The sequence below is a fragment of the Lentzea sp. NEAU-D7 genome (genome assembly GCF_026242055.1).
In the GTDB taxonomy this organism is placed as follows: domain Bacteria; phylum Actinomycetota; class Actinomycetes; order Mycobacteriales; family Pseudonocardiaceae; genus Lentzea.
The window spans coordinates 1-57,671 of the sequence record NZ_JAPJDL010000022.1; the positions used below are offsets into that span (position 1 = coordinate 1).

The window sequence follows — 57,671 nt, forward strand, 5'->3', positions numbered from 1 at the left end:
TGTCAACTCGACACGCTTTTCGTCGAGTTGACACCCCTGCCTACCTGTGGCCCGCTCTTGGTGCGGCTCGTGATGGGACCCCACCGCCAACGCGCCCAGCTACTCAACAGGCAGCCGCCCAACTCAACAGGCGTGCCATCACCCACGAGCGGCGCGGGCCCCCTGATCAGATTGCCGGGGGTCTGGGGGCAGCGCCCCCAGGGGAAGCACGCAACGCGACCACGCCGCCCGCAAGGCGACCACCCACAAGATCGCGTCCCGCCCCAACCGCCCAGAGCAAAGTCAGGCGAGCGCCTGCCACCACCCGTCAACCTCACCCGGCGAATCAACATCAACCCGCTCCCCGGGCCGAGGCACCGCAAGCGCCACCCCACCAGCCTTGGCCTCCCGCCAAATCCGGTCAATGGGCTCCCCCCAGGGATGGAACCCGAGGTTGAACGTCGCCCAATGCACCGGGATCAACAACCCACCACCAAGGTCGTCGAACGCCCGAACCCCTTCCTCAGGCGTCATGTGGATGTCCGGCCAGGCGTTGTCATACGCACCGACCTGCATCAACACAGCGTCAAAGGGCCCGTGCGCCGACCCGATCGCCTTGTACCCCTCGAAATACCCGGTGTCCCCGCTGTAGAACACCGACCGCTCACCGCGCTTGATCACCCAGGACGCCCACAAGGTGACGTTGCGCTGCACCGAACGCCCGGAGAAGTGCTGCGCGGCGGTGCAGGTGAGGGTGAAGCCGTCCACGGAGTGCGACTCGTCCCAGTCCAGCTCGACGATCCGAGCAGCGGGGACGTCCCACCGGGCCAGGTGCGCGCCGAGTCCCAGCGGCACGACGAACACAGCGGACGTGCTCGACGTCAACGCCTGCACGGTCTGCATGTCGAGGTGGTCGTAGTGGTCGTGCGAGATCACCACGGCGCTCACGGCGGGCAAATCAGACAACTGGTGCGGAACCGGGTGCAGTCGCTTGGGACCGACGCGCACGGAGGGTGAGACCCGGTCGCTCCACACAGGATCGATGAGGACCGCGGCGCCGTCGATCTCGATCAGCGCGGAGGCGTGGCCGTACCAGGTGATGTGCAGGCCCTCGGACACCGGCGCGGCGGGCGGCACTAGCGGGACCGCGACGGACGGCTTGCGGTCCTCGTTGCCGAAGATCAGGTCGCGGACGGAGAAGGAGTCGCGGTCGGGGACCGTGCGCACTTCCTTGTCGTTGTGGAACTTGCCGTCGCGATAGCGCGGCGAACGTGCCATCCGGGCCGGGTCTGGCTTGCCGCCCAACTGCTTCGGCACGTCCTTCAGCGCCCACGCCACCCCTGCCAGGCCGAGCAGGCCGGCCAACGCTTTCTTCATGATGCGTTTCCCTCTTCCCTGTCCCCGTGACCGGTGCAACGCAGGGAATCGTCGTGGAGTTCCGCACTCCCCGCACCACGAAGGGCCCGGCCTCGACGACGAGACCGGGCCCTTCGAGATCAGTGCGGACTACTCCAGGACGATCAGGAGATCGCCGCCTTCGACCTGCTGGGCGCCGCGCAACGCCAGGCGTCCGACGACACCGGCCTTCGGGGCGGTGATCGCGGCCTCCATCTTCATGGCCTCGATCGTCGCGACGGTCTGACCGGCGTCGACCTGGTCACCCTCGGCCACCGTGGCCGTCACCACGCCGGCGAACGGTGCCGCCACGTGGTTCGGGTTCGTGCGGTCGGCCTTCTCGGCGGCCGGGATGTCGGCGGCCACCGAGCGGTCGCGGACCTGGATCGGGCGCAGCTGGCCGTTCAGGGTCGCCATGACCGTGCGGATGCCTCGCGCGTCGGCCTCGGAGATCGCCTCCAGGCCGATCAGCAGCCGGACGCCCGGCTCCAGGTCGACGGAGTACTCCTCGCCCGGACGCAAGCCGTAGAAGAAGTCCTTGGAGCGCAACACCGACGTGTCACCGTAGGCGTCGCGGTGCGTGCGGAACTCCTTGGTGGGCCCGGGGAACAGCAGCCTGTTCAAGGTCGCCCGGCGGTCGTCGACGAGACCCGCCTCGTCCTCCGCGGAGAGCTCCTCGACCGGCTTCGGCGCGGGACGACCGGCCAGCGCCTTGCTGCGGAACGGCTCCGGCCAGCCACCGGGCGGGTCGCCCAGCTCGCCGTGCAGGAAGCCGATCACCGACGCCGGGATGTCGAACTTGCCGGGGTCCGCCTCGAAGTCCTTCGGGGAGACGCCCGCGCCCACGAGGTGCAGCGCGAGGTCGCCGACGACCTTGGACGACGGCGTCACCTTCACGAGGTGGCCGAGCATGCGGTCGGCGGCCGCGTACATCGACTCGATCTCCTCGAACTTCTCACCGAGGCCGAGCGCGACGGCCTGGGTGCGCAGGTTCGAGAGCTGACCACCGGGGATCTCGTGGTGGTAGACGCGGCCGGTCGGGCCGGGGATGCCGGACTCGAACGGCGCGTAGATCTTGCGCACCGACTCCCAGTACGGCTCCAGGTCGCAGACGTTCTGCAGGTCGAGGCCGGTGGAGCGCTCGGTGTGGTCGGTCAGCGCCACGATCGACGACAGCGGCGGCTGCGACGTCGTGCCCGCCATCGACGCGATCGCGCCGTCGATCGCGTCCACGCCCGCCTGGATCGCCGCGAGGTACGTCGCCAGCTGGCCGCCCGCCGTGTCGTGCGTGTGGAGGTGGACCGGGAGGTCGAACTCCTTGCGCAGCGCGGTGATCAGGCGCGACGCGGCCGGGGCCCGCAGGAGCCCGGCCATGTCCTTGACGCACAGCACGTGCGCGCCCGCGCCGACGATCTGCTCCGCCAGCTTGAGGTAGTAGTCCAGTGTGTACAGACGCTCGTCCGGGTCGGACAGGTCGCTCGTGTAGCACAGGGCGACCTCGGCGACCGCCGTCCCGGTCTCGCGCACGGCCTCGATCGCCGGGCGCATCTGCTCGACGTCGTTCAGCGCGTCGAAGATCCGGAAGATGTCGATGCCGGTGTTCGTCGCCTCCTGCACGAACGCCTTGGTGACCGCCTCGGGGTACGGCGTGTAGCCGACCGTGTTGCGGCCGCGCAGCAGCATCTGCAGGTTGATGTTCGGCACGGCCTCGCGCAGTGCGGCGAGCCGCTCCCACGGGTCCTCGGCGAGGAACCGCAGCGCCACGTCGTAGGTCGCGCCGCCCCAGCACTCCAGCGACAGCAGCTCGGGCGTCATGCGCGCGACGTGCGGCGCGACGGCGAGCAGGTCCTTGGTGCGCACTCGGGTCGCGAGCAGCGACTGGTGGGCGTCGCGGAACGTCGTGTCCGTGACGCCGACGGCCTTGCTCTCCCGCATCCACCGCGCGAAGCCCTCGGGTCCGAGCTCGACCAGCTTCTGCTTGGACCCGGCGAGCGGTTCCGCGTTGAGGTCGATGACCGGCAGCTTCTCGCGCGGGTCGACCGCGGTCGGGCGGGTGCCGTTCGGGTGGTTGACCGTGACGTCGGCGAGGTAGGTCAGCAGGCGCGTGCCGCGGTCCGCCGAGTGGCGGGCCGTCAGCAGGTGCGGGCGCTTCTCGATGAACGAGGTGGTGACGCGGCCCTCGTAGAAGTCCGGGTCGTCCAGCACGGCCTGGATGAACGGGATGTTCGTGGACACACCGCGGATGCGGAACTCCGCGATCGCGCGGCGCGCACGGGCGACGGCGAGGGAGAAGGTGCGGCCGCGGCAGGTGAGCTTCACGAGCATCGAGTCGAAGTGCGGGCTGATCGCCATGCCCGCGCCGGCCGTGCCGCCGTCGAGGCGGATGCCGGAACCACCCGGCGAGCGGTAGGCGCTGATCGTGCCGGTGTCCGGGCGGAAGCCGTTGGCCGGGTCCTCCGTGGTGATGCGGCACTGCAGCGCCGCGCCGCGCAGCTGGACGGTCTCCTGGGACAGGCCGAGGTCCTCCAGCGTCTCGCCGGACGCGATGCGCATCTGCGACTGCACCAGGTCGACGTCGGTCACCTCTTCCGTGACCGTGTGCTCGACCTGGATGCGCGGGTTCATCTCGATGAAGACGTAGTGGCCCTGCGGGTCGAGCAGGAACTCCACGGTGCCGGCGTTGCGGTAGCCGATGTGCCGCGCGAACTTCACCGCGTCGGCGCAGATGCGGTCGCGCAGCTCGGGCGCGAGGTTCGGCGCGGGCGCGATCTCGATGACCTTCTGGTGGCGCCGCTGCACGGAGCAGTCGCGCTCGAAGAGGTGGATCACGTTGCCCTGGCCGTCGGCGAGGATCTGCACCTCGATGTGGCGCGGTTCGACCACGGCCTGCTCGAGGAACACGGTCGGGTCGCCGAACGCCGACTCCGCCTCGCGCGACGCCGCCTCCAGCGCCTCGCGCAGCGCGGCCGGGTCGTCCACCTTGCGCATGCCGCGGCCACCACCACCGGCGACGGCCTTCACGAAGACGGGGAAGCGCATGGTCTTCGACGCTTCGAGCAGCTCGTCGATGTCCGAGGACGGGGCGCTCGACTCCAGCACCGGCAGCCCGGCCTCGCGGGCGGCGGCGATGGCGCGCGCCTTGTTGCCCGTCAGCTCGAGCACCTCGGCGACGGGGCCGATGAAGGTGAGACCTGCCTCACGGCACGCCATGGCGAGCTCGGGGTTCTCGGACAGGAAGCCGTACCCGGGGTAGATCGCGTCGGCGCCGGCCTTGCGGGCCGCCTTGATGATCTCCTCGACGGAGAGGTAGGCGCGGACGGGATGTCCGGGATCGCCGATCTCGTAGGACTCGTCCGCCTTCAAGCGGTGCAGCGAGTTTCGGTCCTCGTGAGGGAAGACGGCGACCGTTCCCGCGCCTAGTTCGTAGGCGGCGCGGAACGCGCGAATCGCGATCTCGCCGCGGTTGGCGACAAGAACCTTGCGGAACATCCGTGCCCTCCCGGTGTTACTCGGCAGTCATCAGTCGTGGCACGTTACCGTGCGACTCTTGCCTGTTGGGAGGACCGTCCCACGTGATGGGTGTCATCCTGATCGGTCTTGTTCACACGGATTCTCGCGTGGTGAGAGCAAAGTGGATACCCACCACCCGGTCAGACTGCGGCCGGTAGTGGGTTTAACCAGATCGAGTGACGATCTTCGCGACTATCTCGGTAGGGTGAGCCATATGGCCGGGGCTGATGGAGCCGGGCAGCCTACTGCCCGCACACCGCATTTCGACGTTGTCCTTCGTGGTTACAACCAGCGACAGGTGAACGAACGAGTCACCCGCTTGGAGTTCGACCTCAAGAACTCGAACCGCGCCCGCGACGCGGCCGCCGCGCAGGTGGGAGAGCTCACCAAGCTCCTGAACTCGATGCGCGCGGACCTCGACAAGACCAAGATCCAGCTCCAGAACCTCGCCAGCAGCCCCGTGAGCGCGTCGAACGTGACCGAGCGCGTGCGCGTGATGATGAGCCTGGCCGAGGAAGAGATCGCGGACATCCGCAAGGACGCCCTCGACAAGGCCGCCGCGACGCGGGGTGAGGCCGAGAAGTGGGCGGCCGGCCAGCGCGAGGCCCACCAGCGCCTGCTCGCCGAGACCGAGGCGCGCCGCAAGCAGCTCGAGATGAACTACCAGCAGCGCCACGCCGAGCTCGACCAGCAGACCGCCGGCCGCAGGTCCGAGCTGGAGGCGGAGCACGCGTCGTTGCAGGCGAAGCTCGCCGCCGAGCACGAGGCCCTGGTCGCCGAGGTGCGCGCGAACGGTGAGCACCTGGCCGCCGAGTTCGAGAAGAAGTCGGCCGACCTGGACACCCACCGCGCCGAACTGGACGCGAAGTACAAGGCGTACCACGACGAGCTGGACAAGGAGTACGACGGCCTCAAGGCGACGCTGACCGCGGAGCACCAGAAGCTGATGGCGGACGCGCGGGCCGAGGCCGAGCAGATCATCGCCGACGCCGAGGCCAAGCGGACCGCGGCGCTGCAGAAGCTCGAGACCGAGCTCCAGGCCAAGCAGGAGGAGGCCGCCAAGGTCCTCTCCGACCTCGAAGCCGAGACCGTCGCCCGCGCCGAGAAGACCACCGCCGACGCGTCCGCGAAGGCAGTCGCCCTGGTCAGTGCCGCGGAGGAGAAGGCGGCGGCGACCCTGCGCGAGTCCGAGGACAAGGCGGAGACCACGGTGCGCGAGGCCAACGAGAAGGCCGTCACGCTCGTCCGCGACGCCGAGGCCAAGACGTCCGCGCTGGTGCGTGAAGCCGAAGAGAAGACGGCAGCGGCCGTCGCCGAGGCGGACCAGCGCGCGGCCGCCGCGGCCGAGAAGGAGTCGTCGCTGCGTTCGGCGCACGACAACCTCGCGGCGCAGTTCCACGCCGCGCAGGCGGCGGTGGAGGCGGCGATGTCGGTGCTCAAGCCGCTGGAGGACGGCAACGGCGACGAGGAACCCGCGCCGCCGTCCGCGCCTTCCGGTGAGCAGAAGACCGAGCAGCTGCCGAAACCGCGGCAGAAGGACTGAGCCCTATCCGGGGAACGGCGGCAGGCTGCTCGTGGCCCAGCTCGTGTGGCAGCCGCCGTTCGCCGCGAAGTCGCTCGCGAACCCGATGAGCTCGTCGCCGTCGAGCGACGCGACCCCGCTGGGGTGGTAGTTCGGGCAGTTGTCCTCCCGCGCACCCGGCACCGGAACCGGCGCGGGAACCGCGTACCAGCCGTCCGAGCCGCCGTTCTCGGAGATGAAGACCGTCCTGCCGTTGCCGGGGTCGACCTTGCCGTCGGCGGACATCAGCATCTGTCCCATGAGGATCACACGGCCCCGTGACGTGCCGTTGGGCGCGAGAGTGATCGACGGCGTGTGCGCGAAGTACTTGCCGTCCGCCGTCGTCGGCCTGGTGCCGTACCATCTGGGGTCTCCCCAGTTCACGCCGTCGGGTGAGCCGCGGTGGTACGCCTCGCAGAAGTGCTGGTCCTCCTGCGAGCAGATCTCGTACATCATGTAGAAATCGCCGGTCGGCAGCCGCTTGACGTGCGGCATTCCCGGCCGCAGCCAGCCGGCCGACGGGGCCACGACCTTCTCCTTGCCCGACCAGATGACGCCGTCGGCCGACACCGACCGCCCGATGTACCGGCTGTGCTCCTCGTGCGTCTCGTCGGCGAAGTAGCAGTTCAGCCGCCCGCGGGCGTCCACGGACAGGTCCGGCTCCCAGAGCCCGCCGCCCGGCATCGCCCGCGCGCACTCGGACAGGTGCTGCCACGTCTCGCCGGCGTCGTCGCTGCGCCAGATCCGCGCCTTCAAGCCCTCGTGCCGCAACCCCACCGACCCCGCCCACAGCACCGTCCCGGCAGGCATCTCGCCGACCTGGTGCGGCAGCTCGTAGAGGTGACCGCAGCACGACGCGTGGGCGCTCACCTCGTCGGTGAAGGTGCCGACCTGCCGGAACCTCTTGGCGGCTCTGGTGGCGCGCAGGACGTTGACGACGTGGAACCCGTGCACCGCGACGAGGACCGACCCGCGGTGCTTCCCGTGCTCCAGCCGGATGGCGTGCGGGTAGCGGGACTCCACGCCGGTGAGCACGATCGGCCCGGCCAGGGCCGGGCTGGGACTGGTGAGAACGGCGAGGGCGGCTACCAGCGCGGTGATGATCAGGCGACGCACGCGTGGGAACGTACCCAGACGTTTGGGCAGATACGGTGGTGGGCACGCCCACACCTTCGGGTGACGTCGGTGGCGGGATGGGCGCGGACGTGGTCAGGCGTCCGCCGCGGCGCCGGTGGGCTGGCGGGGCGGCTGTGTCAGGTGGGCGGAGAGTGGCTGGCCGGGGGCATCGGCTACGCGGCAGCGGCCCGGCAGCGGCAGCGGCCCGGCAGCGGCCCGGCAGCGGCCCGGCAGCGGCAGCGGCCGTCTGGGAGCGAACCGTCAGCTGGCAACGCGGCAACTGAGCGGAGTGTGGTTGGCCGGTCGTCAGCCACACGAGCAGCGGCACAGCTAGGCGAGCACCAGCACGGCTGCGCGAGCAGTGCACGGCTGCGCGAGCAGCAGCACAGCTGCGCCAACAGCAGCGCCCTCCTGAGAAGCGAACCGCCAACTGGCAACGCAGCAGCTGAGCGGAGTGTGGCTGGCCGGTCGTCAGCCACACGAGCAGCGGCACAGCTAGGCGAGCACCAGCACAGCTGCGCGAACAGCGCACGGCTGGGCACACCGGCACGGCTGCGCCAACAGCGCACGGCTGCGCGAGCAGCGCCCTCCTGAGGAGCCAACCGTCAGCCGACGACGCGGCGGCCAAGCAGGCAACCGCAGACCACGCGCGTCAGCTCACCCCGCCCCACGCGCGTCCCTCAGCCCACCCGCTCCCATCGCGAAGCCCGCCGAGCAGGCCCGGCTACGTCTTCTCCAGGAACTCGGCGCGCTCCTCCGTCAGCAACGTCGCCACCATCCCCGCGAGGCCGGGGTGCTCCTCCAGGTCCGGGTCGGCGTCCACGACCTGCTGGGCGGCCGTGCGGGCGTCCGCGATGATGTCCTCGTCGCGCAGCAGGGACAGCATCTTCAGGCCCGAGCGGCGGCCCGACTGGGCGGCGCCGAGGATGTCGCCCTCGCGGCGCAGCTCGAGGTCGAGCTGGGCCAGTTCGAAGCCGTCCAGAGTGGACTCGACGGCGCGGAGGCGCTCCATCGTCGCGGTCATCTCCGGCATCTCGGTGACCAGCAGGCAGAGGCCCGGCGCGCTGCCGCGGCCCACCCGGCCGCGGAGCTGGTGGAGCTGGGAGACGCCGAAGCGGTCCGCGTCCATGATGGCCATGACGGTGGCGTTCGGGACGTTGACGCCCACCTCGATGACCGTGGTGGCCACCAGGACGTGGACCTCGTTGGCCGAGAAGGCCCGCATCACGGCGTCCTTCTCGTCCGGGGGCATGCGGCCGTGCAGGATCTCGATCCGCAGGCCGCGCAACGGGCCCGCCGCGAGCATGGTCGCCACGTCGATCACGGACAGGGCCGGGCGCTTGTCCTCGTCCTCGGACTTGGCCGGTTCCTCGTCGCCGATGCGCGGGCAGACGAAGTACGCCTGGTGGCCCTTCGCCACCTCCTCGCGCACGCGGGCGAACGCCCGGTCGAGCCAGGCGGGCTTCTCGCGGACGGGCACCACCGAGGTCTTGATCGGCGAACGGCCTCCCGGCAGCTCGCGCAGGGCCGAGACCTCCAGGTCGCCGTAGACCGTCATGGCCACCGTGCGCGGGATCGGGGTCGCGGTCATGACGAGCACGTGGGGGTTCTCGCGCTCGCCGCGCGCCGAGAGAGCCGCTCGTTGCTCGACGCCGAAGCGGTGCTGCTCGTCGACCACGACGAGACCCAGGGAGTGGAACTCCACCTTCTCCTGGATGATCGCGTGCGTGCCGACGACGATGCCCGCCTCGCCGGTCACGATGTCGAGCAACGCCTGACGGCGCTGGGCCGTGTTCATCGACCCCGTCAGCAGCGTCACGCGGGTCGCGTCCTCCGCACCGCCCAGCTGGCCCGCCTGGGCGAGGTCGCCGAGCATCTCGGTCAACGAGCGAGCGTGTTGTGCCGCAAGGACTTCCGTGGGCGCGAGCATCGCCGCCTGACGGCCCGCGTCGACGGCCTGGAGCATGGCCCGCAACGCGACCATCGTCTTACCGCTACCGACCTCGCCCTGCAGCAACCGGTTCATCGGCACGGTCGACTCCAGGTCGGACGCGACCTGCTCGCCGACCTCCACCTGGCCCGCCGTCAGCGTGAACGGCAGCCGGGCGTCGAACGCGTCGAGGATCCCGCCTGACCGGCGCGCACAGGCGGGCGCCGGGCGGGCGGTGGAGGCCTTGCGGCGCTGGGCGAGGGCCAGCTGCACGGCCAGCGCCTCGTCCCACTTCAGGCGTTGCTGCGCCACCGCGATCTGCGCCCAGCTCTCCGGCCGGTGGATCGCCCGCAGCGCGTCCTCCAGGCCGATCAGGCCCTGCTCCTCGCGGAAGTCTGCGGGCAACGGGTCCTCCGGCACGCCGTCCCAGATCTCCAGGAGCTGCTTCACGCAGTTCGCGATGTTCCACGTGTTGATGTGCTGCGACGCCGGGTAGACGGGCAGGAACGCCTGCAGGAACGACGACCCGTCCTGCTCCGCGGTGAGGACCTCGAACGCCGGGTGCACCAGCTGCAGGTTCTGCCGGTAGCGGCCGACCTTGCCGGCGAACAGGGCGCGCGTGCCCGGCAGCAGCTCCTGCTCGGCGGCGAACGCCGGCTTGCCGAAGAACACGAGGTGCAGCTCGGAGGTGCCGTCGGTGATCACGGCCTCCGTCATCTGGCCGCGACGCGCCTTCATCTGGCGCTTCTGGCACTTGCGGACCTCGGCCTGCACGGTGACGTGCTCGTCGATTTCCAGCGACCTGATGTCGGTCAGCTTCCCGCGCTCGTCGTACCGGCGCGGGTAGTGGCGCAGCAGGTCACCGACCGTCGTGAGGCCGAGGCCGGTCTCCAGTGCGTCGGCGGACTTCTTGCCGAGCAACGGCTGCAGCTTGTCGTCGAAGGAGATCATCGCGCCCCATTGAACTACTCGACACCGACAAAAATCACCGCGTCCGGCTGTCCGCCCGGATACGCCGTCACCTCGACCTCCGGATGGGTGACCCGCACGTGGTCCTCCAGCACGTCGGCCAGGCCTTCGGGCGCGTCCGCGCCCAGGATCACCGTCACGAGCTCGCCGCCGCCCGCCAGCATGCGGTCGACCAGCCGGCAGGCCAGGTCCATCAACGACTCCGGCGCCGCGGGGCCCGGTTCGATCAGCACGACCTCGCCGTCCAGCATGCCCAGCAGGTCGCCCGGCTGGCAGCGGCCCACCCACGTGAGGGCCTCGTCGGCGGCGATCGAGAGTTCGCCTCGACGCGTGGCGGCGGCGGCCTCGGCCATCGCGACAACGTCGTCACCCGCGCGCCTGGAAGAGTCGTGCACCGCCAACGCCGCGAGAGCCTGCACGGGCGAGAACGTCGGCACCACCACCACGTCCTGCCCTGCGGCCTGTGCGTACGCCACGGCCTCGTCCAACGCCTCGCGGAGGTCTGGATCACCCGGCAGCACTGCGACGTGACGCGCGCGCGTGGACACGATGGCCGACAACAGGTCTGTGGGCGTCGCAGAAGAAGAAGCGAGGTCGAACACCGTGGCGCCCTCCGCGCGGAACAGGTCCACGGCGCCGCTCACCACCACCACGATGGCCCGGTCGCGCACGAACCGCGAAGCCTGCGCGGCGATCTGGTCGGCGAACCGCGCCACGGTGATGCGGTGCGGACGCCCGGCGCGCACACCGGCCTCGACGGCCGCGCCGATGTCGTTGCAGTGCACGTGCACGGTCCACAGCGAGACGCCGTCGCCCACCACCGACACGCAGTCGCCCAGCCCGTTCAACGTGGTGCGCAGCTCGGCGACCGACTCCTCCGAGGTGCCGTCGAGCAGGTACATGACCTCGTACTCGAACTCCGACGACCCGCTTTCGCGCTCGGTCGTCAGCGATTCCGGGGTGCGCGGCAGCAAGGGAGCGTCTACCGGTGTTTCCACGGTCTGGCCGGTGATCACCGCGGCCAGTGTGTCCAACAACACAACGAGCCCTCGCCCGCCCGCGTCGACCACACCCGCTTTGGCCAGTACAGCGAGCTGACGGGGTGTGTCGGCCAGTGCGACGGCACCCGCGCGCGACGCCGCCATCACCACGTCGTCCAGGTCGTCCGACTCGCAGTCACGGGCCGCCTCGGACGCCGCGTGCAGCACCGACAGAACAGTGCCGGCCACGGGCTTGGACACGGCGGCGGTGGCCAGCTCATCGGCCCGATGCAGGCCCTTGCGCAGGGCGGTGCCGGTGACCAGCGACACCTCCTGCACGGTCTCCGCCAGGCCCCTGAGCACCTGGGACAGGATCACGCCGGAGTTCCCGCGCGCCCCGGCCAGCGCGCCGCGGGCGAGCGCCGACAGCGCCTCCCCCACCGTCGACATGGGCGAGCGCAGCAGCGCGTCGAGCGCCGACTGCATCGTGTGCAGCAGGTTCGTGCCTGTGTCACCATCCGGGACGGGGAAGACGTTGATCTGGTCGATCGACTCCCGATTGGCGTCCAACGACCGCACGCAGGCGTCTGCCCATCTGCGCACCGCGACCGCATCCATGACCTGCATGGCGGCGAGAGTATCCACCCGGTTTGGTCGCGGGTGAGCCCACCGGCTACCCTCATTGAGTTGCCGTGCCCGGTTGAGGCTTGTGCACGCTTGCGCGCCCACCGGGACGCGAGACTTACCGCTTGAGGAACCTGAAGGAGTGGCTGACGTGGCTGCCGTGTGCGACGTCTGTGGCAAGGGGCCGGGCTTCGGCCATTCGGTTTCGCACTCCCAGCGGAAGACGAACCGCCGCTGGAACCCGAACATCCAGTCTGTGCGCGCGAAGGTCTCGGCCTCGCAGCGCCAGCGGATCAACGTGTGCACGTCTTGCCTGAAGGCCGGCAAGGTCGTGCGCGGCTGATCACCGCCACAGATCGTTTTCAGTTCGAGGGGAGCCCGGCGCAAGCCGGGCTCTTTTCGCTTTTCAGGGCACGGCGCACGAACACCAGGCAGGCGACACCGCTGAGCAACGCGCCGGTGCCGCCGAGCGCGAAGACCGCTCGCGGCCCGATGACCAGCAACAACCCGCCCGCGGCAGCCGTCCCGACCAGGTTCGCGCCGATCACCATCGACCCGACGGCGGCGAACGCCCTCCCGCGCATCTCCTCGGGCGTGCGCAACCGCACGACGGCGTTCAAGGCGACGTTGTGCACGCCGTTCGACACACCACCGATGAGCCAGCCGATCCCCGCCGCCACGAGGAACGGGAACGTGGCCGGGATCAGCACCCCGACGCCCGTGGTGACGGCGCCGACCGCGATCGCGTGCACCACTCCGGACACGGTCTCGAGTCGCGCGGCGATCCTGTTGCCGACCAGGATCCCGGTCATCCAGCAGGCCTGCATCGCGCCCAGCACGAACTCGTCGCCCTGAAGCACGTACCGCACGAACGCGGGGTCGGCGACGTTGACCACCACCACCGCGCCGACGCAGAACGACAAGCCGATGACCGCCGTGAACAGCACGGGGTCCCGCCGCACGTGCCGGATGCCCGCGAGCGCACGGGGACGAGCCTCGTGCGCGCCCGAGGGCCGGCGTTCCGATCGCACGAACGCGAGCAGCGCCGCGTAGGCGAGGAACGTGCAGCCGTCGATGAGCAACGCGGCCGGGTGGCCGAAGATCCCGGCGAGCAACGCGCCCCCGGTGACACCCGCCATGCTGCCGAGACTGCGCCCCGTGCTGAGCCACGCGTAACCACGAGTCGCGTGCTCCTCGCCGGCGATGTGCGGGACCAGGGCGGAGATGCAGGGCTGGGCGACCGCGCGGCCACAGCCTGAGAGCAGCACCAGCGCCACCACGAACACGGGCTGCCCCATCAGCGGCGCGATGGCCGAGATGGCGACGCCCTGGAACACCAGCGCGGTGATCAGCAGGCGGCGGTTGGGAAAGCGGTCGACGAGCACACCGGCGAGCGGGGCGCCGAGCACGAACGGGAGCAGCTCGGCGAAGAGGATGGCGGCGACCAGCAACGGGCTGATCGGCGTCGCCCAGAAGACGAGCACGAGCAACGACAACGCGTTGCCGAACTCGCTGACGGCCGCACCCGCGGCCGTCAGCGTCAGGTCACGTCTTGCACGGACAGCTACGGGAGCTTCCAGTCGATCGGGTCGGCGCCCTGCTTCTCGAGCAGTTCGTTGGCGCGGCTGAACGGCTTCGACCCGAAGAACCCGGCGTGTGCGGAGAGCGGCGACGGGTGCGCGGACTCGATGGCGGGCAACGGTTCCAGCAACGGGCGCAGGTTACGCGCGTTGCGGCCCCACAGGATGGAGACCAGGGGTGCGTCACGTGCGGCGAGCGCCTTGATCGCCTGCTCCGTCACCTTCTCCCAGCCCTTGCCCTGGTGGGAGTTGGCCTTGCCGGGCTGCACGGTCAGCGCCCTGTTGAGCAGCAGGACACCGCGCTCGGACCACGGGGTCAGGTCGCCGTTGGACGGCAACGGGTAGCCGAGGTCCTCGGCGTACTCCTTGTAGATGTTGATGAGCGACTTGGGGATGGGCCGCACGTCGGGAGCCACCGAGAACGACAGGCCGACCGCGTGGCCGGGCGTCGGGTACGGGTCCTGGCCGACGATCAGCACCTTCACCTGGTGGAACGGCTGCTGGAAAGCACGCAGCACGTTCTCGCCCGCGGGGAGGTAGGTCCGGCCGGCGGCGACCTCCTCGCGCAGGAACTCACCCATGGCGGCGATCTGGTCAGCGACGGGGGCGAGAGCTTCAGCCCAACCGGCTTCGACAACTTCGTTGAGGGGACGAGCCACGGCTGTGAACCCTATCTCACTCAATCGAGCCGACGGAGCTTCTCCCGGTACAACGCGATGTTCTGCACGTACTTCTCGACGATGAACGCCCAGGCCTGTTCCGGCACAACGTGTCCGGCGCGTTCGCGGGCGGGAACTCCCAGCACCATCGTGCGTTCGCGGACGTGGCCGTCGAACGAGACCACCGCGCCGGCGCCGACGATCGCGCCCTTCTCGACGATGGAACCGTTGAGCACCACCGAACCCGAGGCGATCAGGCAGTCGTCGGCGACGGTCGCGCCCTCGATGTGCACGTTGTGGCCGATGACGCACGATGATCCGATGTGCACCGGGTGGACCTCGGTGCAGTGGATGACCGTGCCGTCCTGGATCGACGTGCGCTCGTCCACGACGATGCGCCCGTAGTCGCCGCGCAGCACGGCCTGTGGCCACACCGAGGAGTGCGCGCCGATGCGCACGTCGCCGATCACCGTCGCATCCGGGTGCACGTACGCCTCCGGGTGGATCTGCGGCGTGTAGTCCCCCAGCGCATAGATGGCCATGCGCCCGAACCTACAACGGCTTCCCGAAGCAGCGGCTCTCCGGGTGGTCGCGGTACACGCCGAAGTTGTCGATCCGCTCGTACCCGCTGGACGTGTACAGGGCGATCGCCTCGGGCTGGCGCAGCCCGGTCTCCAGCACCATGCGCCGCAGGCCCGCCTCGCGCGCGGTGGCTTCCAGGTTGGCGAGCACGAGCCGGGAGAGGCCTTTGCCCCGTGCGGAGTCGACGACGTACATCCGCTTGATCTCGGCGGCGCCCTCCAGCTCGTCGTTCACGCGCCAGCCGCCGCAGGCGACGGGCACGTCGTCCAGGTACCCGATGACGAAGTAGCCGAGCGGCGCGGCGAACTGCGCCGGGTCGACCGGCGTGACGTCGACGTCGCCGTAGCGCTCGACGTAGACCTGCTGGAGGTCGGCGATCATCTTGACCGAGTCCGGATGGTCATACGCGCGCGTGCATAGTTCCACGGATTGAATTCTACGCGCGCCAGTGCTCCCAGCCAGGAGGTTTTTCGTAGTTCCTGCCGTCGACCGTCACACCTCCGCCTGCCCGGACCGTGCCGATGGTCGTCCAGCCGGGCGGCACCGCCTTCGGACCGGGGAACGTCGCCGCGAGGGCGTGGTCCTCACCTCCGGTCAGCGCCCAGTGCCGCGCGTCCCCGCCGAGCGCCGACGCGACGTCGAGCAGGCGCGGGTGCAACGGCAGCAACTCTGTGCGGATGTCGATCGCCACGCCTGAGGAGTCCGCGATGTGACTCAGGTCCTGCAGCAGTCCGTCCGAGACGTCGATCATCGCCGTGGCGCCGGCCTCGGCGGCCCTGGGCCCCTCCTCGTACGGCGGCTCCGGGGTGCGCTGGGCGTTCACGATGCCGACCGGGGAACGGAACCCGCGGCCGAGCACGGCGAGCCCCGCGGCGGCCCAGCCGAGCCGTCCGGTGACCGCCACGACGTCGCCCACGAGCGCTCCGGACCTCGTGATCGGCTCGAGTCCGTTCATGTCGCCCATGGCGGTGATCGAGATCACGAGCGTGGCGGAGCTGACCATGTCGCCTCCGACGATGCCCGCCCCGGCCTTCGCCGCCTCCTCCCACAGCCCCGCCATGATCCCCTCGACGACCGACGCGGGCGTGTCCGCGGGACAGGCGAAACCGACGAGCAGGGCGGACGGCAGCGCTCCCATCGCGACGACGTCGGCGAGGTTCACGGCGGCCGCTTTTCGGCCCACCTGCTCGGGACTGGACCAGTCGAGTCTGAAGTGGACACCCTCTACGAGGACGTCCATCGAGGCCACGACCCGTCCGTCCGGGACGGCGACGACGGCAGCGTCGTCACCCGGACCGAGGATGGTCGTCTCCGGCTGCGCCCGACCGGTCGTCACCCGGTGGATGAGGTTGAACTCACCCACATCGGCGACCGTCTCCGCGTCGCGCGGCGGCTCCGGACGCAAAGTTGCCTCCCAATCTGAGCATTCGGAACCCCAACTGGGGTACGTTGCGTGACACGTTCCTACCTCGACCCAACCTGTCGCGACGAAGGGGCACGCCGTGGTGCATGCATACATCCTCATCCAGACCGAGGTCGGCAAGGCCGCCGCAGTCGCCTCCGAGATCTCCGGGATCGCCGGGGTAGCCACCGCAGAAGACGTCACCGGTCCTTACGACGTCATCGTGCGCGCCGAAGCGGAGACCGTCGACCAGCTCGGCCAGCTCGTGGTCGCGCGCATCCAGAACGTCGAAGGCATCACCCGGACGTTGACCTGCCCGGTGGTGCATCTCTAGCCCGTGTTGTCATAACCGGGTGACTCAGCAGGAATCCACGTCGGCGCTGTCCCGGCCGCTGCTCGCGGCGGTCGGGCTCGCTGTTCTGCTCGCCATCGGTGTCGCCGGGCTCGGTCTAGTGCTGGGCACGGGAAACCAGACTGAGGACGTGCCCGGTCGCACGGGCCCCTTGGCGCTGGTCTCGATCGACGCTCCGTCGGCGGGCAGCCCGGAATGCGCTTCCCTGGTCGAGAAGCTGCCGGTGGGGCTGCCGTCCGGGAAGGACATGCTGTCGCGCCGGGAGATCGCCTCGCCCGCTCCGCCCGCCACGGTGGCGTGGGGTGACGCCAAACACGATCCGGTGGTGCTGCGCTGCGGCCTGCCGCGGCCGAACGAGCTGTCGGCGACCTCACAGCTGCGGGTGATCTCCGACGTGCAGTGGCTGGAGCTGCCCGGCTCGGACAGCTCCACCTGGGTGATCGTGGACCGCGGGGTGTACGTGGCGCTGACGGTGCCCGCCGACGCGGGCACCGGACCGTTGCAGGACATCTCCACCACCGTGCGCGACCTCCTGCCGAAGCAGCCGGTCAAGACCGCCCCTTAACGGAGACCGCTGCCTCGGGCGATCGCCGTCTCGATCAACGTGGTCAGCAGCGTCGTGAAGTCGATGCCCGTCGCCTCCCACGCCTTGGGGTACATGGAGATCGGCGTGAAGCCGGGCATGGTGTTGAGCTCGTTGACGATCAGCTCGTTCTGCTCGGTGAGGAAGAAGTCCACCCTGGACAGACCCTGGCAGTCGAGCGCCTTGAACGCGGTGACGGCCAGCTCGCGCAGCTGCGCGGTGATGTCGTCGTCGAGCTTCGCCGGGATGTCGGCCTCGTAGGAGTCGTTGACGTACTTGGCGTCGAAGTCGTACCAGTCGGCGCCGTCACCGACCGGGCGCAGCTCGGCGGGCAGCGAGGCCTCGATCCGGCCGTCCGGGAACTCCAGCACCGCGAGCTCGATCTCGCGGGGGTTCACCACGGCGGCCTCGACGATGACCTTGGGGTCGTGCTGGCGGGCCTGGAAGATCGCGGCGTCGAGGTCGTCCCAGTCGCTCACCTTGGAGATGCCGACGGACGACCCCGCGCGGGACGGCTTCACGAACACCGGCAGGCCGAGGTGCTCGCGCTCGTCGAGCGTCAGGGTCGTGGCGGCGCGGTCGAGGGCGACGAACTTGCCGACGTTGATGCCCTCGGCCTGGAGGATCTTCTTGGCGAAGACCTTGTCCATGACGGCGGCGCTCGCGAACACACCGGGCCCGACGTAGGGAAGGCCGCCGAGTTCGAGCAGGCCCTGGATCGTGCCGTCCTCACCCCACGCGCCGTGCAGCAGCGGGAAGACGACGTCGACGTCCTTGAGGGCGTGGCCGGGCTCGATCGCGACCACGGTCTGGTTGCGCAGCGTCGGGAGGTTGCCGGCGCCCGGCTCCAGCGCGTTCGGGTCCGTGCCGAGTGCCCACTGCCCCTGCGGCGTGATGCCGATCGGCACCACCTCGAACCGGTCCGCGTCCAGGTGCGGCAGGACGCTCTTGGCGGACTGGCAGGAGACCTCGTGCTCGGAGCTGCGGCCACCGAAGACCACGGCCACCCTTGTCTTGCGCTGCGTCATGCGGGCGACCCTACCCGTTTGGGCGATTGTGCCCACCCTGCAGTTAGCCTCGGCCGCGTGCTGGAGATCGAACCGCTCGACCTGGAGGACGCCGCCGCACTCCGCGCCTACGCCGACGTGCGGATCGCGGCCAGTCCGGGGTCGAGCAGGGAACGGATCATCGCGTCACTGCGGGAGACGAACCCGGACTTCGGCGAGGTGATCCGCCTGATCGCCCGCCGCGACGGCGAAGGCGTCGGCATCGCCTCCGCGGGTCTGCCCGGCGGCGTGAACGCACGGCTGGCGATCGGTCCGATCACGGTGCACCCGGACCACCTCAGACAGGGCATCGGCACCGCGCTGCTGGAACGGTTGCTGCCCGAGCTGCGCGTCCGCGGCCGCGACACGCTCGAGAGCTGGGGTGTGGTCAAGGGCAGTGCGGGCGAGCACTGGGCGGTGGCGCGCGGGTTCCACGTGGCCGCGTCCAGGGTGGTCCAGCTGCTGACGGTCGCCGACGTCGATCCCGTGTCCTGGGAGCTGGACGTGCCGGCCGGATACCGGTTGGAGCGGTGGATCGGCGCGACGCCGGAGCACCTGCTGGTGTCGGTGGCCGCGACCCGGCAGTCGATCCACGACGCGCCGGCCACGGAGTCCGCGGTGCGGGCGCCGGAGTGGACGCCGGAGGTGGTGCGGGCAGAGGAGGCCGAGGCCCGCGCGGGCGGGGTCGAGCACCGCGTCGTCGTCGCGGTCGAGGAAGCCACCGGTCTCGTGGTCGCGCTGACCGACGTGCCGCTGCATCCCGGCGACTCGGCCCACACGCACTGGGGAAGCACGATGGTCAGGCCCGCTCATCGAGGTCACGGGCTCGGGCGAGTGGTCAAGGCGCACATGCTGCGGTGGCTGGTCGCGGACCGGCCCGCGCTCGAACGCGTCGACACCGGAACGGATGCGTCGAACTCCCACATGATCAGGGTGAACGAGCAGCTGGGCTTCGTCACCGACCGCGAGGTGGTCGTGGTCAGCCGGACCTTCTGAGCAGCTCCGTCAGCACCGGCAGAGCGCTCAGCAGCTGCTCCCGCGAGCACGCGCTGTACCCGATGACGAGCCCGTGCAGCTTGGGCCGGTTCACGTAGTGCCGGGCCAGGCCGTCGACCCGCAGGCCGCGTTCGAGAGCCTGCCTCATCAGCTCGCGCTCCTGCTCGGCGCTGGGCAGCAGCACCACGACGTGCGCGCCCGCGTCGTCGCCGAGCACCTCGATGCCGGCGTCGGCGAACGTGCCGGTGATGAGCGCACGTCGTTCGGACAGCTCTCGCCGGAGCTTGCGCAGGTGCCGGCCGAGGTCGCCCGTGCGCGCCAGTTCGACGACGACCCGCTGCCCCGCGGCGGCCGGGCTGGTGCCGGTCAGGTCGCGGTGTTCGAGGACGGTCGTGGCGATGTGCTCGGGGGCGACCATCCAGCCCGCGCCCAGGGTCGGCGTGAGGATCTTGCTCGTGGTGCCGAGGTGGACCACGACGTCGGGGGCCAGGGCGGCCAGCGACGGCAGCGGCGCCACGTCGTACCGGAGTTCGCCGTCGTAGTCGTCCTCGATGACGAGCCAGCCGTCGCGCCGGGCGCGTTCGACCAGCGCGACCCTCCGCGCCGCCGACATGCGGCCGCCCAGCGGGTACTGGTGGGCGGGCGAGCAGTAGACGGCCTTCACGCCCGCCGGCACGGCCTTCGGGAGCAGGCCCTCGGCGTCGACGGCGGCCTGGACGACCTTCAGGCCGTTGGCGCGGAAGACGCCCACCGCCCGCTGGTAGCCGGGTTCCTCGACGGCCACCGCGTCGCCGCGCTTCAGCACCGCGACGGCGATCTCGGTCAGCACGGCGGTGGTACCGCCGGTCGCGAGCACCGGGTCGGCGTTGACGGCGAGACCGCGGTGGCGCAGCAGGTGTTCGGCGATGGCCTCGCGGTACTCGGGCAGGCCTGCGCGTTCGGCACGGGACAGCGGCGGCGCGTCCGCCCCGGCCCGCCAGGCCCGGCGCCAGGCCGCGCGGTCGAGGCCACCGGCCCAGGGCGCACCGGTGCCGAGGTCCACGAAGTCGGTGATCACGGGCGCCAAGGGCTTGCGCGAACGTTTGCGCAACGGGCCGGGCGGCGTCGTGGTGACATAGGTGCCGGAGCCGTGGCGACCGGCGATCCACCCCTCCGCGTGCAGCTGTTCGTAGGCGGCGGCGGTGACCGTGCGGGACACTCCGAGGGAGTCGGCCAGCGCGCGCGTGGACGGCAACCGGTCGCCCGCGCGCAGACGGCCCTCCGACGCGGCGGAACGCAGCGCGTCGGCCAGCTGGACGGCGAGCGGTTCGGCGGACTCGCGGTCCAGCGCCACGGGCAGCGCGGTCTCAGCCAAAGTGGCCTTCTCGAATCGATGGAAAATGGCGCTTCAATGATGCCACTTTCCCGAGCACAGTGGAACCATGACCACTGACGTGCAGCTCTCCCCCACCCCGCGCAGCACCGTCGTCCGCGGCAAGAAGCGGGCCGTCGAGGACCGTCAGGTGCTCTACGACATCCTCGACGCGGGCCTCGTGTGCCACCTGGCCGTGGAGGTCGACGGGGCGCCGTTCCTCATCCCCACCGCGTACGGACGGGACGGCAACCGCATCTTCCTGCACGGCTCGACGGGGTCGCGGTCCATCAGGAGCATGCTGGAGGGCAAGCAGGTCTGCGTCGCCGTCACGCTCGTGGACGGCGTCGTCTACTCGCGGTCGGTGTTCCACCACTCGATGAACTACCGGTCCGCGATCATCCACGGCACCGCGAAGATCGCCGAGGACCCCGGGCACGCCCTGCGCACGATCGTCGAGCACGTCACGCCGGGCAGCTGGGACTACGCGCGCCAGCCGTCCAGGAAGGAGCTCGCGCAGACGGCCGCGCTGGAGATCGACCTGACCGAGGCGAGCGTGAAGGTCCGCGAGGGCGGGCCGGGCGAGGAGCCGTCGGACCTCGAAGCGAACCTCGTGTGGGCCGGGCACATGCCGCTCGTCACGACGTGGGGTGCGCCTGTGCCGCACGAGACGGACAAGGCCGTCCCGCCGCACGTCAGCGAACGGGCCCGTTGACCGGGTCGTAGCGGTACGAGGTCATCGCGCGGGTGCCGTGGCGGTAGACGTGGATCGACACGGCCGGGTCCACGCCGTCGTTGCGCACCTGGTGCACGTAGCCGGGCCCCCACACACGCGACTGACCGGCGTGCAGCGAGTGCACGACCTGGATCCTGGTGGTGACGACCTCGGTCAGCAGGCCGCTGACCACGGTGAACGCACCCGAGGTGTGGTCGTGGTCGTGCAGCGACGCGGTCTGGCCGGGGAGCCAGCTCATCAGCCAGATCTCCTGGTCGTCGGTCTTGTCGACCAACGCCGAGAAGCGCTCCTCCGGGTCGTACCGGAGCAGGTGCTTCCAGCGGTCGCGGTCGGCGGCCCACGACAGAGCCACTCGAACGGGGTGCAGCAACGTGGAGTTCTCGGACAGCACGACGCTGTTCTCAGGAACGGCGAACATCGGAGAAAAGTCCTAACCAGGCGAATGCGCGAAAAGAGGACGCGGGACTATCGCCAGGTACAACAGCAACATGCGTTGAAGGACATGGAGCAGAGGGTCCCGGAACCGGGACCCTCCGTCAATCCAGTCCCAAGGCGTGGGACACGTCCGCGACCAGATCGCGGGTGTCCTCGCAGCCGGCCGAGAAGCGCACCAGGCCTTCCGGCACCGGGTCGCCGAACTGCGCGCGCCGGTCGGCCGTCGAGTGCAGGCCGCCGAACGACGTGGCCGCCGACACCAGCTTCGAGCGCGCCAGGAACTCGTTCACCGCTTCGGCCGACTCGAGCTCGAACGTCAGCACGCCGTTGAAGCGCCGCATCTGCTGCGCCGCCACGAGGAACGAGGGGTCGTCCGACGCTCCCGGCCACCGCAGGTTCGCCACCCGGCCCTTCAGCAGCGCGTGGATCGCCGCCGCGTTCTCCGCCTGGCGGGCGAGCCGCAGGTCCAGGGTTCCGAGGCCGCGCAACGCGAGCCAGGTCTCAAAGGGGCCGGGGATGGCGCCGTTCAACGTCCGCGCGTCGCGGATCCGGGCCGCCAGCTCGGTGCTCGCCAGCGTGACGTGTCCGAAGAGGACGTCGCTGTGCCCCGCGACCGCCTTGGTGTCCGAGGCGACCACGACGTCCGCGCCCAGCTCCAGCGGCCGCTGCCCGAGCGGCGTCGCGGTCGTGTTGTCGACGGCCAGCAACGCGCCCGCGGCGTGCGCCTGATCCGCCAGCGCGGCGATGTCGCAGACGTCCAGGCCCGGGTTCGACGGCGTCTCCAGCAGCACCAGCCGCACGCCCTCGAACGAGGGGTACGGCCCGGCCGTGGGCACCTCGACCACGTTCACGTCCATTTCGGACACGAACTTCCTCGTCAGGAAGTAGCCGTCCGAAGGGACGACCAGCGTGTCGCCGGCGGACAGGACGGTCCTCAGCAACGTCGAGATGGCTGCCATCCCGGACGGGAAGACGACGCACTCCCCGCCTTCGAGCGAGCCCAGCGCGCTTTCGAGAGCACGCCACGTCGGGTTGCTCGCGCGGCCGTAGTAGTCCTGACCGCCCAGGTGGTACGCCGACGCGAACACCGGCTGCGCGCCGAACGGGTCGCCCGGCTCGCCCGAGACCACGTGCACGACCCGCGTGCCATCACCGAGTTCGGGGTTCACTGGCGCTCGTGCTTCCGGTCGCGGCCCAGGAGCGCGGCACCGAGCTCACGCACGCTCAGCCCGTCGTGGCAGACCTGGTGGACGCCTTCGGTGATCGGCATGTCGACCCCGTTCGCGTGGGCGAGCTCGCGGATCGACGAGCAGGACTTCACGCCTTCGGCGACCTGCCCGTGCGCGGCTTCCTGCGCCTGCGCGAGGGTGTCGCCGCGCCCGAGCCGTTCGCCGAAGGACCGGTTGCGCGACAACGGCGACGCGCAGGTCGCCACCAGGTCGCCCAGTCCGGCGAGGCCCGCGAACGTCAGCGGGTCGGCGCCCAGCGCCGCGCCCAGCCGCGCCGTCTCGGCCAGGCCGCGGGTGATGATCGACGCCATCGTGTTGTCGCCGTACCCCATGCCCGCCGCCATGCCGCACGCCAGCGCGATGACGTTCTTGCACGCCCCGCCGAGCTCGCAGCCGACGACGTCGGTGTTGGTGTAGGGGCGGAAGTACGAGTTCGAGCACGCGTGCTGCAGGTCGACCGCGCGGTCGTGGTCCGTGCACGCGATGACGGTGGCGGTCGGCTGCTCGACCGCGATCTCCTTGGCCAGGTTGGGCCCGGACACCACGGCCACCTGCGACTCGTCGACACCGGCGACCTCGCGGATCACCTCGCTCATCCGCTTCAGCGTGCCGAGCTCGACGCCCTTGGACAGCGACACCAGCGTCGCGTCCGGCGGCAGCAGTTCCCTCCACGCCGACAGGTTCACCCGCAACGTCTGCGACGGCACGGCCAGCACCACCGCGTCCGCGCCGTCCAGCGCCTTCGCCGGGTCGGAGGTGGCGGTGAGGTTGGCGGGCAGCGAGATGCCGGGCAGGTAGCCGGAGTTCACGCGGGTCTCGGTGATCTCGGAGGCGACGTCCTGACGCCGCGCCCACAGCACCACCTCGGGACCGGAGTCCGCGATGACCTTCGCGAAGGCCGTGCCCCACGAACCGGAGCCGAGCACCGCAACACGTTCGATCGCCATGTGTTCAGGCCTTCCTCGGTCCGTAGAACCCTTCGGGTGCCTGCTGCTGACGCACCTCGGCCAGGTGCTGCTTGACCGTGCCCATCAGCAGGTCCGTGACCTCGCGCAGCAACGGGAGCGTCTCCTCCTTGCCGCGGTACGCGGAGAGGTCGACCGGCTCACCGACGAAGTGCGTGATCGTCTTGCGCGGGAACGGCCGGAACTTCTTCTGGTAGTGGTTGTAGAGGTCGAGCGTGCCCCAGCGGGCGACGGGGATGACCGGGCCGTCGTGCTGCAGCGCGAGCCGGGCCACGCCGGTGCGCGAGTTCGCGGGCCAGCCGTCGGGGTCCTTGGTGATCGTGCCCTCCGGGTAGATCACCACGACCTGACCGGTCTCCAGCGCGTTGTGCGCCTCGCGCAGGCTCTGCTGGGCGTCCGTGGTGCCCCGGTAGACGGGGATCTGCTTCGCGCCCTTCAGAATGCTGCCCATGATCGGCACGTTCCACAGGCTGTGCTTCGCGAGGAAGTGCGGCACGCGGTAGTTCTTGTGCACGAACATGGCGTCGTAGCACGGGTCGAGGTGCGAGATGTGGTTCATGACGAGCAGCGCGGCACCTTCGCGCGGGATGCGTTCCCCGTGCACCATCCGGTGCCTGCCCAGCACGAACGACATGGGGTACACGATCGCCGCGGCGACCCCGACCCAGAAGCCGCCCTTCTCCCTTTTGGCCACGAGGCCTCTCCTAACCTGCGTAGATCTGCGCCCGAGAGCACAGTAGTCGCCGAATCGTGGACTATGGCGAGGTGCGGGATGAAGTTGACCTCGTGGTTCCGGTGAAGACGCTGGACCGGGCCAAGACCAGGCTGACCAGCGCGACCGGCGGAGATCCGGTGTCACACGCGGCGCTGGCGCTCGCGCTCGCCCTCGACACGGTGAGTGCGGCCGCGGCCACTCCCGGCGTCCGGCGCGTGGTCACCATCACATCGGACCCGGCGGTCGCGGCCGAAATGGCCGCGCTGGGCGTCGAGTCGCTGCCGGAACCGGCGCGGCCAGGGCTCAACGCGGCGCTGGAACACGGTGCGCGCACGCTCCGCTCGTCGCGCATCGGTGCGCTCCAGGCCGACCTGCCGGCGTTGCGGTCCGACGAGCTGCAGGCCGCGCTCGAAGCGGCTCGTGGCCGCCGCGCGTTCGTCCCCGACCGCCAGGGCACCGGCACGACGCTGCTCCTCGCCGCGCCCGGCGGAGAGCTCGACCCGCGCTTCGGCGTCGGATCGGCCGGGCTCCACCGGCTTTCCGGTGCCGTCGCGCTCATCGGACCGTGGCCGTCGCTGCGCTGCGACGTGGACACGGAAGAGGATCTGCGGCTCGCGCTCGCACTCGGTCTCGGCACGCGCACCGCGAACGCCTTGCCCGCCTGGACAACCTGAGCACCCGCCACACGTCTTCCGGGTCACTGGGGTGATCACGATTTGGGAGACTGATGCGAGCGCTCATCGCGCTGGCGGGGGTCACGGCCATCGCGGGCTGTGTCGCCGCCTATCCGATCGACCGGCCGTCCGACTACACGGCGGAGAGCAAGCTCAGCACCTGCCGGGTGGACCTGCCCCAGAGCTGGAAGGACCTGCTGTCCCTCGACAGGACGGAGGCGGGTCCGCACGAGAAGGTCGTGGTCGTGGCGGCGAACGAGGACGCAGGCACGACACTGGTGAAGACGACGCGCAACAGGACGACCGAACTCGTGCTGCACGACCACGGCAAGCGCCAGCAGGTGATGGCGGTGCAGAACGACGGACAGCTCTTCGGCGTCGAGTTCGACGGCCGATGGGTGACGTTCTCCACGACACCGCACCCGGAGAACCACGCCACCACGACTTACGCGTGGGACTCGCGCAACGACGGCGCGCCGGTGCGCATAGGCAGCAACGGCGCTGTGCTGCACAACGGCAAAGCCGCCTGGTCCGACAGCGCGGGCGTGCACCTCTACGACCTGGCCAAGAAGAAGGACAGGCTCGTCGGCCCGGGCAAACTACCGGCTTTCCTGGGTGACGCGGTCATCTGGCTGCAGGACGGTGAGTTCCGCGCCGAGGGCGCGTTGCCCGAGCAGCTGAAGAACGCCGGCCCCGGTGGCAGCGTGGCGTCCGACGGCCGCACGGTGGTGTGGACGCGGGGCGAGAAGCTGATCGGCTGGCGCGAGGGCTGGGCGGAACCGCGGGAACTGGCCGGGGTCAGGTCGTCGCCGAGGACCGAGGGCATCTTGTTCCCGCGGGTCAGCGGCGACTTCGTGTCGTGGCAGTCGGAGTCGTCGTACGTCACGGACATCCGCAGCGGCGCGACCGTGCACACGACCGAGGGCGGGTACTGGCTGGAAGTCCACGGCGGAGCGCTGACACAGCAGGGGTGGCGCGTCGCGGCCGCCGCCCCGTTGGAGAAACTCTCACCGCTCTCCCGCTGCTGACCGGCCCGTCCCCGTTGCTCGCCCTGTTGAATCCGTGACGAACGACACGAAAATGTTGGTTTGGGCAACTCAGCAGGGAACCCCGGCACCTTTACATCCGTATCCCCCAGTGCCGACGACGCTTCCCCCGGTGTCGTCATCCCCGACGCATTGCCTGAGGTGTTTCCTGCATGACTTCACTGACGCACGCCGACTACCTGGCGTTGCGCCGCTTTCCCGCTCTGGACGGCCTGCGTGCGATTGCCGCGGTGCTGGTCGTCTTCTTCCACTACGGCGGACCGGACCGGCTCCAGGGCTGGGCCGGTGTCCAGATGTTCTTCGTCCTCAGCGGATTCCTGATCACCACGCTCATGCTGCGCGAAGAGCGGCGGACAGGCCGGATCTCGCTCAGTGAGTTCTACCTGCGGCGGGGGTTCCGGATCCTCCCCGTGTACTTCGTGGTCCTGCTCGTCACAGTCGTGGCGTCCGCGCTGGCCGGGACGTTCCTGAGCAACGGCATCGGCCCCGCGCTGCCGTACTTCCTCTCCTTCACCAACGAGTTCGCCGGCGCCAGCCCTTACGGGCAGTCCTGGTCGCTGGGCATCGAGCAGAAGTTCTACCTGGTCTGGCCGCTGGTGGCGATCGCGCTGGGCACCGTCGTGCTGCGCCGCCGTGCCGGTGCCGCCGCCCTCGGCATGCTGCTCGCGCTCGTGCTCGTGAACTTCACCACGTCGCACAGCAACCCCGGCTGGCCGTTGCACTACTTCTCGATCCTGACGGGCGTGCTGCTCGCGGTCGCTCTGCACAGCCCGCGCGGATTCGCCCTGCTGCGGCCGCTCACGAACCGGGCCGCGCAGGTCATCGTCTCGATCGGATTCGTCGCGGTGCACCTGAGCGTGAAGCCGATCGCCGGATTCCTCGACGGGATGAACGGAATTCCCGGTCACGTGCTCGTCATCCCGGTGTACGCGCTCGCGACGGCCGTGCTGCTGACAGCGATGATCGCGCCCGGACCGGCCACGACGTTCCTGTCCGTAAAACCGATGGTGTTCGTCGGCGAGCGCTCGTACTCCCTTTACCTGGTGCAGACGATCGCCGCGACCGTCATCGCGTTCTTCTGGCCCGCGCTGTCCGGTCTCGGGCAGGCCGTCGTGGTCACGGCGCTGGGGCTGGCGCTGGCGAGCGTCCTGCACACGACCGTGGAGATCCCGATGATCAACCTCGGCCGGCGCGTGATCACCCGCCAGCGCGCGAAGACCGCTGTCCGGTCCGGCGTGGCTCAGCAGGGCGCGCCGCAGGCTCCCGCACCGCAGTCCGCGGAGTCGTCGCGGTTGGCGACCATCGGGCAGGCCCAGCCGTAGAACGGGTTCGGGGCGAGCGGCACGGGCTCCCTGTCGCTCTCCCTGGCCAGTTCCCTGGCGTGGTGCGCGGTCAGCGTCACGGGAGTGCCGCTCGCCTGCGCCTCGTAGGCGCCCTTCTCCAGCTGCAGGATCTCGACGCCGCGCGAGATGTCCGCCACGAACACGGTGCCGCGGTGCCAGTACGGCGCCCAGGACGTCGCGGTGTCCGGCCGCCAGTACCCGATCTGGATCGGCCTGGCCGGGTTGGAGATGTCCAGGAACCGGGTGCCCTGGTTGTACCAGGAGTAGGCCACGATCCTCTTCTGCACGTCGAAGTAGTGCGCGGAGCACGTGACGTTGCCGGGGATCGTGCCCTCCTGGTCGTCCGGGCTCCAGATGCCGACCGTCTTCATCTCCTTGGGCGTCTCGCCCCAGCCCTCGCCGTTGTGCGTGCCCTGCAGCGACGAGATGACGAAACGGCCCTCGGTCTTGCACGTGGGCGAGCCGAACGCCTCCTCGGTGTGCAGCAGCAGCGAGCCCGGCGGGTTCTCACGCGTGGGCAGCGGACCGTCGAGCAGCGTCCGGCCGGCCGGGCGGAACGAGTTGTGCGTGAACGAGGTCGGCATGTCCGCCTTCGGCACGGCACCGCCCGCGTACGGGACGGGGTCCCACGCCTTCGCCTCGCGGTACTCGCCGGTCAACGGGTCGCGGTGCCAGCCCTGCGTGTAGTAGCCGCGGGTGCCGTCGTCGCCCGCCACCCACGCGATGCCCTGGGCGTCGACCTGGACGTCGTGCGTGATCTTCCCCTCGCCCGCCCTGCCGCGGACGTCGACGGAGACCGGGAGTTCCTTCGGGGTCTTCGGATCGCGGATGTCCGTGACGAAGATCCGGCCGGTCCTGGCGTCCGACCTGTCCAGCCCGGCCGTCCAGAGGAAGGAGCAGTCGTTGACGCAGGTGCTGGTGTGGCCGGTGTTCTGCCGGTGGAAGCTGAGGATCCGGAGGTCGGCCGGGTCCACAGCGGACACGATGTAGTTGCCGGTCGGGCGGTCGCCGGGCAGCGCGCGGCCGAACGAGTTGACCTCACGCGCCAGGAACGCGAGCTTGCGCTTGGGGTCGACGTTGATGTCCTCGTTCTCCCAGAAGCGCTTCGTCGGGTCGTCACCCGGCAGCGCCATCTCCTCCTTGGTGAGGTGGTCGAGGAGCTTCGGCTTGTCGAGATCGGTGACGTCGAACGTCTTGAGCCCGGTCTCCATGCTCACGAACGCCACGTCGCGCTTGCCGTACTGGGCGAACGCGATCGAGATGGCCCGTTCGGTGCCGGGGAGCGAGGCTTTCAGGCGGACGTTCTTCGCCGCCGCCTGCAGTCGTGGTTTGTCCACCTCGGGAGTGCGGGGTTCGGCGGAAGCCGCCGAAGCCAGGCCTGCCGTGGTGAAGGCCAACAGGGTCGCCGCGGTGATCGTGGCAATAACCTTCATGGATCGACCCTGGCAGCGGCGCGAGCGGGACGTGTAGGTCCGAACGTCTGGTGCTGTCCCCGCCCACCGCCGGCCGCACTAGGGTTCTGGTCCGTGCAGGCGACCGTGTCTACTTTTAACAGTGACGGCTCTGCCGTCGTTCTGCGGGATGACGGCGTTCTCGTCGACGTGAGTGCCGAAGCCGTCACGGCGGGTGGCTGGCGAATGCTGCGTCCGGGGCAGCGGGTGACCCTCGAACGTAGCCCCGGCGGGGTCGTCACCGCTCTTCGGATGCCTGTTCTGTGACGAGGAGTTCACCGAACGGACGTCCTGGTTAGGGGCGCTCACGGCGATAGTGCGCCACAATGCGTGACGTGAGCAAGGACGACAACGACGGTAAGGCGACACCCTCCCGACGCCGCACCCCGCGTGCGAAAGCGGAAGCGGCGACCCCGCGCAAACAGCCGCGCGCGGCGACCCGGCGAGTTTCGACGACCCGGGCGAAGGTCGAACGCGGCCCCACGGCCGCCGCCCCGTTGCGCGGCGTGCCTTCCGCACCGCCCGCGGTGACGTCCAGCGCGATCCCGACCGACCTCCCGGACGACCGGTACTTCAACCGTGAGCTGTCCTGGTTGGACTTCAACGCACGCGTGCTCGCACTGGCCGAGGACTCCTCGCAGCCGCTGCTGGAGCGCGCGAAGTTCCTCGCGATCTTCGCCTCGAACCTGGACGAGTTCTACATGGTCCGGGTCGCGGGCCTGAAGCGGCGCGCGGAGACCGGTCTGTCGGTGCGCAGCGCGGACGGGCTCACGCCGCGAGAGCAGCTCGTGTCGATCTCCAAGCGCACGCAGGAACTCGTGGAGCAGCACGCCCGCACGTTCCTCGACCACATCCGGCCGGGCCTGGAAGAGCACCGGATCAGCATCGTGACGTGGGGCGACCTCACGGACTACGACCGGCTGAGGCTCTCCAACTACTTCAGCGAGCAGGTGTTCCCGGTCCTGACGCCGCTCGCGGTCGACCCGGCGCACCCGTTCCCCTACATCTCGGGGCTGTCGCTGAACCTCGCCGTGACCGTGCGCGACCCCGAGGGCGGCGGTGAGCGCTTCGCCCGCGTGAAGGTGCCGGACAACGTGCCGCGCCTCGTCCGGGTGGAGGGGGACCGGTCCTCGTCCTCCGCGACCTTCCTGCCGCTGGAGGAACTCATCGCCGCGCACCTGGGCGAGCTGTTCACCGGCATGGAGGTCATCGAGTGCCACGCGTTCCGCGTGACGCGCAACGCGGACCTCGAGGTCGAGGAGGACCGCGACGAGGACCTGTTGCAGGCGCTGGAACGCGAGCTCGCGCGGCGCCGGTTCGGTCCGCCGGTGCGCCTGGAGGTCGCCGACGACATGACCGAGCACATGCTCGAACTGTTGTTGCGGGAGATGGAGGTCGACCCGCACGACGTCGTGACCGTGCCCGGCCTGCTCGACCTGTCGTGCCTGTGGCAGCTCTACGGCATCGACCGCAAGACGTTGAAGGACCCGGCGTTCGTGCCGGCGACGCACCCGGCGTTCGGGGAGCGCGAGACGCCCAAGAGCGTTTTCGCGACCCTGCGCGAGGGCGACGTCCTCGTGCACCACCCGTACGACTCGTTCTCCACGTCGGTGCAGCGCTTCATCGAGCAGGCCGCGGCCGACCCGCACGTGCTCGCCATCAAGCAGACGCTGTACCGCACGTCCGGCGACTCCCCCATCGTGGACGCGCTGATCGACGCGGCCGAGGCGGGCAAGCAGGTCGTGGCGCTGGTGGAGCTGAAGGCGCGCTTCGACGAGCAGGCGAACATCAAGTGGGCACGGGCGCTGGAAAAGGCGGGCGTGCACGTCGTCTACGGCCTGGTGGGCCTGAAGACGCACTGCAAGACGTCGCTCGTGGTGCGCCAAGAGGGCTCGACGATCCGCCGCTACTGCCACATCGGCACCGGCAACTACAACCCGAAGACCGCGCGGTTGTACGAGGACGTCGGCATTCTGACCGCCGAGCCGACGATCGGCGCGGACCTCACCGACCTGTTCAACGTGCTGACCGGCTACGCCCGCCAGGACGAGTACCGCTCGCTCCTCGTCGCGCCCTACGGCGTCCGCAAGGGCATCGTCGACCGCATCAACATGGAGATCGAGCGCGCGCAGGCCGGTGAGCCCTCGGGCGTGCGCATCAAGGTGAACTCGCTCGTGGACGAGCAGGTCATCGACGCGCTCTACCGGGCGTCGCAGGCCGGCGTGCCCGTCGACGTGGTGGTGCGCGGCATCTGCGGCCTGAAGCCGGGCATCAAGGGGCTGTCGGAGAACATCCGGGTGCGGTCGATCCTGGGCCGGTTCCTGGAGCACTCGCGCGTCTTCCACTTCGTCGCCTGCGACGAGTACTGGATCGGCAGCGCGGACATGATGCACCGCAACCTGGACCGCCGCGTCGAGGTGGCCCTGCGCGTGGCCGACCCGCGCCTGACCAAGCAGCTGGGCGACATGTTCGAGTCCGCGCTCGACCCGCACACGCGCTGCTGGGTGCTGCGCCCTGACGGAGAATGGGACGCCTCGCCCGCGGACGGCTCGTCCGTGCGGGACCACCAGATGGAACTGCTGCACAGGCACGGAGCTCTTGGGTGATCAAAGCTGCTGGGGCGGTGCTCTGGCGCGATGCCGACGGTGACGTCGAAGTCGCGGTGGTGCACCGCCAGCGTTATGACGACTGGTCCCTGCCGAAAGGCAAACTGGACCACGGAGAGACGATTCCGGCCTGTGCGGTGCGGGAGGTGGAAGAGGAGACGGGCTTCTCCTGCGTCCTCGGCCGTCATCTCCGGCAGGTGTCGTATTCGGTGAAGGGCGTGCCGAAGACGGTCGACTACTACTCCGCTCAGGCCGTTTCCGGTTCTTTCGTCCCCAATGAAGAGGTCGATCTGCTGCGGTGGCTGCCGATCGCCCAGGCGTCGGAACTGCTGACCTATGAGCCCGACCGGGACGTGCTGACCGAGTTCGCCCGCCTGCCCGCGGACCTGCTGATCGTTCTGCTGGTGCGGCACGCGAAGGCCGGGAAGCGATCGGAGTGGAACGGCGACGACGACCTCCGCCCGCTCTCAGACGCGGGCTGGCGCCAGGCCGCGGCACTGCGCGCCCTGTTGCCCCTGTGGGCGCCTGCGCGCGTTCACACGGCGCCCAGAGTGCGTTGCGTGGACACCGTGCGGGGCGTGGCCGAGGACCTGGACGTGGAGATGGTCGAGGAGCCGCGCCTGTCGGAGGAGGGCTACTGGCCCGATCCGGACGCCGGCCTCGTGCGACTGCTGGAGGTCGCCGCTCTCGAGGGCCGCGCCGTCCTCTCCTCGCAGGGCGGCGTGATCCCGTCCATCGTGCAGTCGCTGGCCGAGCTGGGCGGGCTGCGGCTCGAGGAGATCCCCTGCAAGAAGGGCAGCACGTGGGTGCTGGCCTTCACCAGGCCGTTCGGCACCTGGTCTACTTCGGACTCGCCTTCGCACTGGCCAACCCTGGTGTCGGCGCACTACCTGGCCTCCGCGCTGGCCCGACCCTGAGGCCGTCTGCAGACGTTTTCAACCGCCGTCTTCCCTCTCCGACGAAAGTTCGCCTGTGGCAACCAAGTCGGGCCGGAAGGCGGCGGTTTCGCTTGTGCCGGGGGTGTTCACAGGCGTGACTGCGTTGTTTCTCTGCGTTCGCAGGCGTGCCGGCGTTATTTCTATTGGAGCGCCACACGTTCTTGGCCCGCGCCCGATCCGCGAGTTCGCGTCGGTCGTCCGGCCGCCGTCTGCGGAGCAGCGGCAGAAAAACACGAAGGCCCCGGTGTGCGCACACCGGGGCCTTCCGCGTTGGAGCTGAAGTGACGCAGCCTCCCGCAGGAGGCCCGTCTCACTTCTTCTTGGCAGCCGTCTTGCGAGCAGCCGGCTTCGCAGCCGCGGTCTTCGCGGCGGGCTTGGCAGCGGCCGTCGTCTTGGCAGCGGCCGGCTTGGCAGCAGCCGTGGTGCGCTTGGCCGGAGCCTTCGCGGCGGCAGCCGGCTTCGCGGCGGCGGCCTTGGTGGCGGTCGCCTTCGCGGGCGCCTTGGCAGCAGCGGGCTTCGCCGCGGCCGTGGTGGTGCGACGGGTCGCGGGCGCCTTGGTGGCGGCCGCGGCCGTGCGGGTACGCGTCGTGGTCGTCGCGCGGGTCGTCGCGGCCTTGGTCGCCGGAGCCTTGGCAGCCGCGGGCTTCGCGGCGGCAGCGGCGGCGGGCTTCGCGGCGGCCTTGGCGGCAACGGCCTTCGGCAGCTTCTTCGCACCGCTGATGACGTCCTTGAACGTCGAGCCGGGGCGGAACGCGGGCACGTTGGTCTTCTTGACCTTCACGGTCTCGCCCGTGCGCGGGTTGCGCGCGGTGCGAGCCGCACGGGCGCGCTTCTCGAAGACGCCGAAGCCCGTGATGTTGACCTTCTCGCCCTTGTTGACGCTGCGGACGATCACGTCCACGAGGCCGTCAACAGCAGCACCGGCGGTCTTCTTGTCTCCAAGGCGCTCGGCGAGCGCCTCGATGAGCTGGGCCTTATTCACCGTCAGTCCCTCCCAGGACGCTCACGGCCCTAAGAGACGGGCCGACTAGAACGCAACGGTAGGCCCAAAACGCGAGAAATACCAATCGCCACGCCAGATTTTTCGTTGTGGCGTGGCTAATTGCGCCCCTTCGAGGGACAGGAGGCGCCGGATTCACCCCTGGAGAAGGGGGAATCCGGCCCCCTCTCAGACCGCCGGAAGCGGATCCGTTGTGGGCAGCCAAGTCTGGCGATTGCCCTCGAATGCGCTGATCTCGGGCTCGTGGCGCAGCGTCAAAGCGATGTCGTCGAGGCCTTCCAGAAGGCGCCAGCGGGTGTAGTCGTCGATCTCGAACGGGGCTACCAAGTCCTTGGCGCGAACGGTCTTGTCGGTGAGGTCCACCGTGACCGGCGTGCCGGGCTCGGACTCCAGCAACTTCCACAGCAGCTCGACATCGGACTGGCTGCACTGCGCCGCCACGAGCCCCTGCTTGCCGGAGTTGCCCCGGAAGATGTCCGCGAACCGGGACGAGACGACGACCCGGAAGCCGTAGTCCATCAACGCCCAGACGGCGTGTTCCCGAGAGGACCCGGTGCCGAAGTCGGGACCCGCGACGAGCACGCTGCCCGCCTTGAAGGGCTCCTGGTTGAGGATGAAGTTCTCGTCACCGCGCCAGGCGGCGAAGAGCCCGTCCTCGAACCCGGTGCGGGTCACGCGCTTGAGGTAGACGGCCGGGATGATCTGGTCGGTGTCCACGTTGGACCTGCGCAGCGGCACACCGACGCCCGTGTGGGTGGTGAAGGCATCCATGGTCAGTTCTCCAGGTCTGCGGGGGCCGACAGGGTGCCGCGCACGGCCGTGGCGGCGGCGACGAGCGGGGAGACGAGGTGCGTCCGGCCGCCCTTGCCCTGCCTGCCCTCGAAGTTGCGGTTCGAGGTCGACGCGCTGCGCTCGCCGGGCGCGAGCTGATCCGGGTTCATGCCAAGGCACATCGAGCAGCCGGCCTGCCGCCATTCGGCGCCCGCGTCGAGGAACACCTTGTCCAGGCCCTCGTCCTCCGCCTGCTTGCGCACCCGCATCGAACCGGGGACGACCAGCATCCGTACTCCTGAAGCGACGCGCTTCCCCTTGATGACGTCCGCCGCGGCCCGCAGGTCCTCGATGCGCCCGTTGGTGCAGGAGCCGAGGAACACCGTGTCCACGCGGATGTCGCGCAGCGGCGTGCCGGGCTCGAGGCCCATGTACGTCAGCGCCTTCTCGGCGGCCACGCGCTCGTTCTCGTCCACGATCTTCTCGGGATCGGGGATGGTGGCGCTCAGGGGCAGGCCCTGGCCGGGGTTCGTGCCCCACGTGACGAACGGCGTGAGCTCCGCCGCGTCGATGGTCACTTCCGCGTCGAACGTCGCGTCGTCGTCGGTGCGCAGCGTCTTCCAGTACTCGACGGCCGCGTCCCAGTCCGCGCCGGACGGTGCGTGCGGACGCCCGGAGATGTAGTCGAAAGTCGTGTCGTCCGGTGCGATCATGCCGGCGCGGGCACCCGCCTCGATCGACATGTTGCAGACCGTCATGCGCGCTTCCATCGACAGCGCCTCGATGGCGCTGCCGCGGTACTCGAGCACGTAGCCCTGCCCGCCACCGGTTCCGATCTTCGCGATGACGGCGAGGATGATGTCCTTCGCCGTGACGCCCTCGCCGAGCGCGCCGTTGACGTTGATGGCCATCGTCTTGAACGGGCGCAGCGGCAACGTCTGCGTCGCCATCACGTGCTCGACCTCGGACGTGCCGATGCCGAACGCGAGCGCGCCGAACGCACCGTGGGTGCTCGTGTGACTGTCGCCGCACACCACCGTCATGCCCGGCTGCGTGAGGCCGAGCTGCGGCCCGACCACGTGGACGATGCCCTGCTCGAAGTCCCCCATCGGGTGCAGCCGCAGCCCGAACTCCGCGCAGTTGCGCCGGAGCGTCTCAACCTGCGTGCGCGACACGAGATCCGCGATCGGCTTGTCGATGTCGACGGTCGGAACGTTGTGATCCTCGGTGGCGATCGTGAGATCGGGCCTGCGCAGCTTGCGGTTGGCAAGGCGGAGCCCGTCGAAAGCCTGGGGGCTGGTGACTTCGTGCAGCAGGTGGAGGTCGATGTAAAGCAGGTCCGGCTCCGCGCCACTTCCGTGGCGCACAACGTGTGCCTCCCACACCTTCTCCGCGAGCGTGCGGCTCATCGCGACATCTCCCACATCATGGACGCGCCGACAGATCTGGACTTCTCACTGTCTGGGAAGTTAGTATCGGCTTGTGGGACAGCATAGCGGGATCGGCGTGCTGGACAAGGCAGTGGCCGTGTTGAACGCCGTAGCAAAAGATCCTTGTGGCCTGGCCGAGTTGTGCAACCGCACCGGCCTGCCGCGGGCGACCGCGCACCGCCTGGCCGTGGGCCTGGAGGTGCACCGGTTGCTGCGCCGGGGCTCCGACGGCCGCTGGCGCCCAGGAGCGGCTCTGGCCGAACTGGCAGGCGGCGCAACGGACCCGTTGCTGGATGCCGCTTCTTCAGTACTGCCGCGCCTGCGCGACATCACGGGCGAGAGCGTGCAGCTCTACCGCCGCGACGGCATGCAACGAGTCTGCGTCTCCTCGGCGGAACCTCCGTCGGGCCTGCGGGACACGGTCCCGATCGGCGCGAGGCTCCCGATGACAGCGGGCTCGGGCGCCAAGGTTCTGGCCGCGTGGTCGGACCCGGGCACCCAACGCGCCGTCCTGGCCGACGCCGTCTACGGCGAACGCACTCTCCTTGAAGTCCGCCGCCGAGGCTGGGCCCAAAGCGTCGCAGAACGAGAACCAGGCGTGGCCTCGGTCTCGGCCCCGGTACGAGACTCCGCGGGCGCAGTAGTGGCAGCAGTCTCAGTCTCGGGCCCCATCGACCGCATGGGCCGCCGCCCAGGAGCCCGCTGGGCAGCAGACCTACTGGCAGCAGCCGAAGCACTACAAAGCCGTCTCTAAAGCACCAATCTCTCCGAAGGCCGCCCTCCCCACGGGAAGGGCGGCCTTCGCACTTCCACCCCACGACACGCCGCCCATCCCACCCCGACACGCGGAACACCACCCCGAACAGACATGAGCCCAAACGGCCCAACGCCAAGCCGAGAAGCACAGCAAGGGCAACCACAAGCTCGGGAGCCCAAAGGAAGCCGGCAGAAGTGCCGGAGACATTCACAAGCCAGCCCAACACGATTAACGATGGCAAGCGAAGCGACGCCCCAACAATGGCGCCGAAGCGAAGCGAGGCGACACTCACATTCCCAGCAGGCCACCCCGATGCGAAGCGAGGGCACCCATATCGCGAGCGAAGCGAAGCGCCCACCACAAGGTCATGGGCAACACCCACGCCGGGGGTCCGGGGGCGGAGCCCGCCGGCTGGGGTCTGGGGGCTTGGCCCCCAGAAGACAATGCGAAAGAGGCCTGTCTGCGCACTCCGCAGACAGGCCTCTGACACCTCTGTAGCCCCGAAGGGATTCGAACCCTCGCTACCGCCTTGAGAGGGCGGCGTCCTAGGCCGCTAGACGACGGGGCCCTAGAACTTCTTGCTGGTGTGAACCTTATCAGATCGCTCTGTCCGGTCCAAATCCGGCTATTCAGTTCTTTTTACTGCCAGGTCTTGCATTTTCAGCAGCTCCGGAAGCTTACCCGAGGGCAGTTCTTCCTTCGCAGCTGGGGTACCAGGACTCGAACCTAGACTAACTGAACCAGAATCAGTCGTGCTGCCAATTACACCATACCCCATTGGCTTCGACGATCGACTTCGTTGTCCCGTGGGAGTTCCGAGGTCCTCGTTGCTGCCGAGAGAAATACTAGACCACGCCCCCCGCAGAAGTGAAATCGGCCCCCACCTGAACACATCCGCGCAGGTGAGGACCGGTCTCGAAGGTGAACTCAGGCGCTGGCGGTGGAGAGCTCGCACACGAGGAGCTCCGGCAGTTCGGCGAGCGTCGTGATGGACGACAGGCCCGCGGGCAGCGTGCCGCCGCTCGGGCCGATGCGGTTGATCCAGACGCCGTGCATTCCGGCGTCCCGTGCGCCGATGGCGTCGGCGTGCAGGCGGTCTCCCACGTGGACGGTGTCGCCGGGCGGGACGCCCAGGGCCAGGCACGCGGTGTGGAAGATCACGCGGTCCGGCTTGGCGCAGCCCACCTCGCCGGCGATCAGGACGGCGTCGAAGTACTCGGCGAGGCCGAGCTGGGCGATCTTCACGCGCTGGTGGCGGCCCGAGGCGTTGCTGATCGCGGCGATCGGGAGTCCTGTCGCGCGGAGCCAGTCGAGCATCGGGATCGCGTCGGGGAACAGGCACCAGCCGGCGGAGAGGACCTCCTGGCGGCCGATCTCGCGGCGGGTCGCCTCCTCCAGCGACAGCTCCTCGCCGAGAGCGGCGAAGAAGGCCTGCGTCCGGATGTTGCGCATCTGCTCGTACTGGAGCTCACCGGCGAGCTGGCGGGAGACGTGGTCGTCGGTGATCCTCTGCCACAACGACCAGGCGTCGGCGTTACCGACCATCGAGGCCAACGCGGCTCGCGAAGAAGCGCTGTAGTCGACAAGTGTGTCGTCGACGTCCAGGCACACAGCGCGGATCTCGCCGGTTCTCTTACGCGTGAAAGTCGGGGACGCAGTTGTCACCCCGGAAGGTTAGGTGCGAGGGGGCCTCGTCCGATTCGGCTAACGAGGTGATTCCTACAGGTCCTTGCACGATCAAGCAGACCTTGAGGCCCCGAACGAACTAGCGACACTCCTCCGAGCGCCGAATGCAATAGCCCGGTCGAGTGTTGTTAGGCGACACAACGTTCCTCGTCCGCGCCGACCGTTCCGAGAGCGCGACACCCTAGCTCTCCGAACGGCATTTCGCACCAGTCGCAACCTTTTCGAGGCCTGGTCCACCAGACAGTCCACAGTGGACCTGCGAGGACGAGAGCCGCGCCACTCGGAACCGTCTTGACGCCTGCCGCGATCACGAGCATGCTGAGTTTATTCAACGCTGGTTGAAAAAAGGGGATCGACATGGAGAGGACAACCTGCCTCGTCGTCGGCGGCGGGCCTGCCGGAATGGTGCTGGGACTGCTCCTGGCCCGCGGCGGCGTCGAGGTCACGGTGCTCGAGAAGCACGGTGACTTCCTGCGCGACTTCCGCGGCGACACGGTGCACGCGTCGACGCTCACGCTGCTGGACGAGCTGGGGCTCGGTCCCGCGTTCGAGCAGGTGCCGCACCAGGACGTCGACAGGATGGAGGCGCTGCTCGCCGGCGGTGCCAAGGCCACGATCGCCGACCTGTCCCGGCTGCCCGGCCCGAACAAGCGCATCGCGATGGTGCCGCAGTGGGACTTCCTGGACCTGCTGGCGGACGCGGGCAGGCTCGAACCGGCGTTCACGCTGCGGATGAACACCGAGGTCACCGCGATCACCAAGAGCGGCAACAGGGTCACGGGCGTGAAGTACCGGGATCGCGTCGACGGGCACGAGGGCGAGTACGCCGCCGACCTCGTCGTCGCGGCCGACGGCCGGAGCTCGATCCTGCGCGCGGCCGTGGAGCTCCCGGTCTACAGCTTCGGCGCGCCGATGGACGTGTGGTGGTTCCGCCTGCCGCGGAAGGAAGGCGACTCCATCAAGGGCGGTGCCGGGAGGTTCAGCGCCGGCAGCGGGCTCGTCCTCATCCCCCGCGGCGACTACTTCCAGTGCGCCTTCCTGATCCGCAAGGGAACGGACCGGGCGGTGCGCGCCGAGGGCGTCGAGAAGTTCCGCGACCGCGTCGTCACGCTCGTCCCGTGGCTCGCGGACCGCGTGCACCACATCACCGACCTCGACGAGGTCAAGCTGCTGGACGTGAAGCTGGACCGGTTGCGCCGGTGGCACGTCGACGGACTGCTGTGCATCGGTGACGCCGCGCACGCGATGTCACCGGTCGGTGGCGTGGGCATCAACCTGGCCGTGCAGGACGCGGTGGCGGCGGCGACGCTGCTCGCCAAGCCGTTGCGGGAGGGGCGGGTCACCAGCGCGACGCTCGCGAAGGTGCGCGGGCGCAGGCTCTTCCCGACCGTGGTGATCCAGACCGTGCAGCGGGTGATCCACCGGCTGTTCCTCGGCCGCAAGCTCAGCAGCACCGCGACGGTCTCCAGGGCGGGCGTGCCGCTGCCGCTCAAGATCGCGCAGAAGCTGCCGTTCCTCCAGGTGATCCCGGCCTACGTGGTCGCGATCGGGCCACGCCCGGAGCACGCGCCCGACTTCGCGCGGAGGGAACCGCAGACCATCGTCAGGTCGTGACGAACGCCTCGGAGCTTTCGCCGAGCACCATCGCCACGGCGTGCGCGCGGTCACGGGCGCCCAGCTTGCGCAGGATGGCCTTCACGTGGGTCTTCACGGTGTCGTTGCTGATGAAGAGCCGCTGGGCGATGCGGGCGTTGTCCATGCCCTTCGCCATCTCGGCCAGCACGTCGAACTCCCGCGCCGACAGCCGGCCGAGCGACGCGGGAGGCGGCATCCGCGCAGGCAGGCGCGCGAGCGAGCCCACCCGCGCGTCGATCGTGGCGGGAGCACCCCGCACCGCGGCCGCGATCAGCGGCAACAGCTCGGCCACGGGCGAGGTCTTCAGCAGGTAGGCCACCGCGCCGGCGTCGAGCGCCGCGCGGGCCCAGCTCGGACTGTCCGCATTGGACAGAACGACGACGCGGGCGCCCGGCCGGTACTGCGCGGTGTCCCGCACGGTGCGCAGCGGCCCGGCGCCCGGCACGTCGAAGTCCGTGACGACCAGGTCCACCAGCGTGCCGCGCAGGCTGCGCGCAGCCTCGGCCACGTTGTGGGCGATGCCCACAACGCGGAAGCAGTGCGTGCGGTGCAGCGAGAGCCGCAGCCCTTCGGTGATGAGCTGCGATCCGTCGACCAGCAACACTCGGGTGGACGCCTGGTCCGTCATGACACCGGGAAGTTACTCGCGGGTACCGCGCTGCGTAACCTGCCGAACGCCGGATTGCTCCGTACGGCTACCTATTTGCGACCGGATTGGTGAGCGTGCCAAGGCCGTCCACAGTCACGGAGACCGTCTGTCCGGCCCTGATCGGCCCGACCCCGGCCGGGGTGCCGGTCAGGATCAGGTCGCCCGGCAGCAGCGTCATGATGCCGGAGACGTACTCGACGAGTGACGGAATGTCGTGCACCATCAACGAAGTACGGCCGTCTTGTTTGACTTCCCCGTCGACCTCGGTGACGACGCGCACGTCGGAGGGGTCGAAGTCGGTCTCGATGAAGGGGCCCAGCGGGCAGAACGTGTCGAAGCCCTTGGCGCGCGTGAACTGCACGTCCTTCTTCTGCAGGTCGCGAGCCGTGACGTCGTTGGCGATCGTGTAGCCCATGATCACACTGGCGGCCTTGGCCTTCGGCACGTCGCGGCACGGCTGGCCGATGATGACGGCGAGCTCGCCCTCGAAGTCGACGCGCTCGGACACGGCCGGCAGCTTGATCTCGACGTTCGGGCCGACCACCGAGGTGTTGGGCTTGAAGAACAGCAACGGCTCCGCGGGAACCTCGTTGCCGAGCTCCTTCGCGTGGTCGGCGTAGTTCCGGCCCACGCCAATGATCTTGGTGGGCAGGATGGGGGCGAGCAGCCTCACGTCCGCCAACGGCCACTTCCGGCCGGTGAACGTGGGCGTGCCGAAGGGGTGTTCGGCGATTTCCGCGGCCTCGTCGCCTTGGACGGCGACGAAGGCCACGCCTGCGGGATGAGCAATTCGGGCGATGCGCACGGAGCCAGTTTACGAGGTCAGCCACTTCGCACGGATTTGTGCACCAAGGCGTCGCAGAGCGCCAGCCAGCTCGCCTCCACGATGTTGCCGTGCACACCCACGGTCGTCCACTCGCGCTCGCCGTCGGTGGACTCCACCAGCACGCGCGTCACGGCGTCCGTGCCGGGGTGCTCGGTGAGGATGCGCACCTTGTAGTCGGCCAGCTCCACTGTGTCCAACCAGGACAGGTGCGGCAGCAACGCCTTGCGCAGCGCCGCGTCCAGGGCGTGCACGGGCCCGATCCCCTCGGCGGTCGCGATGACCCGCTCCCCCGCCACGTGCACCTTGACCGTGGCCTCGGACACGATCTCGCCGTCCGAGCGGTGGTCGAGCACGACTCGGTAGGACTCCAGCGTGAACGGAGGATCGTCCAGTTGGGACAGCTCGGAGCGCAGCAGGAGCTCCATCGAGGCGTCGGCGGCCTCGAACGACCAGCCCTTCGCCTCCAGTTCCTTGACGCGCTTCAACGCACTGCCGACCTCGGTCCCCCGGCCGGTCAGGTCGAGCCCGAACTCACGTCCCTTGAGTTCGATGCTCGCCCGACCGGCCATCTCGGTGACCAGCACCCGCATGTCGTTGCCGACGGTGTCCGGATCGATGTGGTTGTACAGCTCCGGATCCACCTTGATCGCGCTCGCGTGCAGACCCGCCTTGTGAGCGAATGCTGACGACCCGACGTAGGCCTGGTGGGTGTCGGGTGCGATGTTCGCGATCTCGGCCAACGCATGGGAGACACGGGTGAGCTCGGCCAGTGCCCCGATCGGGAGCACCTCCATGCCGAGCTTGGTCACGAGGTTTCCCACGACGGCGAACAGGTCCGCGTTGCCTGCTCGCTCGCCATAACCGTTGGCGGTGCACTGAACGTGCGTCGCGCCCGCCTGAACGGCCGCGAGGGTGTTCGCCACCGCGCAGGACGTGTCGTCCTGGCAGTGGATTCCTACTCGGAACCCGGTCTTCTCGACGACCTCCGCGACCGTCTCCGCGAGCCCCAGCGGCAGCTGCCCGCCGTTCGTGTCGCACAGCACGACGACGTCCGCGCCACCCTCCACAGCGGACTCCAGCACGCGCAGGCTCGTGTCCGGGGAGAAGGCGTACCCGTCGAAGAAGTGCTCCGCGTCGAGGAAGACGCGCCTGCCGTGGTCCTTGAGGAACCGGACGGTGTCGCGCACCATCTTCAGGTTCTCCCCGGAGTCCGTGCGCAGCGCGCGTTCGATGTGCCTGAGGTCCGACTTGGCCACCAGCGTCACCACCGGCGCCTGGGAGTCGAGGAGTGCCTTGACCTGCGGGTCCTCCTCGACCTTCACCCCGGCCTTGCGCGTCGCCCCGAACGCGACCAGCTTGGCGTGCTTCAGCTCCAGGTCACCGGCCGCCGCACGGGCGAAGAACTCCGTGTCCTTCGGCATGGCGCCGGGCCAGCCGCCCTCGATGAACCCGACGCCGAGCCCGTCCAGCAGCCGCGCGACCGCGAGCTTGTCCGTGACGGAGTACGAAATGCCCTCACGTTGTGCGCCATCGCGCAGCGTCGTGTCGTAGACGTGGAACGCGTCGGTCGGGCCGGCCATCGGGGTCATCTCCTCATCCGGGCAAACAAAAAGACCCCCCGCGGGATGCGAGAGGTCTGCGCGTCGGGTGCCAGGGGCGGCAACTACCCGACGCGCTCGTCGATAATGATGGCGGTGTGCTGAGCCATGTCCGGGATGCTGCCACAGCTCGGCACGGCGTACCAAGCGACGGGAGGAAATCTCCCACTATCTGGTCACGGGTTCACGCCTGTGACGCCACCTTCGTGAGGGGGCGGCCCGCACGGCGGGCCGCCCCCCGGCTCAGGCCCCGGCCAGGGACTTCGCGCACGCCACGCTCCAGGCCGCGGTGCGCGGCGACTCGACCAGCGCCGCGTACGGCAACGAGAAGAACCGCTTCCCCTTGACCGCGGGCGAGTTGGACAGGGGCGCGAACCCCTCCAGGAACGCCTGCTTCTGCTCCGGGGTGTTCGCCTCCCCGTCCGCGTAGTCCACGATGAGCACGACCTCGGGGTCGCGCTGCACCACGGTCTCCCAGTTGACCGTGGTCCAGCTGTCGTTCAGGTCTCCGAAGATGTTGTCGCCGCCGGCCTTCGAGATGATGTCCTGCGGCGCCGCGTTCTTGCCGGACGTGAACGGCTGGTCCTGCCCGCTGTCGTAGAGGAACACCTTGGGCCGCGGCTTCCCGGCCATCAGCCGGCCCGCGTTCGCGATCTGCTCCTGGTAGGTCTTCACGAGCTCCTCGGCCTTGGCCTCGACCCGGAAGATCTTCCCGAGGTTGCGCAGGTCCGTGTACAACGCGTCCAGCGCGGGCATGATCCCCCGCTGCTGCCCGACGCCGTTGCGGCAGGCCTCGGTCAGCTGGTAGGTCCCGATCCCCAGGGCCTTCAACGCGTCCGGGGTGAAGCCGGTGCTCTCGCTGAACCCGTAGTTCCAGCCGGCGAAGACCAGGTCCGCGTTCGCGCCCTGCACGACCTCCTTGGAGACCTTGTCGGACAGGTGCTTCACGCTCTCGAAGTCGGCCTTCCAGGGCGAGGTGCGCACGTCGACGGTGTCGGTGCCGGACACGACGTACCCCGCCATCCGGTCCTTCAGGCCCAGCGCGAACATCAGCTCGGTGATGCCGGTGTCGTTCGTGACCACTTTGGACGGGACCTTGTCGAACGTGACCTGCTGACCGCAGTTCGTGATCGTCACGGGGTCGGACGCGGAGGCGTCCTGGGCCACCGTGGCACCGCAGCCGGAGACCAGCAGCAGCACGGCGCAGACGACGGTTCTCAAGGGGTGACCTCCTGGTCGAACAGGAGCTGGGGAACTCCCGTGGTGGGGTGGGCGACGACGTGCGCGGTGACGTGGAAGACCTTGGCGACCAGTTCGGGGACCAGGACCTCGGCCGGCGTGCCGGACGCGACGACGCGGCCCTCGTCGAGGACGTACAGGCGGTCGCAGAAGGACGCCGCGAGGTTCAGGTCGTGCAGGACCGTGAGCACGGTGACGCCCAGTCCGCGCGCGAGCCGCAGGACGTCGAGCTGGTGGCGGATGTCGAGGTGGTTCGTCGGCTCGTCCAGCACGAGGACGCGCGGTTCCTGGGCGAGTGCGCGGGCGATGAGCACGCGCTGGCGTTCGCCACCGGAGAGGCTGAGGAAGCTCCGCGAGGCGAGGTGCGCGACGTCCACGGTGGCCAGCGCCTCGGACACCACCCGTGCGTCACGGGCGGGATCGCGGTCGTGCGGCAGGCGGCCCATCTCCACGACCTCGGCGACCGTGAAGTCGAACTCGACCTGCGACTCCTGCGTGAGCGCGGCGAGGTCGCGGGCGACGCCGTGTCGCTTGTGGACGTTGTCGCCGTCGAGCAGGACGGTGCCCGCGTCCGGCTTCAACGCCCGGTACACGCAGCGCAGCGTCGTGGACTTGCCGCTGCCGTTGGGACCGACGATGCCGACGACCTCACCGCTGGCGTGCAGGGTGATGCCGGAGACGATGTCCCGCACGGTGACACCGGTGAGCTCGACCCGCATCAGCGGCCTCCGAAGACGTAGGACCTGCGGCGCATCAGGAAGATGAAGCACGGCACGCCGAGCGCGGCCGTGATGACGCCGAGCGGCAGTTCCTCCGGCGCCGCGAGCATCCGCGCGGCCACGTCGACCCAGACCAGGAACGAGGCTCCGGCCAACGGTGCGAGGGCGAGCACCTTGCGGTGGTCGGCGCCCACGACCATGCGGGTCAGGTGCGGCAGCATCAGCCCGACGAACCCGACGGCTCCACTGACCGCCACCAGCACGCCGGTCATGGCCGCGGTGACGACGAACAGGTGCGTGCGGAACCGGTTCACCGCCACGCCGAGGGTGGTCGCGGTCTCGTCGCCCATCGCCATCGCGTTGAGCTGCCGTGCCTTGGTCGCCAGGTAGACGATGCCGGCCGCGGTCACCGCGGCGGCGACGGGCAGCGACTGCCAGTTCGCCCCGCCGAGGCTGCCGAGCAACCAGAACATCGCGGCCCGCGCCGCCTCACCGCGTGGCGCCTGGAACACCAGCAGCATCGCCACGGCGGAGAACCCGTACGCCAGCGCGGTCCCGGTCAGCACGAGCCGCAGCGGTGTGAGCCCTCGGCTCGTGCGCGCGGTTATGTAGACCAGTGCCGTGGCGCCGAGGCCGGTCAGGAACGCCCCCACCGACAGCGCGTAGACGCCGAGACCGGACAGGACGCCGAGCGTCGCCACGGCCGTCGCGCCCACGCTCGCGCCCGACGAGATGCCGAGCACGTAGGGGTCGGCGAGCGCGTTGCGGACCATCGCCTGGATCGCCACGCCGACGGTGCTCAGGCCCGCGCCCACGACGGCGGCCAGCAGGACGCGGGGAAGCCGGATGTCCCAGACGATGTGGTACTGCCCGGCGAGGTCGGCGGGGATCGTGCCGCCGGTCAGCGCCGCCCACAGCAGTTCGAGCGTGAGGCCGAACGGCACGGAGACGGGGCCGAGCGCGACGCCCGCGACGAGGCTGACGGCGAGCACGCCGACGAGCACGCTGATCTTGGAGAGCACTGGGTCCTTCCCGCAGTCCACGGCGGAGTCGGAGATTCCTCGGGCACCGTGAGCGGGTGTTCGGGCTCGTCCCTGGTGGGACCTACCGTTGCGGGTCAGCGCCGGACTTCGACCGGTCTTCCCCCACGCACGACTGACGCGACCCTACCTGCGAAAACAGGAAGTTCGGAAATTTCTCGGGTGTGATGTCGATCCGCCCGCCGCCCGTTCGACCTGTGGACGTCAGCGAGGAAGACACCGAGCAAGGAGCCACACCGTGAAGTACATGCTGATCATGCGCGCCACCGACGAGGCCTACGCGAACATGGGCGAGTTCGACTTCGACAAGATGCTGGAGACGGTCGGCGCGTTCAACGAGGAGCTGATCCGAGCCGGTGTCCTGCTCGCCGCGGAAGGTCTGTCCGAGCCGTCCGAGGGTGTCGTCGTCGACTACTCGGCCGAGCCCCCGGTCGTCACGGACGGGCCGTACGGCGAGACCAAGGAGCTGTTCAACGGCTTTTACCTGCTCAACGTCTCCTCGAAGGAGGAGGCGGTCGAGTGGGCCAAGCGCATGCCGATGACGGGCGCCGGGTTCAAGACCGAGATCCGCCGGGTGCCGTCCATCGACGAGTTCCCGCAGGACAACGAGTGGATCCAGAAGGAGCGGGCGTGGCGTGAGGCCAACGGCCAGCTCTGACCGGCGCGCGGAAACGCCGAAGCCCCGGCCGGAGGATCCCGGCCGGGGCTTCAAAACGTCTGGCAGAACTCAGCCCGTGCGCACGTTCGACGACACGAGAGCCGCGAGCCTGTCACCGATCGCGTAGGTCTGACCCGGCGACTGGTGGTCACGCGTGGCGAGGTCGAACGCCACGGAGGCCTCGATCCGGCGCGCCGACTCGTGCTCGCCGAGGTGGTCGAGCAGCAGCGCGACCGACAGCACGGCGGCCGTCGGGTCGGCGATGCCCTGGCCCGCGATGTCCGGTGCCGAACCGTGCACCGGCTCGAACATCGACGGGTTGCGACGGGTCACGTCCATGTTCCCCGACGCGGCCAGGCCGATGCCACCCGTGACGGCGGCGGCGAGGTCGGTCAGGATGTCGCCGAACAGGTTGTCGGTGACGATCACGTCGTAACGGCCCGGGTCGGTGACCATGTGAATGGTCGCCGCGTCCACGTGCTGGTAGGCCACGGTGACGTCCGGGTGCTGCAGCGAGACCTCCTCCACGACGCGCGACCACAACGAGCCGGCGTGCGTGAGGACGTTCGTCTTGTGCACCAGCGTCAGGTGCCGGCGCTGCCTGTTCGAGGCACGCGCGAACGCGTCCCTGACCACGCGCTCGACGCCGAACGAGGTGTTCAGCGAGACCTCGGTGGCGATCTCGTGCGGCGTGTCCTTGCGGAGCAGGCCGCCGTTGCCCGCGTACGGGCCCTCGGTGCCCTCGCGCACCACCACCATGTCGATCTCCGGCGGGTCCGCGAGCGGGCTGCGGACACCGGGGTAGAGACGAGCCGGGCGGAGGTTCACGTGGTGGTCGAGTTCGAAGCGCAGCCTCAGAAGCAGGCCCCGCTCCAGAATTCCGCTCGGCACCGACGGGTCGCCCACCGCGCCGAGCAGGATCGCGTCGTGCTGGCGAAGCTCTCCCAGCACCGACTCGGGCAACAACTCTCCCGTGGCGTGCCAGCGCGCCGCGCCGAGGTCGTAGCGAGTGATCTCGGCCGCCGGAACGACCTCACCGAGGACCTTCAGGGCCTCAGCGATGACCTCGGGCCCGATCCCGTCTCCTGGGATCACTGCGAGCCGCATCCACACACCTCCCAGGTGTCAGTCCCCAATTGGTGGGACTACTTTCCTTCGCGAAAGGCTACCGGCATCACGGGTGCTCGCCGCATGCCGGACACCCCATCGGGGTGTTATCTCCCGTACTGCGGGACACCCACACGGCCCATATCCCACTTTCGAGTGTCACTCGACCGCAGGAACGGTGTCGCGTCAAGGGGTGACGGCAGGCAGTTCCGGGCCGTGACGTGCCGGGAGGCCCGGCTCCAAACGAGGAACCGGGCCTCCCGGGAAACATCCGATCTGGCGCCAGCAGGCGCCGCGTCCTTCCGACTCAGCGCTAGTAGGCGCCGCGTCCGCCGGACTTCACCAGGACGACCGACGCGCGGTCACCGTTGGCGTTGTGGTGGTTGAGCACCAGCAGGCCGTCGGACTTGTCGGCCTTGAGCGAGGCCTCGTCCTTGTTGACGACGAGCGCGGTGCCCGGCTTCGCGAGGTACGAGAGCGCCGCGTCACCGCCGCCCTGCGCCCACAGACCCGGCTTGAGCGGGTCGTAGGACAGGCTGCGGTCGACCACGTCGATCAGCTTGTTCGCGTTGCCCGGCGCCGGGTAGTAGCCGGCGGTGCCCACGACGTACGAGAGGCGGGCCGTGTCCTTCGACGCGTCGATGCCCAGTGCGCTCAGCAGCACCGGCAGGACGACGACGTTGGTGTCCTGGACGTTCGCGTCGACGTCGCCGAACAGGCCGTTCACGCCCTGGATGTCGACGGTCTCGCCCGTCTTCAGGTCCACGGTGGACGCGACCAGCAGGTCGGTGTCGGTCAGGCGGGTCGCGAACACCTCGAAGTCCGCCGTGCCGTCACCGTTGGTGTCGATGTCGACGAACGGGATGGTGTTCTTGCCCAGGTTGTACCAGTTGCCCCAGGTCGCGACACCGAACGCGAGCAGCGCCTCCTCGGGCTTGCCCTGCGCCTTGGCCAGCGGGGCCGTGGAGGCCGCGCCGACGTAGCGGAGGTCGCCGCCCTTGGCCGTCTCGTTGAGCGCGCAGTTCTCGGTGACGTTGCGCTTGCAGTCGCGCAGCTTCGGCGACTGGGCCTGCAGCTCGAGGACGCTGATCAGCGAGCGGTAGGCCTGCGAGCCGGTGCCCTGGTCGACGCCCTTGCCGGACACGTTCAGCACGGCCTGCTTGTCGTTGCCGCGGAACTTGAGGCTGGACGCGGTCTTGATGTCCGCGACCGGCTTCGGCGCCGAGTAGACCGACAGGCGCAGCGGCACGGTGGCGCCGGCGGTCGGCGTGAAGGTCACGCGACCGGAGGCGTCCGCGAGGAACTGGCGCGGCACGTCGAGCTGGGTGGGCTCGACCGTCGAGTCGACCGTCTTGCGCAGCGCCTTCGGGTCGTCGATCTTCAGGGTCACCTTGACGCGCGCGACACCGCGCGGGCTCAGCTTCACCTTGTCCTGCGAGAGCACGTAGCTCACGCCGGGGATCGTCGTGGCCGCGGTGTAGCCGACCGCGTACTCGACGGACTTCGTGGACTTGTTGACCAGCTTGATGGTCTTGGACTTCGAGACCGGCTTGGAGACCTCGACGACGCCGAAGTTCGCGCTGACGTAACCGTTGTCCTCCTCGACGTAGGCGAGGACCTGGTTGTCGATCGCGGACTTGCCGTCCACGCGGCCGGTGCCGACCCGGTTGGGGGCGAAGGTCTTGCCGTTCTCCTTCACGTCCGCACCGGCGGTGTTCATGATCGAGGCCTTGACCTCCTCGAGCGTCCAGTCCGGGTGCGCCTGGCGGACCAGGGCGGCGATGCCGGCGACGTGCGGCGACGCCATCGACGTGCCGGAGATGACCATGCGGTCGTCGCCGGAACCGACGGCGGTCGACGAGATCGTGTCACCGGGGGCCGCGACGTCCGGCTTGATGGACTGGCCGCGGGTGCCGCGGCTGGTGAACGCGCTCGGAGTGTCCGAAATGGACTGGTCGTACGTCGCCGTCGACGTGCGCAGCTCACCCGCGAGGCGGACGACCAGCGTGCCCGCGTTCAGGGCCGGGCGCACGGCGTTGGTGGCCGAGCCGGTGAACTGGAACATCGGGATGTTCGCGTTGCCCGCGATGCCGGCCGCGAAGTTCTCCAAAGTGGACGACAGCAGCACGCCCAGACCGCCCGCGGCCTGCACGTTGTTGGCACGGGCACCGGAACCGCAGCGGCGCGTCGCGTCGTTGTCGTCCCACTCCAGCCAGACGAACTTGCCGGCGACCGCGTCGGTGAGCGGCTGGCAGCCGTCGAGGTTGCCTGCCTGGGTCAGCTTCACGACCGGCAGTTCCTCGTCGTAACCGAGGTAGCCGGTGAAGTTCTGGCTGTACTGACCGGGCTTGAGGCCCTGGTCCTTCACCTCGGCGCCGTCGCGCAGCACGTACGAGTCGCGCGTGGAGGCGACGGTCAGCGCCTCGGGCGTGTTGCCCGGCGAGCCGCCGATGTCGTAGAGGTCGCCGCCGTTGCCCGCGGAGAAGACCGGCATGACGCCTGCCTTGTACAGCTTCTTCACGAAGAGGCTGTCGGGGTCGTCCGGGGCGCCGTAGTCGGAGCCGAGGGACAGGTTGACCACGTCGAGGTGGTCGGAGAAGTCGCCGTCGCCGTCGGGGTCGAGCGACCAGTCGAGCGCCTGCGAGGTGACGTTGGTCGAGCCGTCGCAGCCGAAGACCTTGAGCGCGAAGATCTGGGCCTTCGGCGCGGTGCCGGGGCCGATCTTCATCTCGTTGAGCTTCGCGGCGTCGAGCTTGGTGTAGTCGCCCTTGAACGTGCTGCCGTCGGCGTTCTCACCGAAGCCGGCCGTGGTGCCCGCGACGTGCGAGCCGTGACCGTTGCAGTCGATGGGGTTCGGGTCCGGCTTCGGCGTGTTGATCGCCGGGTCGGTGCTCTCCCCGTCGTAGTCCTCACCGACGAAGTCGTACCCGCCGACGACCTTCGCGGTCGGGAAGTTCGGGTCCTTCGCGCGCGGGTCGACGGCCTTGAACGCCTCGACGGTGCCGGGGCCGCCGAAGTTCGCGTGCGTGTAGTCCACACCGGTGTCGATGATGCCGACGCGGATGTCGTCGCCGAGCTTGCCGTACTGCTGCCAGACGTTGAGCGTCCTGGTGAGCTGGACGGCGTTCGAGTTCTGGCGCTTCTTCGGCACGACCGGGTAGACCGCGAGGACGTCCGCGCGCTGCGCGAGCTCGCGGACCTTCTGCGCGTCGGCCTTCACGACGACGCCGGGGACGCCGTTGGAGGTGCGGTAGAGCTCCTTGGTCTGCGTGTCAGCGCTCTTCAGCTGGCCGACGACCTGGTCCGCGGTGGCGGAGGAGTCGCTGCGGGCCTGCTTGGCGGCCTGCTTCGCGACCTCCTTGCCCTGGCTCTTCTTCTCGTCGAACGCGTCGACGGCCGGCTTGCGGTCCAGCGCGACGAACGCGGTGACCGAGCCTGCGGCGTTCAGCCGGGGAGAAACCTTGAGGTGCAACGCTTTCGCGTCCAACCCGTGCGCACCCTTCACCGGCTGCGCGAGCGGTTCGCTCTGCGCCTGTGCCGTGGCAGGTGCGATCAGCAGTGTGGTGATGGCAGAGAACACCACCAGACTCGATCGTCTCTTCACAACGTTGCCCCAACCGAGGTGTGTGCCTTCGACCCGAAGTAGCAGTGCCGTGCCCTCTACGGCACCGGGTCAACCTCGTGGGGACGCTAATCGCTGATCGTGTCTCTGCGACTGCCCCGAAAGTATGAATATGGTCTACAGATAGTTGCCTGTTACGACTTCGTTGTGAACGACGATGGACACGGGAAGGGGACTTTGCCGTCCCCTTCCCGGTATGTCGTGACTATCCGAAGTCGACAGAGCGAACGGTGCGCGCACCGACGGCGGCACCGATCGGGTCGAGCACCTGGGTGTCGACCGGGCGGTCGACGCGCAGCACCATGACGGCGTCGCTGCCGGTCTGGCTGATCTGCGCGGCCTCGATGTTCACGCCGGCCTCGCCGAGCAGCGTGCCGACCGTGCCCATGACGCCCGGACGGTCCGGGTACTCCAGCAGGAGCACGGTGCCTTCGGCCCTCAGGTCGAAGTTGCGGCCGTTGATGTTCACCAGCTTCTCGACCTGCGCGATGCCGCTGACCGTGCCGGAGACGCTGAACGTGCTGCCGTCCGCGTGCACCGACTTCACCGTGACGAGGCTGCGGTGGTTCGGGCTCTCGGGCTCCTTGACGAGCTCGACGCTCACGCCCAGGTCGGCCGCGAGGCTCGGCGCGTTCACGAACGTCACCTGCGACTCGACGACCTTGGAGAACACCCCGCGCAGCGCGGCGAGCGGCAGGATCTCGACGTCCTCATTGGACAGTTCGCCGCGGACCTCGACGGTGACGCTGGTCGGGGCCTTGGGCGACAGTGCACTGAGGACGGTGCCCAGCTTCTGGACCAGCGGCAGGTACGGGCGGACCTCCTCGCCGACCGCACCGCCCTGGACGTTGACGGCGTCCGGCACGAACTCGCCGGCGAGCGCGAGGATGGTGCTCTTCGCGACGTCGGTGCCCGCCCGGTCCTGCGCCTCGGCCGTGGACGCGCCGAGGTGCGGGGTGACGACGATGCCCGGGACGTTGAACAGCGGGCTCTCGGTCGTGGGCTCGGTGGAGAAGACGTCGATGCCGGCGCCGCCGACCTGGCCCTCCTTGACGGCCTCGGCGAGGGCTTCCTCGTCGATGAGGCCACCGCGGGCGGCGTTGACGATGATGACGCCGCGCTTGGCCTTGGCCAGCTGCTCCGCGCCGATGAGACCCTTGGTCTCCGGCGTCTTCGGCAGGTGGATGGAGATCGCGTCGGCGCGCTCGAGCAGCTCCTCGAGGCTGACGAGCTCGATGCCGAGCTGGGCGGCGCGTGCCGCGGACACGTACGGGTCGTAGGCGATGAGCTCGACGCCGAACGCGGCGATGCGCTGCGCGAACAGCTGGCCGATCTTGCCGAGGCCGACCACGCCGACCGTCTTGCCGTTGAGCTCGACGCCGTTGAACTTGGAGCGCTTCCACTCGTGGTTCTGCAGCGTCTCGTGCGCGGCCGGGATCTGGCGCGCGACGGAGAGCAGCAGCGCGACGGCGTGCTCGGCGGCGCTGACGATGTTGGACGTCGGCGCGTTGACGACCATCACGCCGTTCTGCGTGGCGGCCGGAACCTCGACGTTGTCCAGGCCGACACCCGCGCGGGCGACGACCTTGAGCTTGCGCGTGGCCGCGAAGACCTCGGCGTTCACCTGGGTGGCGGAGCGGACGAGCAGGGCGTCCGCGTCGGCGACCGCGCTGAGGAGGGCTTCTCGGTCGGTGCCGTCTACGTGGCGCACTTCGACGCCGTCGCCGAGAGCGTCCAGGACGGACGGCGCGAGCTTCTCGGCGATGAGGACAACAGGTCGGCTCGTGTTGCTCACGGACATCGCTCCCAGGAAGGGTCGGATCGTGGGGCGCGGGCGTGGTCGGGGGCGGCTGGCCCGCGCCGACCGGAGCACCGCAATGTGTCCGGACTGTTAACGAGCATAGACACCGGCCTTGCGCGCGCATTCCGCCGGGTGGCTCAGGTCACCGCCCGCGTCTTGCAGTATGGGACGAATCAGGCCTCGACGTGGTGTTCACCCGACAGAGTGACGCCCACGCCCTGGGAACGGGTGGGGCGTTGACGTAGGGCGGGTGGAGGGCGCCGTCTGGGCGGGTGAGGGCTGTGCGTGGCCGTGCGGGGGCGTTGCGGGTCGATTTGAGTGCGTTTGTCGGGTTCCAGCGGGGTTGGTCGCGTCGGGTTGGTCGCGTCACCTTGCGAGGGTGGGCGCGCGGGCAGTGACGAAGCGCGGGGTTGCGATTGGGGCTTGACCTTGAGCCTCTGGCGGGATGCTGGACGGCCGGAAAAGGCCGGGCTGAAAAGCGCCCGGCCGTGCCCATGAGGGGAGCATCCCGCCCACTCAAGGTAAACCCCCAATCGCCATGAGCGGGGTGCACCGCTCACCCGGCGGCCCAGGTTCGGACGGCTCGCTTCGCATCGCCACGCCAGGACTCGTACGTGGTCGCCTTGCGACCGCGAATGCGGGTGGCACCGCGCGCCGGACCTGCGTGGTGGTCGCCTTGCGACCGCGAATGCGGGTGGCACCGCGCGCCGAGCCTGCGTGGTGGTCGCCTTGCGACCGCGAATGCGGGTGGCACCGCGCGCCGGACCTGCGTAGTGGTCGCCGCGCGATGGCGAATGCGGGTGGCACCGCGCGCCAAGCCTGCGGTGGCATGTGGTTCGGCTTATCGCGTTGCCCGCCGTGGGACGCTTCGACGATGCCGCTCGTGTGGATCACTGGAGCGTCGGGGTCCGGCAAGTCGACCGTCTGCGCGCTGCTGAAGAGCCGGGGAGAGCCGGCGGTCGACGCCGACTGGGAGGGCTACAACCAGTGGGTGGACCGGGTGAGCGGGCAGGTCGTCGCCGCCCCTCCCGACCCGGTGCCGCAGGGCTGGCTCGACCGGTTCGGGTGGCGGATGAGCCGGGAGCGGGTCGAGGACCTCGCAGCGCGGGCGCGGGAGACCGACGTCTTCCTCTGCGGCTACGTCGAGAACGAGGCGGAGGTGCTGGACCTCTTCGACCTGGTCATCTGCGTGGTGATCGACGACGAGACGATGCGCGAGCGGTTGCGGACGCGCACGACGAACTCCTTCGGCAAGCACCCGGAGGAACTCGCGGCGGCCCTGGAGCACAACGCGCGCCTGGAGGCCGCCTACCGGGCGCGCGGCGCGGTGGTCGTCGACGGGACCCGGCCGTTGGAGGAGGTCGCGGACGCGATCACCACGGCTCGTCGAACTCGCCGTCCTTCGCGCCCAGCACGAACGCGTCCCACTCGGCCATCGTGAAGGTCAGGACGGGTTCGAGCTGCTTGGAGTTGCGCATGGCGACGTACGTGGCGCCGTCGGTGTGCTCGATGAAGGCGATCTCGACGTGGCCGTCTTCCGGTTCCGGCTCCGGCGGGCGCTTCCACTGCGCGTTGCGGAGGTCCAGCTTGCCGCGCACGTGGGCCTTGTCGTCGTAGATCGGCGCGCTCTCGGTCATGCGAAAGACGCTAGCGGATGGACACGAACGAAAAGCGGAAAGGCCCGCGGAGCGTCACACACGCTCCACGGGCCTCCCTGGGGAGAAGACTCAGGCGGTCTCGGTGATCGGCCGGTCCACCCACGACATCATGTCGCGCAGCTTCTTGCCGGTTGCCTCGATCGGGTGGTTCTCACCCTCCTGCTGCAGCTTCTTGTAGTTCGCGCGGCCGTTGTCGTCCTCGGCCACCCACTCGTTCGCGAAGGTGCCGTCCTGGATCTCGCCCAGGATCTTCTTCATCTCCTCCTTGACCGCGGCGGTGATGACGCGCGGGCCGCGGGTCAGGTCACCGAACTCGGCCGTGTCGGAGATCGAGTAGCGCATGCGGGCGATGCCGCCCTCGTACATGAGGTCGACGATCAGCTTGAGCTCGTGCAGGCACTCGAAGTACGCGACCTCGGGGGCGTAGCCCGCCTCGGTGAGGACCTCGAAGCCGGCCTGGACGAGGGCCGAGGCGCCACCGCAGAGGACGGCCTGCTCGCCGAAGAGGTCGGTCTCGGTCTCTTCCTTGAACGTCGTCTTGATGACGCCGGCGCGCGTGCCGCCGATGCCCTTCGCGTACGACAGGGCGAGGGCCTGGGCGTTGCCGGAGGCGTCCTGCTCGACCGCGATGAGCGCCGGGACGCCCTTGCCGTCGACGAACTGGCGGCGGACGAGGTGGCCGGGGCCCTTCGGCGCGACCATGGCGACGTCCACGCCGGACGGGACCGTGATGAGGCCGTAGCGGATGTTGAAGCCGTGGCCGAAGAAGATCGCGTCACCCTCGTTGAGGTTCGCGGCGATCTCGTTGGCGTAGATGTGGCGCTGCGCGGTGTCCGGCGCCAGGATCATGATCACGTCGGCCCACGCGGAGACCTCAGCCGGCGTGCCGACCTCCAGGCCCTCTTCCTCGGCCTTGGCGCGGGACTTGGAGCCCTCCTGCAGGCCGATGCGGACCTCGACGCCCGAGTCGCGCAGGGACAGCGCGTGGGCGTGGCCCTGGCTGCCGTAGCCGATCACGGCCACCTTGCGGCCCTGGATGATGCTCAGGTCGGCATCGTCGTCGTAGAAGATCTCGACGCTCACAGTGTTTCCCTATCTCTCAGTAATGCTTAACGAACCGCGGTGGCGGTGATGGAACGAGCGCCACGGCCGATGGCGACCATGCCGGACTGGACGATTTCGCGGAGCCCGTAGGGCTCCAGCATGCGCAGCAACGCGTCGAGTTTTTCAGACGTGCCGGTGGCCTCGATCGTGACCGCTTCCGGGGACACGTCGACGACCTTCGCGCGGAAGAGCTGGACGGTCTCGAGGACCTGCGACCGCACCGTCGCGTCCGCGCGGACCTTGATCAGCACCAGCTGCCGCTGAACGGAAGCACTCGGCTCCAGCTCCACGATCTTGATGACGTTGATGAGCTTGTTGAGCTGCTTGGTCACCTGCTCCAGCGGCAGCTCGTCGACCGACACCACGATGGTCATGCGCGAGATGTCGGGGTACTCGGTGCGGCCGACCGCGAGCGACTCGATGTTGAAGCCGCGGCGGGAGAACAGACCGGCGACGCGTGCGAGCACACCGGGCTTGTCCTCGACCAAAACGCTCAGCGTGTGCCTGGTCATCACAGGTCCTCATCGAACAGGGGGCGGATGCCGCGGGCGGCCATGATCTCGGAGTTGCCGGTGCCCGCTGCGACCATCGGCCACACCTGGGCGTCCTTGCCGACGACGAAGTCGACGACGACCGGGCGGTCGTTGATCTCCAACGCCTTTCCGATCACCTCGTCCACCTCCTCGCGCGACTCGGCCCGCAGGCCCGCGCATCCGAGGGCTTCCGCCAGGAGCTTGAAGTCTGGGATGCGGTGCTTGTGCGTCCCCAGATCCGTGTTGGAGTACCGCTCGCCGTAGAACAGCGTCTGCCACTGGCGGACCATGCCCAGGTTGCCGTTGTTGATCACGGCGATCTTCACCGGCAGGCCCTCGATGGCGCAGGTGGCGAGCTCCTGGTTGGTCATCTGGAAGCAGCCGTCGCCGTCGATGGCCCACACCGTGCGGTCGGGCTCGCCCGCCTTGATGCCCATCGCGGCGGGGACGGCGAAGCCCATCGTGCCGAGGCCGCCCGAGTTGATCCACGTGCGCGGGTGCTCGTACTTGACGAACTGCGCGGCCCACATCTGGTGCTGGCCGACGCCCGCCGTGTAGATCGTGTCGGCTGGCGACAGCGCGCCGATCCGCTCGATGACGTACTGCGGGGACAGCGTGCCGTCCTCCGGCCAGACGTAGCCCAGCGGGAACGTCTCGCGCAGCGACTTGAGCGTCTCCCACCACGGTGCGAGGTCGACGGCCTTGGCCGTCTCGCGCTCGGCGCGGACGGCGTCGATCAGCTCGGTGATGATCTCCTTGCAGTCGCCCACGATCGGGACGTCCGCGCGGCGGTTCTTGGAGATCTCCGCCGGGTCGATGTCCGCGTGGATGATCTGCGCGTCCGGCGCGAACGAGTTCAGCTGACCGGTCACCCGGTCGTCGAACCGGGCGCCCAGCGCGATCAGCAGGTCCGACTTCTGCATCGCCGCGACGGCCGCGACGGTGCCGTGCATGCCGGGCATGCCCAGGTGCTGGTCGTGCGAGTCGGGGAACGCGCCGCGCGCCATCAGCGTCGTGACGACCGGGATGCCGGTGTCCTCGGCCAGGCGCAGCAGCTCGGCGTTCGCGTCCGCCTTGATGACGCC

Annotated in this window: 49 protein-coding genes, 2 tRNA genes and 1 riboswitch (1 of these 52 running past the window's edge); of the genes, 15 read left to right on the forward strand and 36 right to left on the reverse strand. The window is 69.5% G+C overall.

All coding sequences use genetic code 11. The features are described from left to right. Window positions 1-282 precede the first annotated feature (282 nt). Window positions 283-1,356, reverse strand: coding sequence for an MBL fold metallo-hydrolase (locus ORI60_RS34560; RefSeq protein WP_266042210.1), 1,074 nt, complete (start codon window positions 1,354-1,356; stop codon window positions 283-285). Between the two features lie 129 nt (window positions 1,357-1,485). Beyond that, window positions 1,486-4,863: a pyruvate carboxylase gene (locus tag ORI60_RS34565; RefSeq protein WP_266042211.1), complete on the reverse strand. Its 3,378-nt coding sequence runs from the start codon at window positions 4,861-4,863 to the stop codon at window positions 1,486-1,488. Between the two features lie 319 nt (window positions 4,864-5,182). Here ORI60_RS34565 and ORI60_RS34570 point away from each other — a divergent pair, with 319 nt between their 5' ends. Next, window positions 5,183-6,427 (forward strand): hypothetical protein, encoded by a 1,245-nt coding sequence (locus ORI60_RS34570; protein ID WP_266042212.1) that lies wholly within the window; start codon window positions 5,183-5,185, stop codon window positions 6,425-6,427. Window positions 6,428-6,430: 3 nt separating this feature from the next. Here the strand turns inward: ORI60_RS34570 and ORI60_RS34575 are convergent, their stop codons facing one another. The 3 genes from ORI60_RS34575 to ORI60_RS34585 all read right to left on the reverse strand — a co-directional run bounded on the left by ORI60_RS34575 (window position 6,431) and on the right by ORI60_RS34585 (window position 12,067). Then, window positions 6,431-7,561 carry a hypothetical protein gene (locus tag ORI60_RS34575; RefSeq protein ID WP_266042213.1) on the reverse strand — a complete coding sequence of 377 codons (1,131 nt, stop codon included), beginning with the start codon at window positions 7,559-7,561 and terminating at the stop codon, window positions 6,431-6,433. Window positions 7,562-8,285: 724 nt separating this feature from the next. Beyond that, the gene (gene recG / locus ORI60_RS34580) at window positions 8,286-10,442 is read right to left on the reverse strand and encodes an ATP-dependent DNA helicase RecG (protein WP_266042214.1); all 2,157 of its coding nucleotides are present in this window, start codon (window positions 10,440-10,442) and stop codon (window positions 8,286-8,288) included. A 14-nt stretch (window positions 10,443-10,456) separates the two neighbouring features. Beyond that, window positions 10,457-12,067, reverse strand: a complete 1,611-nt coding sequence (locus ORI60_RS34585; protein ID WP_266042215.1) for a DAK2 domain-containing protein — start codon at window positions 12,065-12,067, stop codon at window positions 10,457-10,459. Window positions 12,068-12,215: 148 nt separating this feature from the next. On the opposite strand from ORI60_RS34585, the gene rpmB reads away from it, so the two are divergent. Continuing rightward, complete coding sequence (gene rpmB, locus ORI60_RS34590) at window positions 12,216-12,407, forward strand: 50S ribosomal protein L28 (protein WP_030467945.1); 192 nt, start codon at window positions 12,216-12,218, stop codon at window positions 12,405-12,407. Between the two features lie 19 nt (window positions 12,408-12,426). Here rpmB and ORI60_RS34595 read toward each other — a convergent pair whose 3' ends face one another. The 5 genes from ORI60_RS34595 to ORI60_RS34615 are packed head-to-tail and all read right to left on the reverse strand — an operon-like array spanning window position 12,427 to window position 16,290. Then, window positions 12,427-13,644 (reverse strand): MFS transporter, encoded by a 1,218-nt coding sequence (locus ORI60_RS34595; protein WP_323055977.1) that lies wholly within the window; start codon window positions 13,642-13,644, stop codon window positions 12,427-12,429. Further along, window positions 13,629-14,303 (reverse strand): uracil-DNA glycosylase, encoded by a 675-nt coding sequence (locus tag ORI60_RS34600; RefSeq protein WP_266042216.1) that lies wholly within the window; start codon window positions 14,301-14,303, stop codon window positions 13,629-13,631. Before ORI60_RS34600 ends, ORI60_RS34595 begins: the two co-directional genes overlap by 16 nt. 20 nt (window positions 14,304-14,323) lie before the next feature. Then, window positions 14,324-14,845 carry a gamma carbonic anhydrase family protein gene (locus ORI60_RS34605; protein WP_266042217.1) on the reverse strand — a complete coding sequence of 174 codons (522 nt, stop codon included), beginning with the start codon at window positions 14,843-14,845 and terminating at the stop codon, window positions 14,324-14,326. A gap of 10 nt (window positions 14,846-14,855) precedes the next feature. Then, the gene (locus ORI60_RS34610; RefSeq protein ID WP_416234540.1) at window positions 14,856-15,266 is read right to left on the reverse strand and encodes a GNAT family N-acetyltransferase; all 411 of its coding nucleotides are present in this window, start codon (window positions 15,264-15,266) and stop codon (window positions 14,856-14,858) included. Between the two features lie 55 nt (window positions 15,267-15,321). Beyond that, window positions 15,322-16,290 (reverse strand): thiamine-phosphate kinase, encoded by a 969-nt coding sequence (locus tag ORI60_RS34615; RefSeq protein WP_266042219.1) that lies wholly within the window; start codon window positions 16,288-16,290, stop codon window positions 15,322-15,324. Window positions 16,291-16,387: 97 nt separating this feature from the next. Between ORI60_RS34615 and ORI60_RS34620 the strand changes: the two genes are divergently transcribed. Both ORI60_RS34620 and ORI60_RS34625 read left to right on the forward strand, forming a co-directional pair. Beyond that, a complete protein-coding gene (locus tag ORI60_RS34620) occupies window positions 16,388-16,621 on the forward strand; it encodes an Lrp/AsnC ligand binding domain-containing protein (protein WP_030467939.1) in 234 nt (77 codons plus the stop codon). Between the two features lie 19 nt (window positions 16,622-16,640). Then, window positions 16,641-17,204, forward strand: a complete 564-nt coding sequence (locus ORI60_RS34625; RefSeq protein ID WP_266042220.1) for a DUF3515 domain-containing protein — start codon at window positions 16,641-16,643, stop codon at window positions 17,202-17,204. On the opposite strand, the gene ORI60_RS34630 is transcribed toward ORI60_RS34625, so the two are convergent. After that, entirely contained in the window at window positions 17,201-18,250 is a 1,050-nt protein-coding gene (locus ORI60_RS34630; RefSeq protein WP_266042221.1) for a D-alanine--D-alanine ligase family protein, read from the reverse strand. The genes ORI60_RS34625 and ORI60_RS34630 overlap by 4 nt on opposite strands. Window positions 18,251-18,307: 57 nt before the next feature. On the opposite strand from ORI60_RS34630, the gene ORI60_RS34635 reads away from it, so the two are divergent. Beyond that, window positions 18,308-19,264, forward strand: coding sequence for a GNAT family N-acetyltransferase (locus ORI60_RS34635; RefSeq protein ID WP_266042222.1), 957 nt, complete (start codon window positions 18,308-18,310; stop codon window positions 19,262-19,264). Here the strand turns inward: ORI60_RS34635 and ORI60_RS34640 are convergent. Continuing rightward, window positions 19,248-20,618, reverse strand: a complete 1,371-nt coding sequence (locus ORI60_RS34640) for a PLP-dependent aminotransferase family protein (RefSeq protein WP_266042223.1) — start codon at window positions 20,616-20,618, stop codon at window positions 19,248-19,250. The genes ORI60_RS34635 and ORI60_RS34640 overlap by 17 nt on opposite strands. 67 nt (window positions 20,619-20,685) lie before the next feature. On the opposite strand from ORI60_RS34640, the gene ORI60_RS34645 reads away from it, so the two are divergent. Beyond that, window positions 20,686-21,330, forward strand: coding sequence for a pyridoxamine 5'-phosphate oxidase family protein (locus tag ORI60_RS34645; protein ID WP_266042224.1), 645 nt, complete (start codon window positions 20,686-20,688; stop codon window positions 21,328-21,330). Here ORI60_RS34645 and ORI60_RS34650 read toward each other — a convergent pair. The 4 genes from ORI60_RS34650 to ORI60_RS34665 form a co-directional block, all read right to left on the reverse strand. After that, the gene (locus tag ORI60_RS34650) at window positions 21,311-21,769 is read right to left on the reverse strand and encodes a cysteine dioxygenase (protein ID WP_266042225.1); all 459 of its coding nucleotides are present in this window, start codon (window positions 21,767-21,769) and stop codon (window positions 21,311-21,313) included. The genes ORI60_RS34645 and ORI60_RS34650 overlap by 20 nt on opposite strands. A 118-nt stretch (window positions 21,770-21,887) precedes the next feature. Then, window positions 21,888-22,955, reverse strand: a complete 1,068-nt coding sequence (locus ORI60_RS34655; protein ID WP_266042226.1) for a cystathionine gamma-lyase — start codon at window positions 22,953-22,955, stop codon at window positions 21,888-21,890. Then, window positions 22,952-23,962, reverse strand: a complete 1,011-nt coding sequence (locus ORI60_RS34660) for an NAD(P)H-dependent glycerol-3-phosphate dehydrogenase (protein ID WP_266042227.1) — start codon at window positions 23,960-23,962, stop codon at window positions 22,952-22,954. The genes ORI60_RS34655 and ORI60_RS34660 overlap by 4 nt, the downstream gene beginning before the upstream one ends. Window positions 23,963-23,966: 4 nt before the next feature. Beyond that, window positions 23,967-24,674, reverse strand: coding sequence for a lysophospholipid acyltransferase family protein (locus tag ORI60_RS34665; protein WP_266042228.1), 708 nt, complete (start codon window positions 24,672-24,674; stop codon window positions 23,967-23,969). A gap of 71 nt (window positions 24,675-24,745) precedes the next feature. On the opposite strand from ORI60_RS34665, the gene cofC reads away from it, so the two are divergent. The 3 genes from cofC (at window position 24,746) to ORI60_RS34680 (ending at window position 27,737) form a co-directional block, all read left to right on the forward strand. Next, a complete protein-coding gene (cofC, locus tag ORI60_RS34670) occupies window positions 24,746-25,369 on the forward strand; it encodes a 2-phospho-L-lactate guanylyltransferase (protein WP_266042229.1) in 624 nt (207 codons plus the stop codon). 53 nt (window positions 25,370-25,422) lie between these two features. Continuing rightward, window positions 25,423-26,397: a hypothetical protein gene (locus tag ORI60_RS34675; RefSeq protein ID WP_266042230.1), complete on the forward strand. Its 975-nt coding sequence runs from the start codon at window positions 25,423-25,425 to the stop codon at window positions 26,395-26,397. A 170-nt stretch (window positions 26,398-26,567) separates the two neighbouring features. Further along, window positions 26,568-27,737 (forward strand): acyltransferase family protein, encoded by a 1,170-nt coding sequence (locus tag ORI60_RS34680; protein ID WP_266042231.1) that lies wholly within the window; start codon window positions 26,568-26,570, stop codon window positions 27,735-27,737. On the opposite strand, the gene ORI60_RS34685 is transcribed toward ORI60_RS34680, so the two are convergent. Then, the gene (locus ORI60_RS34685; protein WP_266042232.1) at window positions 27,656-29,191 is read right to left on the reverse strand and encodes an LVIVD repeat-containing protein; all 1,536 of its coding nucleotides are present in this window, start codon (window positions 29,189-29,191) and stop codon (window positions 27,656-27,658) included. The genes ORI60_RS34680 and ORI60_RS34685 overlap by 82 nt on opposite strands. A gap of 344 nt (window positions 29,192-29,535) precedes the next feature. On the opposite strand from ORI60_RS34685, the gene ORI60_RS34690 reads away from it, so the two are divergent. Both ORI60_RS34690 and ORI60_RS34695 read left to right on the forward strand, forming a co-directional pair. Further along, window positions 29,536-31,815: an RNA degradosome polyphosphate kinase gene (locus ORI60_RS34690; RefSeq protein ID WP_266042233.1), complete on the forward strand. Its 2,280-nt coding sequence runs from the start codon at window positions 29,536-29,538 to the stop codon at window positions 31,813-31,815. Beyond that, complete coding sequence (locus tag ORI60_RS34695) at window positions 31,815-32,732, forward strand: NUDIX hydrolase (RefSeq protein WP_266042355.1); 918 nt, start codon at window positions 31,815-31,817, stop codon at window positions 32,730-32,732. Before ORI60_RS34690 ends, ORI60_RS34695 begins: the two co-directional genes overlap by 1 nt. A 331-nt stretch (window positions 32,733-33,063) precedes the next feature. Here ORI60_RS34695 and ORI60_RS34700 read toward each other — a convergent pair whose 3' ends face one another. The 3 genes from ORI60_RS34700 to leuC form a co-directional block, all read right to left on the reverse strand. After that, window positions 33,064-33,735, reverse strand: a complete 672-nt coding sequence (locus tag ORI60_RS34700) for an HU family DNA-binding protein (RefSeq protein WP_266042234.1) — start codon at window positions 33,733-33,735, stop codon at window positions 33,064-33,066. A 186-nt stretch (window positions 33,736-33,921) separates the two neighbouring features. Then, window positions 33,922-34,524, reverse strand: a complete 603-nt coding sequence (gene leuD, locus ORI60_RS34705; RefSeq protein WP_266042235.1) for a 3-isopropylmalate dehydratase small subunit — start codon at window positions 34,522-34,524, stop codon at window positions 33,922-33,924. A gap of 2 nt (window positions 34,525-34,526) precedes the next feature. Continuing rightward, window positions 34,527-35,933: a 3-isopropylmalate dehydratase large subunit gene (gene leuC / locus ORI60_RS34710; protein WP_266042236.1), complete on the reverse strand. Its 1,407-nt coding sequence runs from the start codon at window positions 35,931-35,933 to the stop codon at window positions 34,527-34,529. A 73-nt stretch (window positions 35,934-36,006) separates the two neighbouring features. Here leuC and ORI60_RS34715 point away from each other — a divergent pair, with 73 nt between their 5' ends. Continuing rightward, complete coding sequence (locus tag ORI60_RS34715) at window positions 36,007-36,708, forward strand: IclR family transcriptional regulator (RefSeq protein WP_176929766.1); 702 nt, start codon at window positions 36,007-36,009, stop codon at window positions 36,706-36,708. 498 nt (window positions 36,709-37,206) lie between these two features. Here ORI60_RS34715 and ORI60_RS34720 read toward each other — a convergent pair. From ORI60_RS34720 to ORI60_RS34730, 3 genes are all read right to left on the reverse strand, one after another. Further along, a tRNA-Glu gene (locus ORI60_RS34720) sits at window positions 37,207-37,279 on the reverse strand. A gap of 137 nt (window positions 37,280-37,416) precedes the next feature. Then, window positions 37,417-37,488: transfer RNA gene (locus ORI60_RS34725), tRNA-Gln, on the reverse strand. Window positions 37,489-37,638: 150 nt separating this feature from the next. Next, window positions 37,639-38,376 (reverse strand): HAD family hydrolase, encoded by a 738-nt coding sequence (locus ORI60_RS34730; protein ID WP_266042237.1) that lies wholly within the window; start codon window positions 38,374-38,376, stop codon window positions 37,639-37,641. A gap of 378 nt (window positions 38,377-38,754) precedes the next feature. Here ORI60_RS34730 and ORI60_RS34735 point away from each other — a divergent pair, with 378 nt between their 5' ends. Continuing rightward, window positions 38,755-40,011 carry an FAD-dependent oxidoreductase gene (locus ORI60_RS34735; protein ID WP_266042238.1) on the forward strand — a complete coding sequence of 419 codons (1,257 nt, stop codon included), beginning with the start codon at window positions 38,755-38,757 and terminating at the stop codon, window positions 40,009-40,011. On the opposite strand, the gene ORI60_RS34740 is transcribed toward ORI60_RS34735, so the two are convergent. The 6 genes from ORI60_RS34740 to ORI60_RS34765 form a co-directional block, all read right to left on the reverse strand. Beyond that, entirely contained in the window at window positions 40,001-40,660 is a 660-nt protein-coding gene (locus tag ORI60_RS34740; RefSeq protein ID WP_266042239.1) for a response regulator transcription factor, read from the reverse strand. The genes ORI60_RS34735 and ORI60_RS34740 overlap by 11 nt on opposite strands. 67 nt (window positions 40,661-40,727) lie before the next feature. After that, entirely contained in the window at window positions 40,728-41,486 is a 759-nt protein-coding gene (locus ORI60_RS34745) for a fumarylacetoacetate hydrolase family protein (protein ID WP_090008481.1), read from the reverse strand. Between the two features lie 17 nt (window positions 41,487-41,503). Continuing rightward, window positions 41,504-43,087, reverse strand: a complete 1,584-nt coding sequence (gene cimA, locus ORI60_RS34750) for a citramalate synthase (RefSeq protein WP_266042240.1) — start codon at window positions 43,085-43,087, stop codon at window positions 41,504-41,506. A gap of 261 nt (window positions 43,088-43,348) precedes the next feature. Then, on the reverse strand, window positions 43,349-44,326 hold the full coding sequence (locus ORI60_RS34755; RefSeq protein WP_266042241.1) for an ABC transporter substrate-binding protein: 978 nt from the start codon (window positions 44,324-44,326) through the stop codon (window positions 43,349-43,351). Next, window positions 44,323-45,063, reverse strand: a complete 741-nt coding sequence (locus tag ORI60_RS34760) for an ABC transporter ATP-binding protein (protein ID WP_266042242.1) — start codon at window positions 45,061-45,063, stop codon at window positions 44,323-44,325. The genes ORI60_RS34755 and ORI60_RS34760 overlap by 4 nt, the downstream gene beginning before the upstream one ends. Continuing rightward, window positions 45,063-46,085 (reverse strand): FecCD family ABC transporter permease, encoded by a 1,023-nt coding sequence (locus ORI60_RS34765; RefSeq protein WP_266042243.1) that lies wholly within the window; start codon window positions 46,083-46,085, stop codon window positions 45,063-45,065. Before ORI60_RS34765 ends, ORI60_RS34760 begins: the two co-directional genes overlap by 1 nt. Window positions 46,086-46,118: 33 nt before the next feature. Further along, window positions 46,119-46,247: riboswitch (cobalamin riboswitch) on the reverse strand. 94 nt (window positions 46,248-46,341) lie between these two features. Between ORI60_RS34765 and ORI60_RS34770 the strand changes: the two genes are divergently transcribed. Next, window positions 46,342-46,761: a YciI family protein gene (locus ORI60_RS34770; RefSeq protein ID WP_266042244.1), complete on the forward strand. Its 420-nt coding sequence runs from the start codon at window positions 46,342-46,344 to the stop codon at window positions 46,759-46,761. 69 nt (window positions 46,762-46,830) lie between these two features. On the opposite strand, the gene ORI60_RS34775 is transcribed toward ORI60_RS34770, so the two are convergent. From ORI60_RS34775 to serA, 3 genes are all read right to left on the reverse strand, one after another. Further along, window positions 46,831-47,868, reverse strand: coding sequence for a 3-isopropylmalate dehydrogenase (locus tag ORI60_RS34775; RefSeq protein WP_266042245.1), 1,038 nt, complete (start codon window positions 47,866-47,868; stop codon window positions 46,831-46,833). A gap of 313 nt (window positions 47,869-48,181) precedes the next feature. After that, the gene (locus ORI60_RS34780) at window positions 48,182-51,454 is read right to left on the reverse strand and encodes a S8 family serine peptidase (protein ID WP_416234541.1); all 3,273 of its coding nucleotides are present in this window, start codon (window positions 51,452-51,454) and stop codon (window positions 48,182-48,184) included. 241 nt (window positions 51,455-51,695) lie between these two features. Further along, window positions 51,696-53,285, reverse strand: a complete 1,590-nt coding sequence (gene serA, locus ORI60_RS34785) for a phosphoglycerate dehydrogenase (protein ID WP_266042247.1) — start codon at window positions 53,283-53,285, stop codon at window positions 51,696-51,698. Between the two features lie 889 nt (window positions 53,286-54,174). Here serA and ORI60_RS34790 point away from each other — a divergent pair. Then, window positions 54,175-54,732, forward strand: coding sequence for a dephospho-CoA kinase (locus ORI60_RS34790; protein WP_266042248.1), 558 nt, complete (start codon window positions 54,175-54,177; stop codon window positions 54,730-54,732). Here the strand turns inward: ORI60_RS34790 and ORI60_RS34795 are convergent. From ORI60_RS34795 to ORI60_RS34810, 4 genes are all read right to left on the reverse strand, one after another. After that, window positions 54,665-54,928, reverse strand: a complete 264-nt coding sequence (locus tag ORI60_RS34795) for a DUF397 domain-containing protein (protein WP_090051086.1) — start codon at window positions 54,926-54,928, stop codon at window positions 54,665-54,667. The genes ORI60_RS34790 and ORI60_RS34795 overlap by 68 nt on opposite strands. A 90-nt stretch (window positions 54,929-55,018) precedes the next feature. Further along, complete coding sequence (gene ilvC / locus ORI60_RS34800; RefSeq protein WP_266042249.1) at window positions 55,019-56,032, reverse strand: ketol-acid reductoisomerase; 1,014 nt, start codon at window positions 56,030-56,032, stop codon at window positions 55,019-55,021. A gap of 26 nt (window positions 56,033-56,058) precedes the next feature. Continuing rightward, entirely contained in the window at window positions 56,059-56,565 is a 507-nt protein-coding gene (gene ilvN / locus ORI60_RS34805) for an acetolactate synthase small subunit (RefSeq protein WP_030479767.1), read from the reverse strand. Then, window positions 56,565-57,671: the 3' portion of an acetolactate synthase large subunit gene (locus ORI60_RS34810; protein WP_266042250.1), read on the reverse strand. The gene runs 726 nt beyond the window's last position; only the last 1,107 of its 1,833 coding nucleotides appear in the window; its start codon lies off the right edge, out of view — the gene reads right to left on this strand; its stop codon occupies window positions 56,565-56,567. Before ORI60_RS34810 ends, ilvN begins: the two co-directional genes overlap by 1 nt.

What these genes read in the sequence shown, in the direction of transcription:
- ORI60_RS34560 (WP_266042210.1), bottom strand. Translation starts at nt 1,356, where the DNA reads ATGAAGAAAGCGTTGGCCGGCCTGCTCGGCCTGGCAGGGGTGGCGTGG.
- ORI60_RS34565 (WP_266042211.1), bottom strand. Translation starts at nt 4,863, where the DNA reads ATGTTCCGCAAGGTTCTTGTCGCCAACCGCGGCGAGATCGCGATTCGC.
- recG (WP_266042214.1), bottom strand. Translation starts at nt 10,442, where the DNA reads ATGATCTCCTTCGACGACAAGCTGCAGCCGTTGCTCGGCAAGAAGTCC.
- ORI60_RS34585 (WP_266042215.1), bottom strand. Translation starts at nt 12,067, where the DNA reads ATGCAGGTCATGGATGCGGTCGCGGTGCGCAGATGGGCAGACGCCTGC.
- ORI60_RS34605 (WP_266042217.1), bottom strand. Translation starts at nt 14,845, where the DNA reads ATGGCCATCTATGCGCTGGGGGACTACACGCCGCAGATCCACCCGGAG.
- ORI60_RS34610 (WP_416234540.1), bottom strand. Translation starts at nt 15,266, where the DNA reads ATGATCGCCGACCTCCAGCAGGTCTACGTCGAGCGCTACGGCGACGTC.
- ORI60_RS34630 (WP_266042221.1), bottom strand. Translation starts at nt 18,250, where the DNA reads ATGACGCAGCGCAAGACAAGGGTGGCCGTGGTCTTCGGTGGCCGCAGC.
- ORI60_RS34645 (WP_266042224.1), top strand. Translation starts at nt 20,686, where the DNA reads ATGACCACTGACGTGCAGCTCTCCCCCACCCCGCGCAGCACCGTCGTC.
- ORI60_RS34650 (WP_266042225.1), bottom strand. Translation starts at nt 21,769, where the DNA reads ATGTTCGCCGTTCCTGAGAACAGCGTCGTGCTGTCCGAGAACTCCACG.
- ORI60_RS34660 (WP_266042227.1), bottom strand. Translation starts at nt 23,962, where the DNA reads ATGGCGATCGAACGTGTTGCGGTGCTCGGCTCCGGTTCGTGGGGCACG.
- ORI60_RS34675 (WP_266042230.1), top strand. Translation starts at nt 25,423, where the DNA reads ATGCGAGCGCTCATCGCGCTGGCGGGGGTCACGGCCATCGCGGGCTGT.
- ORI60_RS34680 (WP_266042231.1), top strand. Translation starts at nt 26,568, where the DNA reads ATGACTTCACTGACGCACGCCGACTACCTGGCGTTGCGCCGCTTTCCC.
- ORI60_RS34685 (WP_266042232.1), bottom strand. Translation starts at nt 29,191, where the DNA reads ATGAAGGTTATTGCCACGATCACCGCGGCGACCCTGTTGGCCTTCACC.
- ORI60_RS34690 (WP_266042233.1), top strand. Translation starts at nt 29,536, where the DNA reads ATGCGTGACGTGAGCAAGGACGACAACGACGGTAAGGCGACACCCTCC.
- leuD (WP_266042235.1), bottom strand. Translation starts at nt 34,524, where the DNA reads ATGGATGCCTTCACCACCCACACGGGCGTCGGTGTGCCGCTGCGCAGG.
- leuC (WP_266042236.1), bottom strand. Translation starts at nt 35,933, where the DNA reads ATGAGCCGCACGCTCGCGGAGAAGGTGTGGGAGGCACACGTTGTGCGC.
- ORI60_RS34735 (WP_266042238.1), top strand. Translation starts at nt 38,755, where the DNA reads ATGGAGAGGACAACCTGCCTCGTCGTCGGCGGCGGGCCTGCCGGAATG.
- ORI60_RS34740 (WP_266042239.1), bottom strand. Translation starts at nt 40,660, where the DNA reads ATGACGGACCAGGCGTCCACCCGAGTGTTGCTGGTCGACGGATCGCAG.
- cimA (WP_266042240.1), bottom strand. Translation starts at nt 43,087, where the DNA reads ATGGCCGGCCCGACCGACGCGTTCCACGTCTACGACACGACGCTGCGC.
- ORI60_RS34760 (WP_266042242.1), bottom strand. Translation starts at nt 45,063, where the DNA reads ATGCGGGTCGAGCTCACCGGTGTCACCGTGCGGGACATCGTCTCCGGC.
- ORI60_RS34775 (WP_266042245.1), bottom strand. Translation starts at nt 47,868, where the DNA reads ATGCGGCTCGCAGTGATCCCAGGAGACGGGATCGGGCCCGAGGTCATC.
- ORI60_RS34795 (WP_090051086.1), bottom strand. Translation starts at nt 54,928, where the DNA reads ATGACCGAGAGCGCGCCGATCTACGACGACAAGGCCCACGTGCGCGGC.
- ilvN (WP_030479767.1), bottom strand. Translation starts at nt 56,565, where the DNA reads ATGACCAGGCACACGCTGAGCGTTTTGGTCGAGGACAAGCCCGGTGTG.